Consider the following 47,114-nt stretch of genomic DNA (forward strand, 5'->3'; position numbering starts at 1 on the left):
CATGTAAGCGGATTGCCTCCACTTTCGTTGTATCTTCATAATGCTTAAACTTTTGCCCTTTAACCGCCACAAAAATACACCCCCTAGAATTTCATCGGAATAACCTAGGGGTTTTTCCAATGTCTATTCTAAGGGGTGCACTTCACTATAGGGCTGGTGTCATTTTTTTGATCCTAACTCTTTTGATATTCTCTCTTTACTCATTCCAAATCCAATTTCGTTAGAGATGCTCCTAAAGAACACCCACAACGACAAGCACCCAGCCAATCATAAATGAAAGTCCGCCTAGCGGTGTAATTGGACCAAGAAACCGGGCTTTGGCAACACTCAGCACATATAAGCTTCCCGAGAACAAAATAATGCCCGCTACCAAAAACCAGCCTCCGGTAACGATAAGCTGAACATCTGGATACTGTCCTACCAGCAGTCCAATTAATATCAAGCCTAATGCATGCGCAATATGGTACTGCACGCCTACCTCATATACCTTTAGCTTATCCGCTGTTATTTTGCTTTTCAGCGCGTGTGCGCCGAATGCACCAATAGCAACCGCCAGCACCATCAAAATACTGCCGAGCATTACAAATGTTTGCATAGAAAACTCCCACCTCATCTTTAAAGTCGTACATTTAGCATATCATGATTGATCGAGGGAGGGAATTGCTCTCCTAGGTTTCAACCTATTAGACAACAGCACTCTATTTATTTTTCCTTACATAATAATTTCCGATTGATTTACTGTTGCCAGAGGAGTAATGTAGTTTGGTATAGCATCAGGAGGCATCTACGTGAAATTCTTTCAATCTACCGCCACAGAGTGGCAGGGCTGGTCCCGCAATATTCGTTTATTTTTTCTAGCAAACATGTTATATCAAATCGGTACGGGCATGTTCTCGGTACTCTACAATTTGTACATCCACGAGCTCGGTTACCCCGATGCCATGAGCGGAAAAATCGTCAGTATGCAATCACTCGCAACCGCGTTATGTTTCATTCCCATTGGCTTATTCGGCGATCGCGCCAGCCGTAAGCGTTTGCTCGTCATTGGCGCTCTTTGCAGCGGTGTGGTACTCGCTGGACGCTCATTATTTGAAACAGAAAGCAGCTTACTTACAATGGCCGTTCTGACCGGCTTATTTGCTGCGATCTTTCAGGTGCTTGCCATTCCCTTTCTTGCCACAAACGTAGCAAAAGCAGATCGACTGCGCATTTTCAGTATTTTTTCAGCATTTGTACTCGCCTCGCAGGTCGGCGGCAGCCTGGGCGGAGGCGTCATTGCAGATATTATGCAGGCGGCAGGACTAAGTAAGCTGCTCTCTTTTAAAATCGTTTTACTTGCAGGCAGTATAGCGACAATGGCAGCATTTCTACCTTTGCAAGCCATTAGGGAATCTGCGCGCAGCCAGAAGGAAAGTGTTGAAGCAACAAGCGAGCAGCCTGCTTCAAACCAAACAGCACATCCTAATAAAGAAATGTCATTTATTATTAAGTTCGCCTCCATACAGCTTTTGATTGGTATCGGATCGGGTCTTGTTGTTCCTTATTTGAATTTGTATTTCACCAATCGGTTCTCGATATCGCTTAGTGCGATGAGCTTATTGCTTTCATTAGGTCAAGTCATGACCATTATCTCTATGCTCATTGGCCCGTCGCTCGCCAATCGAGTTGGACAAGTGAAAGCGATCGTTATTTTTCAAACTTTATCGCTGCCATTCCTGCTATTAACGGGTTTTACAAACCTGTTACTCGTCGCTTCTATAAGCTTTCTATTCAGACAAGCGCTTATGAATGCGGCCAATCCGCTGCAATCGGCTATTTTGATCGACCGGGTTTCTGCAAAAAAGCAAAGCCTAGCCAACTCCTGTATGCAGACAGCTTTTATGCTTGGATGGGCTACGATGGGACCCATTCATTCTCATCTCATTGCTACCTATGGCTACTACTGGGGATACGCCATCACGTTCAGCATAACTGGAGCACTCTATGTCACGGCATCTATGCTATTTTTTATGTTATTTCGCGAGAAAAAAACGGCTGCCGCAGCAAAAACGCCTTCGGCGTCTATTTGACGCTAAAGCAGCTTTGACCGTTAAATATAAGTGGCTTATAAGATGAAAACTTATACAATCTTATATTTCAAACAGAAAATCAGCCCTCAGATACAATCTGGGGGCTGATTTTTTTTTCAATTATTTCCGCGCTGCAAGGAATGCATCAACTTGGCTTTGTACCTCTGCAATAATCTTATCGATTCCAGCAGCCTTGATTTTTTTCTGCAAATCTTCCAAGCCTTTATCTACATCTTTAATCGCACCGTATTCGAGTGGAATCGCATAACGGAGCATGACGTTGCTCACATTAGCCACTTCTGTTTTCACTTTGCTGTTGTCGAATACAAAGGTTTCAAGCGGGTAGTGATATACCGTTGCTTCCCATGCTTTGCTCATGGCAGATGCCTCTTCTGGGAATGCCGCATCCGTACGATTGAGAGGCGAGTTAAAGCTCCAGTTGGAGAAGCCCGTATAATTGGCAGTCTTGTCTGTCGACTTAAGTTTATCGTCGCCATCAGCTACATAATTCACGCCATCAATACCGTACATCACGAGATTATGAAGTTCTTTATCATTTTGCATCAAGTTAATGAACATGAGCGCACGTTCTGGATTTTTCGAAGTCGCATGAACCGATGTTCCATTTTGCGTAGCAACGGCTTGAGACTTTTTCTTAGCAGGCGTAATATCAGCAAGTGCAGCTTTATATGGAGAGTTTTCTCTTTCCATCGCCGCCTTCAAGGAACCGAGCGTACCCATATTATGAGTAATCGAAGCCGTTTTGCCTTCTTTAAAATCCTGCTGGTGATCGTTTTTGTTGTTCAATACGTTTTTTGACCAAGCATTATGATCTGCAAGATCCTTATAGTAGTAGAGCAACTGCTTGAACTCTTCTGTTTCATACACATTGAAGATTTTGCCCGTCTCATCTGTCAGCTTAAATCCGATCGGAAGATCGAAATCAAGCATATTCCACTCACTTTGCTGCTTAAGCAAAATACGATCTAAATTGTGCAGCTTCCAATCACCTGTTTCTGGAGTAAAGGGTACGATACCCTTCTCATTTTCAGAAACCGCCTTTAAGTAATTCGCGTAAGCTTCAGGACTGTCGATCGCAGGAAGATTATATTTTACACGCAAATCTTCACGGTACAAGATGAGCTTCTCAACGGACTCTCCGCTGTTCTGTGGTACCATGTATAGCTTGCCGTCAACCTTTGCTTGATCCCAGCTGGATTTCGGCATGATTTCCCAAGTTTCCGGCATGTATTTAGACAGCATATCTTCCGTTAGCTCTAAAAATCCGCCCTTCAACGCCTGATCATTATATCCAGCCCAGTTCGCGGAATAAATTAAGTCAAATTCTTCATTGGCTGCTAGTTTCAATGGATACTTTTGAGCCCAATCGGACCAATCTAGAAATTCGCCATCAATTGTCGCATTAATTTTTTCCTTCAGCTTCTTATTAATTTCAGCAAACACCGTATCATAATCTACCGGCTTCGGACCTACAAAAATCATTTTAAGCTTAACTTCCTTGGAAGTATCGATCCCCTCTTCTGCAGCGGCAGGCTGCTCAGTAGCTGGCTGTTCCGTAGCGGTCTCGGTTCCTTCGTTCGCTGGTTTCGGAGATGCGGCTTCTTTGTTGCTGTTGCCTGAGCATGCACTTAAAATGAAAACGAATGTTAGTACAAATGCCAGCCAAAGCGATTTTTTCTTAAACATGCTGGAGACCCCCAATTCATATATTGATAAACCAGGATTGCCTGGAACTATCCTTTTACAGCGCCAATCGTTAATCCTCTAACAAAATATTTTTGAACGAATGGATAAGCGATTAGAATGGGTCCGCTTGCTACGATCGTCATCGCCATCTTTAAACCCTCTGTCGGAAGGCTTGTCGTAACAACCGCGCCTGATCCCATCATCGCCTTGCGCATGCCGTCCATATTGCCTAACATTTTGTACAAATAATACTGAAGCGGCATTAATTTCTCATTCGAAATAAATAACAGCGCATTATACCAATCATTCCAGTATCCGAGTGCCAAGAACAAACCTATTGTAGCCAAAGCTGGCTTGGACAGTGGAAGAATAAGTCGCATAAAGATTAGAAAATCGCCTGCACCATCTATTTTTGCTGACTCCGTAATCGCTTCCGGTATACCGCTCATGAATGACTTCATCACGATAATATAGAAAACATTGAACAACAGCGGGACAATTAAAGCTAGCGCGGTATCCTTCATATGGAGATAGTTGACGATGAGCAAATACCAAGGAACAAGTCCGCCGCTGAACAATGTGGTGAAGAAGAAATAAAACGAAAAGTGATTACGCCATTTAAAATCCTTTCTACTTAGACAATAAGCAGTCATCGACGTTAGAAACAAACCAGCTATCGTGCCAATCGCGGTAACAGCTATTGTTACGATGTAAGCATTAATCATTTGATCCGGGTATTTGAAAAGTATTTTGTAAGCTTCCAATGAAAATTCGCTTGGGAAAAGCTGAAACCCGTCCACAACAATTTTGCTCTCATCCGTTAGGGATGACGATAAGATCAAAATAAATGGAACGATACATAACAAGGCCAGCATCACAAGCGCGGTATAGCCAATCGCATAAAATAACCGTTGATCCACTTTTTTTATTTTAGCAGCCTTGACTGCTTTCTTATTTAAACTCAAGCCGGATGCATTCATGTCTTGACCCCCATTCAGAATAAAGCGCGATCCTTATCATATTTACGAACAGCATAGTTGACTAGCATGATTGTCGTGAAGCCAAGTATAGACTGATACACGCCTGCCGCCGCTGACATTCCGATCTCGTTGGTTGTGATAAGTGACCTAAATACGAAGGTATCGATGACATCTGTGGAGGAGAACAACACCCCGTTATTGCCAACCATGTTGTAGAACATGCCGAAATCACCGCGGAAGATGTTGCCGACTGCCAATAAGACTAAAATAATAATGGTCGGATACAGGTTCGGAATCGTGACTCGCATCATTCTTTGGAAAATATTAGCCCCATCAATTTCAGCAGCTTCATACATTTCCGTGTCAATGCTCGTAATAGCGGCCAAGTACATTACCGTTCCATAACCAAGCATCTTCCAAGCGGAGACAAATACAAGTATAAACGGCCAATATTCAGGTGTATTATAAATGTCGACCGGCTCCATCCCAAAGCTCTTCAGCAGGACGTTCACCGTACCAATGTCACTATTCAATAAATTGTAGGCAATCGCTCCAACTACGACCCAAGAGATAAAGTATGGGAGAAAAATAACCGTTTGCGTAATTTTACGGAACCATTTGCCGCCAACCTCAAACAAAAATATGGCCGCGAACATTTGCAGTAAGTTGTTTACGACTATAAAAGCTATGTTGTACAACGCCGTGTTTCTTGTCACCCGCCAAGCATCGCCCGATTCGAAGAAAAAGCGAATGTTGTCGAGGCCATTCCACGGACTTCCAAACACACCGCCCGCATAATCATAATGCTTAAAAGCAAGAATGATGCCGACCATCGGAATGTAGGCAAACAGGAGATAAAATAGAACGGCAGGCGCCAGCATGAAAAGGATTACTTTATACTTGTTCAGATCATTCCAAAATCGATGTCGAATCATCAACACTGCCCCTCTCTTCTCTATGTACACATATTATAAAAAGCAGCGGTAAATAAATTAATTATGTGAAACAACTAAAACCAATACTAAATCAACGATTTGAATATCTTTTGCAAAAAAAATAGCCCAACGCCTGTTTTTGACTTGAGCCTTGCACTACATTTTTTAGATTTTATGCTTTTTTCGATATTCTCCAGGTGACAGCCCCATCGCTTGTTTGAATTGTCTATTGAAATAAATAATATTTTTATAGCCGACCTGCTCGGCAATTTCATAAACCTTCTTTGCCGGGTCCTTTAATAGCTCGCACACCCGCTCCATCCGCAATTGATTGAGATAATCGCTGAATAGTATGTTCGTCTCTGTTTTAAATAGCTGTCCCAAATAATTTGGTGTGAAGTCAAAGTGGGCAGCAACCTCATTGAGCGTTATTTTATGATCCAATCGCTGCTCGATATAGGCTGTAATTTGATCAATCAGCTTGCGCTTCTGCCGCTGCTTCTTTAAATACAGCAGTTCAGACAGTTCAAAGAACCGTCTCCTCAGCCAAGAGAGGATATCATGCACCGTTTCAAATTCAAATAAAATAATCGGATGATGAGATTCCCATTTCAGCATTTCGTACATATGTTCATTCATTTGCTGCAAATCAGCATGAAGCTTGGAGGTAATACGAATAATGAGATCATAAATATCGTTTTTCTGGGTCAACGGTTTTTCACCGTTTAAGAGCTGAAGCAAACAGTCGTCAATAGTCGTCAGGTCATACTCCAGCATCGCTCGAAGCATAACATCAACAACCTCTTCAAAATTTGATGCGGCTGATTGTTTGGGGCTCCACTGGAAAGCGCCTTGAATGATTCGATTTTTACCCATGATCCATTTGATGCTTAATCCTGCTTTCGCCTGCCGATAGGAGTCATGAAGCTTAGCGATATCATTCGTGTACATGCCCATCCCAATCGTAATGGAGCAAGAGAACGTCTCATTAAATTGCCGAACGAGTTGTTCCAGCAACGCCGTCATATACTCCTCTTGAACAGCAGCCAGCAGAACATAATGGTAATCATAGCTTGTCATCATACTGCCCAAGTTGTTGTCCAATGCAAAATTGCGAATAAAGAGGGTGATCTGATTCATAAACAATCGCCGCTCTTCCTCACTTTTCTCCTTAAGCTTCCATGCGAGATCATCAATCTCAATAATCGAGACAGAAGCTCCCTGCTGTAACAGAGGCGATAAAATCGTATGAATATGTGCTTCAACCTGACCTGGCGTCGCTTCATTAAACCACCGAAGCAGCAGCTCCTGATTTACTAGCGATAAGGTTTCAGACAAGGCCATATTCTGCTGCCGTTCGTTCTCAATCTTAGAGCAAATGAGAACGAGCATATCATTGAGCTCACTATCATCTACAGGCTTAAGCAAATAACCGCTGGCATTCAGTTGAATGGCCTCTTTGGCATAACTGAAATCCTGATGTCCGCTTATAAAAATAATATGAACCTGAGGATTAATTTCCTTTGCCTTGCGAGCAAACTCCATTCCAGACATGATCGGCATTCGAATGTCGGACAAAATAAGATCGATGCGCTTCTGTTCCATTATCTTCAAAGCTGCAAATCCACTGATTGCCGTTCCTACATCTTGGAGGGATAGCTGTTCATTGCCCGCTACCCGGCGCCTTAACCACTCCAAATCTATTGCTTCATCGTCTACCAATAGGATGCTGATATCCATGTCGGTACTCTCCTCCTCTGGCGCATCATTATGACAGCGGTTCCAAATCTTCAATGATTTCTTCATCGATCGGAAGAATAATTTGCACCGTCGTTCCTGCTCCATATATGCTGCCGATATGAATGCCAAAGTCCTTACCGTATCTTAGCTTGATACGTTCCTCCACATTTTTCAGACCGTATCGGTCTGAATGGATCGTGCTTGCCAGCATTCTTTTCAGCGTTTCCGGTCTCATCCCGATCCCGTTATCAATAATTTTCAGCTCAATATGGCTCCCGAGACGTTTCCCAGTAATACGAATAGCGATCGTTTCCCCAAACCAAGCATGTTTGAAAATATTTTCGACAAACGGCTGAAGAATCAGCTTAATAACCGGGATATGTGCAATTTCAGGCTCAATATCGAAATACACCTTAAAGGTATCTGCATACTTCACTCTTTGAATGTCTAGATAGGATTCCACCTGTTCAAGCTCTTTCTCAAGCGTGATATAAACATTGCCTCCGTTTAGCGTAAGCCGATAAAACTTGGACAGCGCCTGCACCATCTTTGTTACTTTATCTACTTCCCCTAAGTTAGCCAGACTGCCGATCGTTGAGAGTGTATTGTATAAAAAATGAGGGCTAATTTGCGCTTGGAGCACATCAAGCTCTGCCTGTTTTTTCTGAATGCCCTGCACATATACATTTTTGATGAGGTCCTGAATGCTGGTTGCCATCTGATTAAAAGAATCTGCAATATGAACAAATTCATCATTTCCTGTAAAACCAATCCGCTTATAAAAATTCCCTTCTTGGAACGATTGCACGAGCGTTACAATACGCTTCATCTTTTTCCCTGACAGACGGGCAACAATCACTCCGATAAACGCCATAACCAAGAAACTGATGAAGCAAACGGTACTTATCGCTTTTTTCATTCTGGTCGCATCTTTATTTAGATAGGAATGAGGAACCAACGTCTCGATCACAAAATTTGTTCCTGGAATCTCTTCCCTCACACTCAAATATGATTTCATGCTAGCCTTCTCATCTATGCTTCCTCGTTCATATAGATTAAGTCCAGAAGCCATATCAATTAATCGCAGGCTAATGCCCTCTTCGATTGGGAATGTATCAAAGTTGCCTAACAATTCATCGAAGCGAGCCGTAACGCGCAAATAGCCGATCGTAGACGAAATGCCGCTGGATGTGACTAATCTACGGAAATGAGAGATGTTGTTTAGTTTTTGGTCCGAATCGACCTGAATCCATAGATGGTCTTGGAATGTAGAGGAAATGGATTTAAACCAATCCGTATTCTCTATACTGTGATGAGATAGAACATAATAGTCACGCCTGCCAATCGGGGTGGCCATATCATCGCCCGAAACTTCAAGCATATTTTCGTTTACCGTATAGAGCGCCAGTCTAATATTGTTTCCATACAGCAGGAGAGGCGCCTTCATTTGCGGAATAATATCATCCCTCATTTTAAGCATCATATCGAGCTGGTCTCCTTCAAATTGAAGAGCGTTCTGGAAAGTAATGCTGCTGAAAAGTGTACTGGACATTCGCTGGATCTCATCCAGCTGATATTCAATATTGCTCCTCGTCTGCTTCATAGCCGTCCGAATATTCGTTTCTGCCATCTCTGTTCTCGACTCAATGAGCATCGTATAGGAGATGTATCCGATTACAGCGTCAGTCAGCAGCACAAGAATAAGATACGGAATCATCATCTTGTACGTAAACGGAATATACATTTTATTCGGAATGAATCTCTTCATTTTCTCCCGCCTTTAGCCCGTTCTACCCATAAATTAAAATGATAGCTTCATATTATTGTAATAAAAATCCATATAATTAATAAAGATATTACAGTATGGCTTCATTAAATACAATCGGTTGTAGAATGATAATAATAGAAAAATGCTGGCTAATATCGCATAATGCAAAAAAAACCACAACCAGATACGGTTGTGGCTTCTAAGTATATTCTCTTATTTATTCATTCTTTTCTTCCTTTAAGCCTCAGCTAATGCTGGGACTTATTTCACTGCTATTCCTACATGCAATCTTTTCAAAAAGTTGTTTAATTTTTCCGTACACAAGAGCATAGCAATCGCAAATATAATAATAAACCATGGAAAAATACTAATCGTTGTATTCGTTGCAAGCAATCCTAGAAAAGGGGGCACTAGCGTACTGCCCGTATAGGCAGCAGCCATCTGAAAACCCATAATAGACTGTGCGTTCTTTTTCCCRAATCGCGCAGGTGTTTCATGCAGCATACACGGAAATATCGGAGCTAATCCAAGCCCTACAATCATAAATCCGACAAGCGAGACGATAGATGGCAACGGCAGCACTAGCACTACTGTTCCGATTAATGCGATCAGCTGGCCGTACCTAATCAGCATGCGACTGCTCATTTTAAATGTTATAAATCCAGTAATCATTCGACCAACTGTAATTCCGACAAAGAACCATGATACCCATTGCGCAGCTGTCGCTGCAGGCAAATCTTTAATATTTACAAGAAAGCTGCTTCCCCATAATCCCATGCTGGCTTCAATGCCGCAGTAAAATAAAAAGGTTAGCATCGCTAATTTGACCCCTTTTATTTGCCATGGCTTCTTATTTTCAGCGGCCTGCTCCAACTTCTGATCATGCAGCTCGTTTTGAGCATCAGCATTTATGACATGGCTGTTTTTTGCAACTTTATCCCATAAAGGAAGAGAAACAAATAAAATGACGACTAAAATAAACTGAATAACTGCAACCGTGAGATAACCATCTCTCCAAAGATTTTGACCTGAGATAGACGAAGCCATAATGATTGGACCTAACGTAGCTCCTACTCCCCAAAAACAGTGCAGCCAGCTCATATGATGAGCTTTGTAATGGGTAGCCACATAGTTGTTTAATCCTGCATCTACACTGCCCGCGCCAATACCTAAAGGAATCGCAAAAATAATTAACCATATAATTGAAGGAGACCATGCAAAACCAAGTAGAGCTCCTGCTGTCAGGATGCAGCTCACAAGCGTTACCTTCCCCGTGCCAAAACGGTGCAGTACGGTACCACTTATCAAGCTCGAAACGATCGTGCTAGCTGCAATAACCATGGAAATGCTTCCAGCCGTTCCTAATGACGCATTCAAATCCATTCTCATCACAGGCCATGCCGATCCGAGCAAGGAATCCGGCAATCCTAAACTAATAAAAGCCAAATAAATAATAATTAAAAAGAACGTTGCCATCGTTATCTGATCTCCTTGGTGTTCGTCATCCATTTGTTTAAGAAGGTTCATGCCGACTTATTAAAGATCTTTAATAAGTCATTATGATAATAGCAGGATTACGTCATACTGACAAGAGAATAAATCAATGCTTGCCCTATTAGTTATTACATATATTACCTAATTCATTTTATCGTCCATTAACAAATGAGCTTTATACTAACTCTAATGCCTCGCATTGTACATCATCTTTGGGAAAAAGAAAGGAATTGCATGCTATGGGAATTCATACGTACTTTCAATCACTTAACGATCTCGAACGTATCATTCGTTGTCCAGGTAAATTTAAGTTTGAAGAGCACAGCGTATCCGCTCATTCTTGGAAGGTTGTTCAATACGCCAAAACATTAGCAGATATTGAAGAAACGAACGGCGTCACAATAGACTGGAAGAAGCTTTACGAAATTACGAGCAGCCATGATTATGGTGAAATATTTATTGGAGACATTAAAACACCAGTGAAGCATTACTCCTTAGAACTGCGTGGCATGCTGCAAAAGGTTGAGGAAGGCATGATCGCTCTTTTTATCGAGGAAAATATTCCTGAAGAATTTAAGCCTATTTTCCGCAGACAACTGCGCGAGGGCAAGGATGAATCCGTCGAAGGTCTAATTCTTGAAGTAGCTGATAAGCTTGATCAAGTTTACGAGGCGCTTACGGAATTGCAAAGAGGCAACACCGAAAAGGAATTTGTCGTTATGTACCGTGAAGCGCTCGTCAAAATCAAAAAAATAAAGCTGCATTGTGTAGATTATTTTTTAGAGAACATTTTACCAGACATCGTGAAAGAAAGCTCCAATTGTCCTGTCGATATTCAAAAGATTACAAAGGAAGCCTTAGAGCTGTAGCTTTCACTTCAACTCCTGTTAAATCCCGTAATAAACCTCGGCAATACATCACCTTTTATATGCCTGTAGTCAATGCTTGCAAAATGGCAACACGCCTCATTTACCACTAATCTTCCCTCCTTTTTTTAAATCAAACCCACTATCCCTTCTGTTTTTTAACAAAATACCGCGAACTGTGGTTGTTTAAAACCACAATTCGCCGTATTTCAATCCGTACTTTTTTAGCCTCAACGCGATATTGCCTCTTTTACTTCATTCCGTTTCATAAGTGTATTAATTGTAGCCTTAATCCCTATCTCGTATGGAGTGGCAGGGATCGGTCCGACAAGCCGCATATATTTTTCACCGCTTAATAAGAATGGTTCCTCAGTTAAATACAGCATCTCAACGACCTCTTTCATAACTGGGGAAAATAAACCGAGCAGCGATAAGCCCATTTTGCCAAGCGGTATGACTGGTTTTGACGTACCTGCTGCCCTCTGGGCTATCTTTACAAAATCGCGGCCAGAGATGACGCCTGACGCTGGAATATGCCAGTTCTGCTCATAAGCATCCTCCCTAATGGCCAGCTCCACGATCATAATTGCCGCATCCGGCAAATAAACAAATTCACGAGCAACCTTCATCGTTCCAATAAATACGGAAGGTTTGCCAGCTGCAATTCCCTCTAAAGTGGATCCCAAATAGGATGCTTGGTTAGCAGATGGGCCATAATAGTCAGGTAAACGAACAATCATTTTATGCGCCTTATTCCACCGTGGGCTAAACACCATTTGCTCGTACTGCAGTCGAATCTTTCCTTTTTTAGTGTGCGGATTTTTAGGATGATCCTCAGTTGCCTGATTAGTCGTTTTTCTCCCATAAGGATAAATGCCATCCACAACGACGATTTTTGCACCAAGCTGATTAGCAGCCTCCATAACTGCCTCTCCCATAGGGATCAGCTTCGTATGCATGTCATTGTACGGCACATTCGCGCAGCTAAAAATAACCTCATGACCTTCGCAAGCTGATATCAGCTCTTTGGTATTAAGAACATCTCCAACTTTAAGCGATAGATGCTTAGGATTACCCAATTCCATCGCAAGCTGTTTCAGCTTTTGATGAGACCGCCCGAATGCCGTAGTCTCGATTCCTCTCTTTAGAAGCTCCTCAACAATGGGAGCACCTGTACCTCCGGTAGCACCTAATACAATAGCTTTTTTCATTATTATTCACTCCTCAAATTTGTGATTGATCAATCACTAACACGTTGGCGTACGAGCAATGCATTGACTTCAAAAACAAACAACAAATCAATTACCTTGGCAAACTTCTAACACGGTCTGTATCTAAATAGCCACGGTAGCCCCTAATATGCCAAGTATTTTAAATGTATTTTATTGATGTAAAACATTTATTGATTGATCAATTACATCAATAGGTTAAAGAGCCAAAAATCAGCTCTAATACATTAACTCCGGCAAGGCTAGCGCCATCGAGACATTACACAGCATGCCTCTAGCCAAAAATATAACCGTTTTATCTTTCGGATTCTCAAGCCCAGCTTGCTGGAATGCATGTAACACTAACTGCTGCACTTCACGATATCCATTTCGCATAACCTCGACAATCGCTTCGTCTTTTATCGTCTGAGCCTGCATTAACAGCAGCGTTTCATTCTGATACGATTTCATGACTTCTATATAAGCTTCAACAAGCTCCTTCTCAAGCTGCTCTGGTCCCGCTGTCTCAATCACGCTGCGAAATGCATCTACGATGCGTGTCCATGAAACCTCCAAAGCTTCTTTCAACAGAATTTCCTTCGTTGCAAAAAAACGAAAAACATACGGCTGTGATATTTGAGCACGTTCAGCAACCTTTGCGGTTGTCGCGCGATAATATCCAATTTCAGCGAAAACTTCAATCGCAGCAGCAATAATATCTGTACGGCGATTAACGGACGCTGCTGTATTTTTTTCCATCGTATCTTCCACCTTTAAGTACTCACTTGTTAGTAATTGATCAATCACTAACTGAGTTGATCATAACTTATCGCTTGAAGGAATGCAATAGCTTTTTAGCCCTGCTACAATTTAAACACATGAGTTCAATCAATTGAAATCAATAAAACGAAGACAACAGCTGCATATCCACTGTTATCTTCGTTTTTGAATAACCCATTATTGCTGTACCCTATTCCACAGGCAACTCACATTAACTACAGTCACTTACCAACTAACCATTCTGCTATTTCTTCAGTCTGGAGTAGGATCGCTATGGGGTCCCARTACCATGACCGGTCGCTTCCCCATATGTACACCCTATCGTTCTTGACCGCATCAAGCGTATTCCAAATCGGATCAGCCTTGAGATCTGCAAGGGTATGCGAATCGGAAGTCAGTATTATATAGTCCCCCACATATTTCGGCAATACCTCATTGGATATCGATGCCCAGCCCGGATCTTTCATTTCATCAACAACGGCAGCTGGCGGCTTGAAGCCAAATCCTCCGTAAACGGCTTGCCCACCCTTGCCAAAGTTTGCGCCTACCACAGAAATATTTTTATCCATTATTTCTAGAATGGAGAAGGTACTGTCAGCCGGAACGACCTGCAATACTTTTTGCTTGGCTTCGGCTATTCTTCGATCATAATCATTGAGCCACTTCTCTGCTTCCTGTTCCTTACCGAGCAGCTTGCCGAAATAGGTAATTTCCTCATGAACGGTTTTCAATGATGCATAAGGTATGATAACCGTAGGTGCGATTTTTGGCAGTTGTTCATTCATTTCAGCGTAGGTATCATCCATAATTATAAGATCAGGTTCCATCTCCAAAATTTTCTCGATATTGCCATTCCCGTCTCCTATATCTTCAACGCCCTTTAAAGCATCACCGAAATAAGGGTTTTTAATATGATGGTTAGAAGTACCGATAGGGACAACACCAAGCGCAATGAGGCTTCCTAAATATTCACCTGCTACGATTCGTTTCGGATGCGTGGGAACTTCTATATCTCCAGCAATCGTAGAGATGGTTTTGGTCTGGGATTCCTCGGCAGGGGGCGACGCTGTCGCTGTTGATGGATTAGTCGTCTCCACTGCACTTTCTACCCCACAGGCACTCAATAATAAAATAAAACTTAATAGCAATCCCGCCACCATGGACGGTTTGAATGGTTTAATCATGGGTATTTCTCCCTCTTCACTTCGTTGATAATGATTATCATTTAAATCAGTATAGCCGAGTAGATTGGGGGAGACAATGGACGATCTCATGCTTATGGAAGGATAATCTTCTATCTTGTGCTTGGATGAGTACTTCAATTTATATTGTGTCGGTGACATGCCTTTATTTTTTTTGAACATTCTGCCTAAATAATAAGGGTCCTGATAACCAATACCGATAGCGATTTCTCTTAGCGTGGCATCGGTACTGAGCAGCAGCTCTGCTGCCTTATCGATGCGTACCTTGATCAAATAATCGATCGGACTGAGGCCTGTCCGGCTTTTGAAATAAGTAGACAAATGGGGAACACTGTAATTCAAAGTTTCAGATAAGGATTCCAAAGTAATGGACTCTGCATAACGTTCATGAATAATCGAAATGATTTGAGCTGCCAAATCGCGTTTTTCCGGTCGCACACCCTGTACCTGCATTTGATTTAATAAATCATATACAAATTGATGGAGCAAAGCCTTCACACGCAATCTCCCCAGTGGTTCTGCCCTTCCCCATTCCTTATGCATGTCTGTCATGCTGCGATATAATGCTACCGGAAAAGCAGGCACAAAGCCGTATTGGGCATGAAAAGGTTGGGCGCGCTCTACCAGATCGATCATTTCCTGCCGAACAGGCGATGGAATACGTGCTTTATAATAAATAACATAATATTCAAACCCCTCCGCACCAGCACGAATATCCAAAACTGATCCTTTGCCAGTATGAAATATTTTGAATCGTTTGGCATGGTGATCGACACCATCCAGACAAACTTGCGCACTTCCTTGAATAGACATCACAAATATGCTGGCAGGTACGGAGTAGGCAGTTAACGATTCTTCGGCTTTCATATTGATGTGACGGACATCAAAAATGGTGCAAAAAGCATGATTCCATGACACCAAATGATCATGCAATTCCATTTTCAGAAACCTGCTTTCTCTATACGCGCTTAATGGGGTACGATATGATTATATATTATAAATGATATGTATTCTCACTAGTAAAATAATTCTATGTAATCCGTCACGGGGTGTGGTTATGGAATGGCATGAGACCATCACAATATGGAGCCAAACGCCGGTTAAAGTGCTTGATATTCGGCATTTGGCAATGAAGACAGGTGAGGGATTGCAAGCTTACCGCCTTCCAGCAAATGCTTTTATCTTCACTAACCAAGGTGAGGCTAAAATAAGTCTTGATGGAATGGCTGTCGAATCCGCAAATTCCCAGCTGCTGCACGGCGGCAAAGGCGCATCGCTGAATATCAGCTGTCTGAGCCGTCCTTTTGACTACTATCTTATTTTATATAAACCTTTGCGCGGCTTATCTCCTCAATCTACCCAAAGACAAGCTGAACAGCATGCTCCATTTGGGCAGCAATATACTTTTAAAGCAAAACACCCCTTGTCTCTGCTTGCTCTGCTTGAGTCTATGCAGCAGCATTGGAAGCTGAGTGAAGAGCTGGACCGGCTGCAGGTGACAGGCCTCTTCTACCAATTCGTGCATGAGCAGTTCCGCCAGCTGCGTATCGCTGATACTGAAGCTGCCCCGCCAGATCTGGCTGTACAGATCGCTAATTATATTCATGCGCATTATCACGAAACGATCTCCATGGAGATGATCGCGAATATATTTCATTACAGCACACACTACCTCTCCAGAGTGTTTAAACGAAAATATGGATGCAGCCCTATGGAGTATCTCGTTCAGACACGTATGAATCAAGCTAAGTTTTTGCTAAATGAAACAGAGGTGACCATTCGTGATATCGCCTACAGTGTCGGATATGCAGATATGTATTATTTTAGCCGCCTTTTCAAAAAGCAAACTGGCGAAACACCAGCTCAGTTCAAAATGCATAACCTCGGTTTAAAAAGTTCAGTTCGCACAAATTTTATGCCCGAATCGTTCATTGCTCCCTCCCTAGAAGAAGGTTATATTGTTAAAAGTGATAATCATTATCAACAAGATACTTGGAGAGTGGATGAAATGAGTTTTGGTTTTAAGCCTTCTTTTGCTGTAACGCTATTGTTTAGCCTATCGTTGCTGCTTGCTGCTTGTGGTGGTTCAGATTCAAATGTGCAGCAGTCTACGGAGGGCGATAATAAGCAGCAAAGTGAAAGTACAGATACATTGCCGGCAGAGACTAGGCTTTATAAGGATGCATTAGGGCGAGAAGTGACTATCCCCGTTAAGCCGAGCAAGGCTGTCGTCATTACATACGGTGGTTATTTGCTGCCGCTAGGACTAGAGCCAGTTGGGGTCGATCAAGGTACACTTGAACAATATCCAGACACCATGACAGAGGCTGAAAGTATTGGTGATGGACTTGGCAATGCAGAGGCTATATCTGCCCTGCAACCAGACATCATTATACTGCCAGACTATCATAGCGCTGAAATCTACGAAACTTATCAGAAAATAGCTCCAACGGTTGCCGTAGCATGGGGCGGCGATCCAGATGTCATCAATACGCTCCGAGCGATGGGCGATGTCATGAACCGGAAGCCAGAGGCGGAAGCATGGATTTCTACATTCGAGGAGAAGCTTGAGCGTATCCGAGATGAGATCAATATTAATATTAAAGAAGGTACAACCGCCATCACGTTCATTCTTTATAAGGGCGAGGTTCTATTGGGAGGCAAAGGCGGTACTTTGGGCAAGCTGATCTATGAGGATCTAGGCTTCCAAATGCCAGAGCAATTTGAGAAATTTGCAGACGGCGGCGCTGCGTTGTCGATGGAATCTTTGGCTGATCGGCCTGCAGACTATTTCTTCACACAAATGAAGGATGAAGAGCTGGAAGAGATGACAAAGCTATTCCAAGAGCCTCTCTATAAAGCCATTCCCGCAGTAAAAAATAATCGTGTCTTAAACATAACCCGTAATAAATGGAATTATGGTCCTGACCTCGTGGATGAAGCGGTAGATGCGTTAATCGCACAGGTAGAGCAGTCGCAGAAATAAGGTTGAACTATAACTAGCTTAATCTAAAAAAGCCAACAACCGCGCATGATTTGCGTCGGAGTTGGCTTTTTTTTATTGGATTAATTCAATTCAAACTTATAGGCTTGGCGGTATTTGAGCGGTGAATGGCCAGTAATATCTTTGAAAATACGTCCAAAATGCGTCATGCTCTCAAAGCCTACCTTTTCAGCAATATCAGCTATTTTCAAGGTGCTCCCCGTTAAGAGCTGGCGTGCCTCCTTGATTCGAACATTGTTCAAGTACTCTGTGAAGGTGAAGCCTGTGTTCTCCCGAAACATTTTGCAAAAGTAAGAGGAGCTGATGAAAAACCTGCTGGATATGCCCTGAATCGTTTGGTTTTCATGATAATGCTGGTTCAAATAGTCAACGATTTCGAAAATCTTTTTATTGATCGGATTGCTTCCATCATGTTCAGCTGCAGGAAGCGTTGACGTCTTGCGGTAAAGGAAAATAAGCAGCTCGAACAGCAGTGTTTTTAAATAATATTCATAGCCGGGAGGCTGCTTAATAAATTCCGCAATCATTTTATCGAAAAGCTTCTCGATCATGCTTTGTTCTTGGCCGTTTAAGGGCATGAAATTTTTGCCGCTTGAAAAGCTGGATAGCACATGAAAGCTGTCATTGTAAGGAAACATATCCTCAAGGAATTCCTCTTGAAACAACAGCGTAATCCGCTCAAATGATTCTCTGCTTGAATTGACCAGCTTATGAATCTCATTCACATTGATGATCAATAACGCGCCGCCAACCACCTGATAGCTTTTATCCTCGATAAAGTAGCTGATATCACCAGAGACGAGATAGAAGATTTCATAGCCATTATGATAATGACGTGATGGCATGCTTGTGTCAGTTTTTCTCTCACGACTAATATCAAACTTCGCAGCTTCATAAAAATTTGACTCCACAAACATTACACCACCATGTAAAGTAATGAGTTTATATTCAAAGTAATATACGTAGAAAAATGATAAATTAGATAAGATATGTGCTTATAATTCATATTATCATATGCTATATTGGTTAGCAATAAGGCATAACAACAGTGGGTGATGCATAGTAGAACATGCTTTTGGAATGAAATATCAATAATTCGAGTTAGTTTTATTAACATTTTGTAAATGTGGGTTCAAAAAAACGAATACGGGGGTTGTCATGAAAAATCTAATAACGAAAAATCGTTTAGTGATGAGTGCACTTCTTTTGTTTTCCCTTTCTACCACGTTGTCTGCTTGCGGCGGTGAAGCCGGGTCAAAAAATAACAGCAACGGAGGGGTAAAGAACAACGGCAAGGATAAGGTTGAGATCGTTTGGGTAATGGCAGCAGACCCAGACAAAAAGGCATGGCAGGACGCAATGGTTTCGACCTTCGAAGAAAGCCATCCGAATGTTAAAGTGCGGCTTGAGAATATCCCGTACGATCAATTCGATCAAAAGCTGACTACCTTGATTGCCAGCGGCAATGCGCCAGATGTTTGGAATCCTAATCAGGCGGATAGCGGATTTGCTACTTATATGAAGATGGGCGCATTGAAGGACCTTACTCCTTATATTGAGAAAGGGGCTCCCGAGCTCGATACAATGGACCCTAACCTGCTCGATATTTATAAAATCAACGGCAAAAATTACGGCGTTCCGCTCGTAAGCAACGCTACTTATCTTTATTACAACAAGGACTTATTTGATGCTGCTGGCCTTTCTTACCCGACGACCGACTGGGATGATAAGTCTTGGAATTTTGATGCGATGCTCGAAACCGCACAAAAGTTGTCTCATGACGTAGGTGACGCTCGCAAGCAGGTTTTTGGTTTCTCCAGCGCATTAAGCGCAAATGCAATGACATGGCTATTCGGAGGAGATCTATTCAAGCCCGAAGCTTATACATCTGGCGTAATGGGTGAGCCTGATCTAATGAAACCGATTAACGTCGAAGCGCTGCAGTTCAATGTGGATTTGATCAATAAATACAAAGTAGCGCCGGACGCAGAGACAGTAGCCGCATCCGCGCAGCTGGGCGATCCTTTCCTTACCGGCAAAGTCGGAATGTACATCTCCGGCGGCTGGGGACTCGGCTCTTACAAGCAAGCGGATTTCAAATGGGGCGTTGCGGCTGTTCCCTATCATGATGGACGCAAGGTTACCCTTTATGTTGACCCTTGGAGCATCTCAGCAACAAGCAAGCATCCCGACGAGGCTTGGGAATTCGTCCGGCATTTAGCTAATCCAGCTGAAGGCGGCGGCGCCTACCGTTACATGAATGAAGTAGGGAGAACGCCGGCAGACGCGAGCCTATTCAAGCTTTGGTATGACAAAATGGGTGCAGAAATCGGCATGGACCCTGAGGCATTCAAGCAGGTTCACGAAGGCTCGATCAAGTATGGCCGGGAAGCTGAAAACCATTTGATCGTCAAATTCAATACGGTTCTAGAAACGATGAACCAATCGCTCTATCTGGTATGGGGAGGCAAGAAGAGCATAGCCGACGGTTTGAAAGTGTTGAATGATAACCTCCTATCGTTGAATTTGAATCAATAGCAGCCAGAGCTTTAAGTAAATTTCAGCCGAGCGGATGCCCTTCATTAGAAGGCATCCGCCGGCCCAACGGAGGTAGCCCATGAGAAAGCTTTCGCTGGCCATGAAGCGCGAGGAACGGTCGTTTTGGTTTTTCATAGCCCCTTGGTTTATCGGTTTTATATGCTTCACCGGGGGACCGATTCTCGTCTCGCTGCTGCTCAGCTTCACTGATTACAATGTCATCTCGTCCCCGACATTCGCAGGAACAAGCAATTACAGCACGCTGTTCGGAGACCGGCTGTTTTACAAGTCATTGTCCGTGACTCTCTATTACAGCGTTATGGCCGTACCGTTTACGATACTGACATCTTTGATTGTTGCCGTTCTGCTTAATCAAAAAATCAAGGGGCAATCGCTCCTACGCACGCTGTATTACGCACCAAGCATTATATCTGGTGTAGCCGTCTCCTTTTTGTGGTCATGGCTGCTTAACCCGCAGTTCGGTGTCGTGAACTCAGTCCTTTATGATTGGTTTGGCATTCAAGGACCAGGTTGGTTTACGAGCCCGGGTACGGTCGTTCCGTCCATGGTACTCATGCAATTGACGGCATCAGGCAGCACGATGGTGATCTTTCTTGCCGCGCTGCAATCGCTGCCGGCAGATCTGTTTGAAGCCGCATCTATGGAAGGGGCGAGCGGTTTCGCAAAGTTCCGTAAAATTACGATTCCGCTTATTTCACCTGTCATTTTATTCAATACCATTATTAGCATGATCGGATCGCTGCAAATCTTTACGGAAGCCTACGTTATCACGAAGGGAGGGCCGGACTGGAACTCCTATTTCTACGTGTATTATTTATTTGATACTGCATTCAAGCAGTTCCGGATGGGGTATGCCTCCGCTCAGGCCTGGATATTATTCCTGCTTATTTTCGCGCTGACTCTCGTATCGCTGTGGGGCTCCAAAAAATTCGTCCACTATGAATATGACTCGAAGTAAAGGAGGTTCCTTTATTATGAAGCGAAAAAAATCGTACAATCACGGCGATTTGCGTCTGATGGACAAAACAATCATCTATATCCTTCTATACGGAGGCGTTCTATTGTTCGCATTTCCTCTGTTTTGGATGCTCTCCACTTCGCTTAAGACCATCGGCGAAATTCATCGCGTTCCGATGACGTGGTTTCCAGCCCATTTGCAGTGGATCAACTTTAAGCAGATTTTCATCGATGCCCCTATGGCTCGTTTCCTATGGAACTCGGTGTGGTACTCAGCCGTGACGGTAGGTGCAGTCGTATTCTCCTCGTCGATGGCCGCCTTCGCTTTTGCAAGATTGCGGGCGCGCGGAAGTATGCTTTTATTCGGGCTTGTCCTCAGTACGATGATGATTCCGTCCCAAGTCACCTTGATTCCGCAATATTTGCTGTTTACAAAGCTGCACTGGACAGGCACGTATCTGCCGCTCGTGATCCCAGCTTTTACAGCAAGCTCCTTCACCATTTTTCTAATGCGCCAATTTTATTTGGGCATTACCAAAGAATTGGATGAAGCCGTCAAAATCGATGGAGGAAGCCATTTCACGATGTATTTCCGCATCCTAATTCCCCTCTCCATGCCTGCGTTTGCAACAGCGGCTATTTTGGAGCTGATATCGAGATGGAATGATCTATTCGGACCGCTCATTTATTTGAACGATATGACGAAATACCCGGTTTCACTCGGGCTCGCTAATTTTACAGCTGCATACGGGGCAACACCGTGGCATCTGTTGATGGCAGCTTCGCTGGTCGCGATTTTGCCGCTGCTGTTCATTTTCTTTTTTGCTCAAAAGTATTTCATTCAAGGAATCGTTGTATCCGGCTCTAAAGGCTAAATTAATCTAGTATTCATCACGCATTCATCGGAGGTACTACATGAAGTTTGACTATCATACGCATCATGAACGCTGCGGACACGCAGTTGGTTCGGTCAAGGAATATATCGAAGCAGCAATAACACAGGGATTAGATATTATCGGCATCTCGGATCATACGCCATTTTTTGCAATTGCTGAGGATCGTCCTTCCTTAACTGGCAGCATGGCAAAAAGCGAGTTTCCAGCTTATATTAAAGAGGTCTTGGAGCTAAAGAAAGACTATGAAGAAAAAATAGAGGTGCTGCTCGGCATCGAAGCTGATTTTTTACCTGAACATCTGGATTTATACCGCTCGGTTATCGCTTCTTATCCTTTTGATTATGTTATTGGCTCTGTGCATGAATTCGCCGGTATCGGCATATACGATTCAGAGTATTGGGAAGGCTTGACTGCAGCACGTAAATTGGAAGTGAAAAATTTATTTTATGATTATATCGCTCAGTCCGCCAAGTGTGGATTATATGATATTTTAGGTCATGTCGATTCATTGAACCGCTACTTCTACGGTTATCCAGAGCTCCGCACAGAAGCTGCCGACGTCACGTTGAAAGCAATCGCTGCTAGCGACGTCGTCATCGAAATCAATTCTTCCGACAACAATTGGGTGCCGGATGGCTATTTCCTAGAACGCGCGCTCCATTATGGGGTTAAGGTGACCTTCGGCTCCGATGCGCACCAGCCCGAACGTGTAGGCGAGCATTTCTCGGCCATCGGCAGCCATTTATATGAAATTGGGTATCGAGAATGGGCCATATTCCGCAAACGCGAACGGTTGATGGTTCCAATTAGTCGGTGATCGCCTTGGATAACCCGTGGGTTATTGACCATGCCACCATCCTAATCCGGTTGTCTCTAGCCGTATTTCATGGCGGTCTCATCGGCTTCGAACGGGAGCAGCAAAATCATCCGGCTGGGCTCCGCACGCATATTCTGGTTTGCCTCGGCTCTTCGATGATCRTGCTGCTGTCCATTTACGGCTTCGCTGAATTTGCGGGAGAGCCCAACGTACGGATTGACCCGGCGCGGCTAGCAACGGCTGTCATTACCGGCGTCGGCTTTCTCGGAGCCGGCACGATTCTATTCACAGGCAAGTCTATTACGGGACTGACAACAGCCGCTTCCTTATGGGTCGTCGCAGCCATTGGGCTGCAGATCGGTGCGGGCTTTTATTTCAGCGCAGCGGCAGGAACGATTCTTGTGTTCATCACATTATGGGTTTTCAATAAAGTGGAGCACCGTTTTCTGAAGAGCAAGAAGGTTAGAAAGCTTACCATTCAGGCGGAGACAGAAGAGGAACTGCTGGACATCGTCACCCAGAGGCTTGCCAGCCGCTCGATTATGACGCAAAAAATGATGCTGCAGCGGATACGTCCATCACTTGATATGCCGCTATGCTGGGAAGTAAAGCTTGATATCGTCGTTCCAAGAACCATGGAGCCGAAGGAAATCGTAGCCGAAATGAAACAAATCGGCGGAGTCGTTGCTGTCAGTTTTGAATAGAATAATAAGCAGCTAAACACCCCCGGCGGTTATCGCCGGGGGTGTTTGTACGTATTTGCAAATTAATTGATGCATTTACTAGTATATCAACTCTTTTAATTAGAGGGGCGTCTCCCCTCCTCATCGTGCAATTTACAAGCCTAACTTTTGCCCCTTCTCCAGCCGCAAAATTCTGCTCTCTCCCTCATTTGCCAGTTCTCTGAACTGACTAATGGTTTCACGCATACGAGGAAGCGCCTCCTGCTTATAGGTGCTAATTGAATCTAACGCCGACAGCACATCAACAAAAGCCTGTTTCATCGTGTCGACTGAAATATTTGTTTCAAGTGATTGCTTATGGATCGCTGCGCCTTGGTCTTTCAGCATTTTTGAAGTGCCGCTGATGAGAGTGTCCGTGGTTTGATTGAGAAGCTCAATCTTTTTTAGTACAATCCTTTGATTGTAGAGTGCGCTGGCCACTGTGACTGAAATTTTCAGGGCAGAAACGGTAACGTTCCTTGCTCTGTCTACCCCTCTCATAAGCTCCTTATTATTTCTCATGACAACTTCAATTGCCATAATCCCTTGTTGATTAACGACCAGCATTTGCTGCAAATCCATGAGACGCTGGCGCAAAGGAAACAAAACTTCCTCTGTGATGAACAGGATTTTGTCTTCAGATTCTTGACGCAGTTTAGCTGCTTCGATCTGCGATTCAATTTCCGAATCCATTAACACACCCAGTTGGATCTCCTTTTGAAGCTTTTTAGTGAGCTCCCTGAGAGCATGCTGCTCAATTTCCAAGGTTGTATTATCATTTTTCAATACCGTTTTTCCCTTATCCAAAGAAATTATGATGTCCGAAATGACAGCATCTGCTTTCTGGTACTTTACAAAATAACGCCGCAAAGGGTTAAACAACATGCCTAAAACGCCACTTTTCGCAAAATCTATGACGCTGGGATCTAGATCTTTTAACTGAAGATGCAGCTCCGCCAAGCCCTTGGCTACCTGCCCGCCTTCATCCCCTGTTTTTGATAAGTTCCCTACAGAAACCTGCAAAAGAGCATTTTTCTCCGAGGATGACCGCATGGAGCTCATCCCGAAGCTATCGATGGATTGCAAGACCGCCCTCCGTTTCTCCAATGACTCGATATCCAATGCCAAAATCGTAGAAACATTATTTAAAGCCAGCTCCTTCAGCTGCGTTAATTCCTCTGGCTCGGGCTTAACCTGCTCCTCCATTGCTGATTTCAGTTTTTCCTCACTAATCACTTCCATAGAAAATGACATTGAAGCCCCTCCTCATTGATAATCCTTACATTTGAACGTTGAGCAAATTGCTGATTTTATAAACAACATCCTCTGTATCTGCGTTAATGCTGGCCGCCTCATTGATGCTCGAAATACTTTGAAGCGCCTTGATGTTCGCATTGTAACCTATCGTGTAGATCGGGATCTTGTACGTCTCAATCAGTCCTCTAATATCTTTAAGCGAATGCCCTTCATTCGTTTCCCCGTCGCTGAGCACAAAGATTAGCGGCTTCACATCCGGATTCAAGGCTATCTCATCCTGAAGCATTTTCATTGCCACCACAATACCGTCAAAAGTAGCTGTTCCTCCACTGGCTTGAAGGCTGTCTATGGCCCCAACGAACATCGACTGCTGATTCGTGTCATACTTCCCTATAGGAAGATTAATGGCCACATCACTGGAGTAAGAAACGAATCCAATACTGTTGTCCCGTCCCAAAAACTTTTGTCCTTTCAGCAGCGATTCCTTCAAACGGTTTAATGGCTCACCACCCATACTCCCTGATACGTCTGCTACAAACACAGCCGCAATCGGTTTACTCCCGTTCTTCTTCTCCTTCCACAGCTTCTGGGCAGCAGACAGAATACTGCCATCCACCGCTTCAAGCTCAGACTTATAGTCATTGAGGCCATTAAAACCCTTTTGCTCCGCTAATTTCTGATATTTTTCTTGTTCCACAAAATCGGCAAACTTCTGAATAATGTCGAGCTTATCCTTTGGCAAATCACCTAAAGCATAAAGCGGGCTGTCATGCCTGACACCGAAAGGGGTGAAAACATAACCCGCTTTGAAATCTGTTGCGTTCACAAAGGTTTGATACTCAAGAACAAAAGCATCAAGCATACCTGTCTTAGCTGCCTCACGCATTTGCAGCGTGGTAGAAGCAATAAAAGGTACATTTGCCTGGAACTTCTCAAAGCCTTGAACCGCTTTCTCCCCAAGCAGATTGGAGCTGTCAAAGGTTCCGAGGGCAGTCACCAGAAAGTTTAGCCCTGTAGAACTGGCAAATGGATCTGTATACCCCATAGCCAGCTCATTATCCGCGATAGCATCAGTTACTGTTTTTAAATTCAGAGAACCGTATTTATCGACCAGCTCATCATATTTCGCCTTCGTTGCTACAATGCCAGTAACATTGCCAACAAGACGCTTAGAGACCAGCTCAGCTTGGATGCCATCCACTTTCACCATTTCTCCCCACAGCTCGTTGGAAGGAGTAAAAGCATCCGGTATATATTTGCCTGATCTGATATAATCGGTAGCAGTTCCCGAAGCAATATTACGGATCATGACCGAAACCGGCTTTCCATTTACCGTCGTATTGGATTTATTGAATTCTTTAGCCACCTCGTTTAACCAGCCATCAACACCCGTTCCTGATTTCTCTGTGGATGAGAAAATCTCTACAAAGCTGTCCGTTGTATTCGTTACTGAAACCGGAAACTTCGAAATATCGGGTAAGGAATCACCAATTGACGCGGGATCGAGATCGATTTGACCCTTGATTGGCTCTATCGTTTTCACAGACACATCTTTATATAATTTATCAAGCTTTTTTGCTGCATCTTCCGTCGTGATCTGCGTCTTTGTTTTACCTAAATTTGAAGTTAAGCTAATGCCCAAATAAACAAGCAAAAAAACAGACACTGCAATAGCTCCTATCACTACAAAAGCTTTCCCCTTACCTGCCATATCCGTCTCCCTCTCCATGCTTATATAATTTAGTCTGCTTGATTAATATATCGATTTCCTTCATGCATGACATTTCCTCAACATCTCTGTAGTCGGTACTGTTTAACAGCGATATTTCCAATAATAATTTATCTAGCTTAAGCAAAATTTCTTCATTCGCACGAAGATAACCCGTCACGTAGGATAAGTACTCCTTGTATAAATTTGTTTTTTCCTGTACTAGCTTGTTAGATAGCCCCGCGGGTTGTTGTTGGCCTGTGAAGTTGGCGTATCCAGAGGCATTGAATACACTAAGCTTATTGAGAATACCTCTAATATTAAGATAGAACAGCTTCTCAACCTCATAAATAACCGAATCGAACTTCTTATAGCTTAATTCCGTCTGATCAAATCGCTGGCTCAGAACCTCGGTCAAGGCGGTCTTCTTCTTATCTATGCGTTCCAGCTGATCCAAAGCAAGAGCCATATCATTTTTAAGATCTTTTGCATGTCGATACGGTTGAAGCGCTGCAATATAATCCTCACGCGTTGTAATGTTTTTTACAGGCAGCGCAACTGGCGGTTTAAAAAGCAAACTATAACTCCCATATAACATAACAAGAAGGCTTACAACCAATAACGTTACGCCTGAAGCCGTTTCAAGTACACTTTCACCTCCTATTTCCACACCTAGAAGCCCAGGTGACAACACAACAATATTCAGAATCGCAACACCGCCAATAAGCCCAAACAGCTTCAAAAATCTCCCGTTATCCAACGTTCACACTTCCCCTGCTATTACAGTAACTTACTCCAATTCAACTTTTTAAGAAGCATCGTTATCAACACAGCTACATCGTTAAAATATAGATATTAAACTCCTTATGCTTAATTTTATCAGAGAATAACCGAACAAGCTCCTAAATCTTACTAATTTATCCGTTTGAATTTATAAATGGAAAAAAGAGATGCCTGAAGGTCTCTTTGTTATTGGATTTATAAGTAGGAGAAAGTTAAATTCTTTTTGCCCGAACCCACAATGATCTGCTGCCTAGAGGCATTAGAAAGCTGAAGCTGTAATACCTGTTTAAAGTGACTTACGAGGGTATTAAGTGATGTAATCAACCTATTCATTAAAAATTAAAATGGCTGCTTAATAAGTGAAAAAGCAAAAACCCCGACCTCTTATGGTCGGGGTTTCACATTGTGGAAGCGAACTGCGCCAAAGTACAACGACAATTCGCCTCAGCGCAATGATTTGATTGCTGTGAGTAGTATGATTCCTTATATTCATTGCTTCCAAATCACTCTTTATGAAATGCGCAGCGCCTGTCTTCTCATCCACATCGTCGCGACCCACTTTTCACCTTTAATCACCGGTGTACCTGCATGCAAGGTGAAATCATTTATTTCATTATTGTTATAAAAATATTCAAAGTAAACAGCCATGCCTTTGTTAGGAAAAACTGAAATATTAAGCAGAGGGAACGCCGTTTCTCCGCCTTCCTCCACATCATTCAAATACATTATAAGCGTACTAATTCGWTTGTTAGCACTTGCTCGATTTGTTTCTGCGAAAAAATCATAATGTGGCTGATACTCTTGGCCAGGGGTATATAGCAAAACTTGCAAGCCGTCGCCATGCTCAATGGGAATATTCATAATTTGAGAGAATCTTTTTTCGATTTTTGTAATCGTCTCATTCTCCTCACAAAATACTCCACTGCTCGTTCTAATTTGGTTCTCTGCACGATCTCCACTTATTTTTGAACGCTGCAATTGTTCCCTAGAATGTCTAATTAGCTCATCGCATTCCTCATCGCTAAGCACATTTCCTAGTACGACAACCAATGGCTCCTCATACTTGGCAAGAATACGAATCTCTCGATCTTCTGTCTTAATTGTATTTCCAGCATGATCAAATATTGTCCGCTCTTTTTCCGTCGTATCCCCTATCATTCTTACACAGCCCCTATGGTATGACATTCACCACAAAATACCATACCATACATTTCAAGTATTTACTTTAAAAAATCAGAAAAATCGAAACAATCAAACGGTCACCCCGCTATGGTTGCGCAGGTATATACATATTTTGTATCTCCTGTACTCCGGGCACGAACCCGAGATTAAAATAAACAGATTCTGCATCATTACCTTCCATCACATACAATCGTAGAATTGAATATTTATTTTTCAGCATACTCAGCGCTCTTTGCAGCATAAGTGTAGCCAGCCCTCTTCCTCTATGAGCAGGTATTACACCGATACTATATACTGCTGCCATGTTATCTTGTAGACAAAGACGACAATTGGCAATGAGCTGACCAGAGTTCTTATCATAGATTAGTGTTGAAGCCTGAACTAATATGTCATTCGAATAATTAGGATCTTCATTTGGAATAAAATCTTCTAAAGAAAACTTTTTTCTCCTTACTGCTTCAAATCCGCCTTTAAAGCTTTCATAGTCACAATGAGCAATGTCATCTTCATTGATGAATCGCTTAGCTCCCATCTCGTTTTCTTCAATTTGGGGACTTTTAATAATTAGATTATCATCCCAGATCACTTCGAAATGATCTGTAGGACGCTGCATCCAACGGCATCTGAATTCATCCGCCCAGAAGCCTGCCCTCGCAAATAATTGAACTTGATCTGGAAGAACCTCAAAAGTCTTAATTGGCTGCGTTCTGTCAGACCAATGCATTACTATTTTTTTAAGCAGCTTCAATATCTTGAATGCATCATTAAAAGGAGGAATAAAAAACAAATGGTAGATTACGTTGGGCGCCATTCTTACACCACCGATTTTATTCTCTCCCTTATAAATCCAAAATGAATTTCTTCGCGATGCTGCATAGCTTTCTTCTCTAAAAAAACCATTATATTGCATATTATAATATACAGAACAATACAATCCCCATTCTTCTGGCTCCGCCTTCCGAATAGAATATTCCTTCGATAAATCATAACTAATGGTATCCATAGACCAATTGTTTAATTGCATACTCCATACCTCCTTGTAAATTCTCAAAATAATAGAATGAAAACACGAATTACTGCCGTTTGATACCTCTCCACAAGACATCCGAGAACGACAAAAAGACCACAGATGAACATAGCTTCATCTGCAGCCTCTAATCTCCTAAGCGATCCCTATTCACAGGAATGAATTTCATTATACCTGATATAAGAATACAATTACCGCGCACATAAGTCGCGTTAGAGTAAGGGCGTATGATATTGCTATTGTTCTTAATGTACGAGTTCAGCCAAATAGCAGGTATGCAGATCATAACTGCGATCACCTCCAATTAAGCCAAACCTCATATATTCAGTTATTTTTTCAACTGATTAAGAACAACAATAATCACGACACCATTCACTCCTATCGCATGCTTATTTGCCTATATTACCAACGAGAATGCCTATTTTCAATTTACTAAATAATTATAAAAGATTTCTACCTGTATTTTATCCTACAGATAGCAAAAACTTAATGACCTATAATCTGCCTAGTGTTCTGCCTTTCTATTTTACCAGCTATAATTTGTGGGGGATAAGATTGCATTACAACATATTCACCATTATCATTCGTTTTGGGAGTTACATTAACTGATTCACCTATCGCCAGCTCGTTGTAGAGCAGAGTATCCTCAACAATATAATTTATTAATTCAATATCATTCTTTTTAAATGTTTCAAAGTCCATACTTTCTGCATCTTTCCAAGAGATGTCCTTCGCTACTAAGATTTTTTGCTCTTCCTTTGCAATAATGTAATTCCCCTTTTTGTCGTCTGACGAGGAACTGCAACCAGCAAATACACATACGAAAATTGCTAAGGCTACTCCTAATACTAACTTTTTCAACATTTTCACCCCTATTCAGTATAACCTTTAGACGAAAATGCAAGTGAAATGTTACGAACGAATACAATTTCAAGCTTTTGTTTCCGCTGATTTATCAATACGTCATCATATTTCATACTTAATCACTATTGCCACTCGGTTCAACATTCATGTTGTATCCCTTTTAAACCACCATGATGATTCACTATTTCTTCTAGTCCTTCGACCGTCTCTCCGAAAAAAATTTGCTCGCTTTCGATTTCAAATTTCATCTCATTATCTTGATGTGCAAATTCCTTGAAATAACCTACTATTGAGATTTGCCTTCTATTAATAAATTTAACTTTGAGCTCTAGGTTTGCTTCAGTAGAACAAAATGTTGCCAATCCCTTTAACTCCGCCCAACATTTAACCAACTGATTGTAGAACTCATATGTTTCACCAGTTGTAAACCATAACTCACCCTTTACGTAATAGTTTCCGCTCTTAATTTCTGCGATTCCCTTTACATCATAACCACCAAAAGGGCTTGTCATATTCGGAAACCCGAATACTTCATCTAAAGAGATTTGTATGAAACAACCCTGTTTACCCCTCATAACAAATTGGTATATCAGAATCAACCCATTTCGTAGTAACTTATTTCAGTTCTTTTAATTAGTCTGCTAGTAAGCTTCATATAAAATGAGAGCAGGTTCCGCAGCGCCTGCTCATTAATATGTTCTATTCAACTAACTTTACCCACCCTCGTAATAAAAAAATCATTTAAAGGCTAAGTTCTTTCTCTTAACATTGTATAAATCGAATCCTTCAGTAAACCAAAATTCCTGTAAACCTACTTCGTTATACAATTCAATCTCTTCTCGGTAAATCGGGTACATCCCAGTTAAAAATATAGGCTTGTCAGTTGTTTCAATTCTTGAGGTTACATTGTCTATTATTGAAGGTGCAAACGCAAAAAATCCAACCATATCAGATTCTTCGCTTACTGGTTCATCAAATATAAATAAATCGCCAAATGAAAATCTCTTAATACCTCTTCTCTCTGCAACTAAGTGAGCTATAGCAAATCCCCATGAAGGGTCGTTTGTCTCTAAACTCAATATTAATTCAGGCTTTCCCCCTACCCATTCTGAATGGTCTGCTTCCGAAAGCCCGTAGGTAATAAATGTCATCATACCTTCTTCTGGTAAGTCGTTATATATAAATAAGTGTATTGGATTACCATCACCAATTGAATTTATCCTTTTTATTTGATATTCATCTCCGAATGTTGCTTCGATATGTTCCAGAAATATTTCAACATTATTTTTCATAATTCCCTCCGTGTAACTTACAGTTTATTTTTTCACTAACTTAGATATGAAGGTATTCATCATAAATAGACCATTTTCTTGTTTTGTGTTTCAAGTAACTGCATAGCGTAATGAAGCAGCCGATCATTACAATCGGCTGCTTCTATTTTTTTATTGAACTATTGTGTCCCGTTAATTCTATGACACTGTAACATCTACCAAGCTGATGCGTTCATTCTGGCAATCTCATCGGTTAGTCCCAGTCTGGTCATTTCTTCTACCATTACTTTTTCGACTTCCTCGCTATGAAAGCCCATTGCGTTAAATGTACGTATCAATGCTAGTTTGCCAGCATAGGTAGCCCGCTTTAAATAACCCTGCAATTCTTCAGCTTCCAAATCATCATCCACCAGAAGTGTTTCGTGTTGCCGACCTTCATCCCCAGGATGTACATTGGTTACCCCTAGTCCATCAGGAGTAGCGACAACGATTCGTTTTTCCCTCGCTGCTTTCACTCGATCAAGGTATGTATATGGATGATCGATTTTTGGTAGGTTTAGCGCATCTACCAGTCTGGACATGACCTTACGGCGATTTTCTTGATCTTCCTCGGTTGGTGCCCATTCATATTGCGCTTCCTCTTCCTCTTGTAAGTAGTTTTGGTAGGCCTCATCACTTTCAAACGACATATATATAAAAGTACTGTCAATAGCAATTACGCTCAAAAACTCCCTAATATTGTTGGCAATGACTTCTCCAGCTTCATCCCCACCCATTGGGGAAACTCTTACAATAGGGGCATTATTTAAATCCGGAACAGATCCGAATTCCGTTAAGAAGCCGTAGTGTTCGCCATCTCCACCCGTCCACCCAAACGAAATGATATCCCAAGGAGTATTCCCATACTCGCTCTGGTAATAACCGCCGTAAAAGCCGAGCTCGTCCCATAACGATAGTCCTTCTTCTTCAAGTTCCTTATCTAAGGAGTACAGGTCGCTGAATATATCCAGATCAGAATATTTTCCGTAATTGATCTGCTCACTTTCTTCTGCACTCATTGTATTCTCTGCTACAGTTTCTTGCTTCGCTTGCCATGCGAGCAATTCCTCCCTGTCTTCATCTGTGACCTCGCCAGGGTTTGGAGATGTTGTAATCATAACTTTACCTGTCCCAGCATTAAAAACGATTTCTGAATCTGTTAAACCACTTAATCGTTTGGAGTGAATATAAATATGCCCATCAACTAGTCGAAGCGTATCTTCCCACTCATCATGCATATAGGTCGTACCACTTCCATTTAATGTTTTGTAAGAGATAGCTAATGATCCATCTTTTTCGTGATTATAAGTCCAACCCATGGCAGTAAGTACCGAATCAAGAGGAAGATACAATCTTCGTCCCTCTATAAAAGGTTTGTTAGTAATAAGAATTTCATTCCCATCAACGTAAATATCCACTTGCTTTCCTGCCTTCTGTATATTCTCAGGGGGATTGGGTCTATCGCCACATCCACTCAGTATGCCCACGATTATGTTAAGGACAACTACCACTAATACTAGTTTCTTGACCGTCATTTCTTCTGTTCGCACATACTAATCCCCTTAGAAACGATCTCTTTTTCTATATTTTCGTCAGATAGTTAGATTATTCTGCCTGTTAGCTTAGTCGTAAATTTTTCTGAGATGAGAGCTATATTGCGCTTCCTCAAAAGTCATAATAGGGATCTCATCAAGCCAATTAACTTTTGAACCAATTCCTTCGCATCCCTGAAGCATATCCTCCCTTGTACTCATATCAATACCAAGTTTCTTCCAGATAATGTACCCATCCGCTTTAATTACATTTGCAACAATTACTGTACACGTTAAATCGCAATCATCTGGGCACATTAGTACTGGTAAAACAACCTCTTTGCTTACTGAATTGAACCTTTCTTTAATACATTCTTTCTCTTTCAAATTGTAGACCCATTCAATAATTGTTGGGACCATGCCTAGAAGGTTATTTGAAGGATAGTAATTATGAAGCAATAAATCCAGAGGAGTACCATCAATGACAATAGTGTGATGTTCAACTTTACAATACTCACTCTTCATCGTTACGACTTCAATTTTATTTACCAGTTCCATTGTTTAGACACCTCACTTTAAACAATTACCACGAAATAATGCACTACGATTTGCTCCGCTAACCTATCCGTTAGTTCAAACGACCCCCTATTTTAAAATCGCAGATGGGATAGGCGGTGCAAACTCATATCACCAGCCACGAGTATATCTCTTGTTTTTAAACCCCGATTCAAAACATGCAACGTTAAATAATTCGCTTTGGCGACTTCAATATCCTTCCAGTTAAAATGCTATCTCCTCCAATATAAATCTCCAATAGTGTAACGGTAGATTGAATTATTCGACATGTATTACGACTTACCAACCAATGTATGAGTTTTTAAATTTATTATATACGTTGACACGTATATACACTTAAGTATATATTGAATGCATGAACACAAACACTATGCAATTAACATTACTTACACTCGCCGAGCCGAACCGCTTTAACATTGTTGAGTTATTAAAAAAAGCACCACGATCGGTGAGCGAGATCGTCCAAGCGCTCAATATCGGTCAACCGCAAGTGTCTCGCCATCTACGAATTTTGAGCGAGGCTGGGTTGGTGCGCTCCCGCAACAAGGCACAACAGCGAATATATAGCCTCGAAGCAAAGCCCTTTCAGGATCTGGATGCGTGGTTTGACTCATTTAGTATCCTTTGGGAAGAGCGTCTCGATCATTTTGAGGATTATATGCTCGACTACAAAAAAAAGGAGGATTAATGCTAGCCTTTTATCTCAAGCGTTATCGCAGCAATGTTCGAAATCACCAAGCCATTTGGAATAATCGATTTGACGCACTAGAAAATGATCTAAAAAGGATGAATGAAGATGCGATCAAAAACAAAAATCCATAAAAACCGGGAACTTCGTGAGCTTACCATCGAACGGATATTAGCATTGCCTCCCAAGCTTGCTTGGGAAGGTTGGACAAAACCGGAACATATTACGCGTTGGTGGGGCCCTAAATTATGGACAACCACCGTCTTTGAAATGGATGTAAGACCCGGCGGTATTTGGCGTTATAGCCTCAAATCAGATGACATTATCGGGGAAGAGGCTTTCTGCAAAGCTGTTTATCAAGAGGTTACTGAACCCTTTACACTAGTATATACCGACTCGTTTACCGACAAAGACTGGAATGTCGTAGAGAACAGCGAGATGCTAACGACTGTTCAATTCGAGCAAACAACAAATGGCACAAAGCTTAGTATCGTCACACGATTCGCAAGTGCCGAGGAATTGGAAAATGCCGAAGCAATGGGTATGATTGAAGGCTTCAATGATGCATTTGACCGACTTGAAGAATACTTAGAAACGTCGACGGGAGGAATTATGGATACAGTTACTTCAAAGGATGGAACAAAGATCGCATATGAAAAGCTAGGAAATGGACCTGCCGTTATCCTAATATCATCGGCCGTTGCCGACCATAGCGATGCAGCCCAGCTTGCCCAGCTGCTTGCAACTCATTACACCGTTTACAACTATGATCGCCGTGGCCGCGGTCAAAGCTCTGATGTCGCGCCTTATTCCGTCCAACGTGAAATCGAGGATATTGAGGCTCTAATCCATAAGGCCGGCGGCAATGCTTGCCTGTTTGGAAGCTCGTCCGGCGCTGTGTTAGCCCTTGAAGCAGCGAGTCGATTAGGAGAACTGGTGTCGAAGCTGTATCTTTACGAACCGCCGTTCATTATTAATGACAGCCGTAAACCCTTGCCTACAGAATATGTTCACCATTTGAACACGCTAAACCAAGCAGGCAGACGCAGCGAAGCGGTCGAATACTTCATGTCGGAGGCTCTCGGTATTCCGGAAGAATATATTGGCTACATGAAAGCCGATCCTTCTTGGCAGGCGATGGAAAGCATGTCTCACACAATTGCCTACGATGGCATGATTATGGGTGACACGCAAGCCGGCAAACCGCTTCCAACCGACCGATGGAAAGTAAATGTTCCCACGTTAATTATGACAGGAGAGAACAGCGAGCCGCTCTTTCACGAGTCAGCCAAAGCACTTACCGAACTGCTGCCTTTTGTTGAATCCCAAACGCTGCCCGGACAGGATCATTCGGCAGTCGTGATGGCTCCGAGCATTCTAGTGAAGACGATTGTCGATTATGACATCGTCCGAGAAGAAAAATGACGAGATTATTGCCATTAGAGAATACGAAATCAGCTAAACCACTATTGATTGCAAAACCTATTTCCTCGATGTCATCTAATGCCGCACGATTGTCTATCGTCTCTGGATCACTCTTCATCTTGATCTTGGGTTGTCTACACCTCTTAGAGCCTGAATTCGATCCGACTTGGCGTTTTATCAGCGAGTATGCATTAGGTAACTTCGGCTGGATGATGCATTTTGCATTTATATTGCTCGCTGCAAGTATTATAAGCGCCGGAATTGCAATCTTCTCACAAATTCGTAGCGTCTTGGGGTATATCGGGCTCGTTATCCTTGGACTAAGTGTCTCAGGTATCTTAATAGCAGGCATTTTTGTGACCGACCCTATATCGGTGAGTCCGGATGCTGCAACGTTCAGCGGTAAAATACATGCCATTGGCGCCACGCTCGACTATTCGCCTGTCGCCGCCCTCTTGATCAGCTTTGCATTGGCACGCAATGAAGCTTGGAGACCCATTCGCGGACGACTGTTAACCACCAGCGGAATTATGTTTGTTTTAATGGCGCTATTTATAATTCAAATTCCGCAAGATGGACAGTTCACTCCTGACGTACTTGCAGGTTTATTCGGACGAATCTTAATCGTATCCTACCTTGGGTGGCTTTTGGTCGTCGGGTTTCACGTGCTCAAGCTGCGCAAGCAGAGCTTATAATAACAGATTTACCCTACTAGCATGAACAGAAAAATCAAAAAATCCGACCTCACGAGGTCGGATTTTTTCATGGTAATGGTGGCGAGCCATGACTGTGCAAAGCCATAATTCGCCGAAGTGTGCTGCTAAAACTGTTTGATGAGTGGAATGACCAGTGGCACGTCCTCCTCACAGGCACAGCCTTACTCTTTTACCGCGCCCAGCATAATACCGGAAACAAAGTACTTTTGCAGGAAAGGATATACGATCAGCATTGGTACCATAGCTATAAAAACCTTGGCCGCATTTAGCGTTCGATTAGACAGCTCGGACAGCTTCTTATATTGTTCAGGAGTCAGATTGGTGCCAACTGGAATGTTTACGACCAGCTGCTGGATATAGGTTTGAAGCGGATATTTAGCCGCAGTGTTCATTAGCACTAACCCATTAAAAAACTCGTTCCAATGATAAACGCTAAGGAATAACGCTACTGCAGCAAGTACAGGAAAGGAGCATGGAATATATACCCGAAACAGCACTGACCAAGGACCAGCACCGTCGACTACCGCCGCCTCATTCAGCTCCTTCGGCAAATTGCGGAAGAAGTTCATAATCAGGATCACGTCGAATACCGGCACTCCTCCGCCAAGTACTAACGCCCAAATCGAATCGATCAAATGATAGTTTTGAATAGTGAGATACCACGGAATCAAGCCCCCGTTAAACAGCATGCAAAAGACAAGAATCCACATAAAGGTATTGCGCATTTTAAAATCCCTCTTAGGCCTTGCCAGTGGGTAAGCCATTAATACCGTCATCAGCAAGGCAAAACCTGTACCGAGCACGGTGCGCTGAATGGAAATCCAGAACGCGTTAAAGAAGAGGGCGTCATTAATAATTTCCTTATACGGCGTCAAGGAGAAGCCAATGGGATAAAGCGTAACCAAGCCTGCATTAGCAGCGGATTTTTCGGAAATCGATACACAGAAGGTGTACCAAAGCGGGTAAATACAGCTAATAAGCAAAAGGCCGAGGACGACGATATTGGCAATTTCAAACGTCCGTGAGCCTAACGTTGTATTTCTGACCAATGCAGCGCCCTCCCTCAGAATACCGTGTAATCGGCATAGCGATACGCCAGACGATAGGATATGAATATCAGCACAAAGCTAATGACCGACTTGAACAAACCTGCCGCCGTCGCGAGCGAGAATTGAAGATTTTGCAAACCCAGTCGGTACACCCATGTATCCAAAATATCTCCAGTTGAATACACAAGCGGGTTATAAAGGTTATACACTTGATCGAATCCGGCGTTCAGCACGTTGCCTAGACTTAAGACGCCCAGCAAGACAACCGTGGTTGACAGTGCAGGCAGCGTGACGTGCCTAATCAACTGCCAGCGATTGGCACCGTCAATGGCGGCCGCCTCATATAGATTGAGATTAATGCCTGTTAACGCCGCAAGATATATAATTGCGTTAAAGCCAAATTCCTTCCACACATCAGTACCGATGATGAGCTGCCGGAATATCCCCGCATCCGCCATAAATAGTTTAGGATCGAAGCCGAACATTCCAAAAACCGTATTAACAACGCCATAATAGCCAAAAATTCCGATTACAATCGTTGACATAATAACCCACGATAGAAAGTGCGGCAGGTAAACGACAGTCTGCACCAGCTTTTTGTAGCGCATGCTGCGAAGCTCGTTCAGCAATATGGCAAAGATGAGCGGAATGAGCAGATTAAGCACGATTTTGCCGATTGCGATGATAAAGGTATTAACAATAACCGTCTTGCTGTCATTAAGCTGAAACATATACTTGAAGTTTTCGAGCCCCACCCACTCGGATTTAAGCAGCCCCGCTCCCGGATTGAAATCCTGAAAGGCCATCAGAATTCCAAACATAGGCACAATACTGAACATCACAAGCCAGACCATACCCGGCAACAGCATCAAATAATAGTGTTTCTGATGGCCTAATTTTCTCACTAAGGCTAGCCTCCCGTCTCCCTATCAGGATAACAAAGCTTGCAAAAGGCACTTAAAACCGACAGCGCCTTCTGCAAGAGTATGCTCGGTTACTTCTTCAAGAGCTCGGCGACTTCCGCTGTGATCTCATCTCCGCCTTGAGACTTCCAGTCCTTCACGAATTTATCGAAAGAGTCGATGGACGCTTGGCCAAGGATGATTTTCATAACGGTCTCATCCTCCATCTTCTTCAGGTTAGCCCATTTCGTTTCCATCGTTGAAGTTTGGTTATAGGTAACGCTAAAGATCTTTTTATCAATTGGAATTGTTGTGAACGGACGATCACCAATCATGATGGAGTACAAGCGCTGGAAATCTCCGAAGTTAGCTGTACTGAAATTGCTGACATTTAGATCGTCGTACGGAGGCTTAATGACGTCTTTTACCTTTTTCGCATCCGCATACATCAGCTTGTACAAGCTGTTCGGCTTATTATAATCCTCTGGATTGGTCTCGCCTTTCAGTACTTTCAGAAGCTCTGCATACTCATATTCCGTCTCATTGGCCGCGGCCATAACGTTGCGAAGCGGATACCAAGCCACATTAACCGACAAATCAAAGGTCGCTTCATCACGTACAAGCGCATTATTCATGATCATAATGGCTTTGACGACATCCGGTTTGGCATTTTTGCTAATAACAGTGTAGGTGCTGCCCGTCGTTTTCATATGCACATTCCATTTGTTATCGTCAGAATAGACCGGATAGGCCTGCCAGTTAGCCGTCGGATCGTTTTTGAAGGAGTCCCCGTTGCCATAGCCGCCATTCCACCATGGACCGAAGAAAATCCCCGCCTGATTGGCATTAATCGGATCCCCTACGTTGTCACGGGTACCTACTTCAGGATCAATAAGCCCTTTTTTGTACCAGTCAGCCAGCAAAGCCAACGTTTTTTTCGTATTGTCCGTCGTCGTTCCGTATGTTACCGATCCGTCACCATTGTCAAGCCAGTAACCCGGATACGCATCCATCGCGCCAAAAATCGGATCGAATCCTCCCATATTGTTAGAGGAGACGAGGAAGGTAGAATAAGGGAACGTATTTTTGGAAGGACCGGCAATACCAATCATTTTGTCCCCGCCAAGCTTGCTATCAACAAACGCTTTTGCCGTTTTTTCGACATCGGACACCGTCTTCGGCACCGGCAGCTGCAGCTTATCAAGCCAGTCCTTGCGAATCCATAAGACATGAACGCCGTCGGTATCCACCGTAATGTTCGGGAGCGAAACCATCTTGCCCTTGTAGCTGGCATTTTCCAATGCACGGCCATCAGTGCTTGCCATAATATCCTTCACCTGTGAAGACTGATATTGCTGGAAGATGTCGGTGATATCATACAACAGTCCCGAGCTAGCCGCTTTGGTCATGAAGGAGCGGTCGTCGACGACCATACCGTCCGGCAGCTTACCCGATGCGATCGTCAAGCTGACCTTCTGCTTAAAATCGTTGCCGGTGGCCGCAGTCCAATCCACAATTACATTGATGTTGTACTTTTCCTTAAGATAGCGCGTGTACTGGTTGTTGCTTACACTGTCGCCTTCCGGCAGCGTTTTGTCTGTCGGATCCACCACCATGCCGATGTGGACATCAACAGGGTTCGGAAATTTGGAGAAGGCCAGGTCATCTCCCGATAGTGCTGGGCTTGCAGCGTTTGAGTCTGGATTTGAAGACGCTTTCAAATTATTCGATGAATTGTTGGAAGAAGAACATGCTGTCAAACTTAGAGCAAGTAATACGACGGAAAGCATCAATGCCATATTCTTTTTCATCTAATCCCTCCTCAAAAGAATGGCCAAGCAATTCTTACTTCGTAAGCAACTGCTTAGTTTCTTGCCTTCTCATTGTACATTGGAAGTTAGGAAAAAAAGTCAGACAGATGTGCCGTGTTTTGCGCCAGGTACAAGGCCAAGGTAGATATTTGTTCGATCCGTTGTAGTCATTCCTCCCCCTTGTGGAACTGGGCCCGAAATTCGGAGGGTAAAAGACGGGTCTGTTCATGGAACAGCTGGGAGAAATATTTGGAGTCGTTATAGCCTACGGCATGAGCAACCCAGGCAATCGACTGATTGGTTTCGCACAGCAGACGCTCTGCCGCTCTTATCCGCTCTTGTCTTAAGTATTCATTAAACGTTGAACCCGTCAGCTTCTTAAAGCATTGACTAAAATAACTTCGGCTCATGTGCACATGATCAGCGACGTCCTCGGCATGCAGCGTATTTGAAGCCTTCTCGCAAATGAATAACACAGCCTTTAGGATGCTGGTTGTCGTATTGGTAAAATCGGAGGATGAAGCAACCTGCGCATAAACACGTTTCCTGTAATCGCGCATCCATTCAACCGCAGACCGGACGTCATCTGCATCAGACCGGAGCTCTGCAGCGAGTAGAATAACGGGCTCAATTTGAGACAGCACACGCATAAATAACCCTTCCAGACGGCGAAAAGAAACCTTAGCTTCTATGGTCTGTTTACATAACCGCTGAAAAACCGATTCATTATAGAGCCAGTAGTGTGAGCGCCACTCCTGCTCCAGCCTGCACCACTCTTCTTCCTCCAGGTTTTGCTCAGGGCCATGCGTAGGCGCTGGTTGCGCAGGAGTCTTGGCAGAAAGAGGTATCATTTCTCCTGTCATTTTCTGCTGGATTCGTTTCAATATTTGCTCATCATCCTCTGATTCCAGGCGCACCTTGGAAATATAATCGAGCACACCCATGCGATAAGCCGTTTGCACAATCTCAAACTCCTCGTGAAAAGATAAAATAACAGAACGCAGCTCCGGAAATCTTTGCCGTGTGACTTGAAGCAGCTCCATACCTGACATGACAGGCATCGAGAGATCTACGAATATGAGGTCCACCTCATAACTTTCCATAAACTCCAGCGCCTTCGCGCCGTTCGCCGCTTCTCCAACAACAACCATATCGTGATTGGACCAAGGCATAATCGAAATCAAACCTTTGCGCGCTAGCTTGTCATCATCAACAATTAATACACGAATCAAATCGCTCTCTCCTTTCTATGATGGAGAAAAGGAAGGGTTAAAGTAACCGTTGTGCCTTGATTTGGAGTGCTTTCTATACTCATACGAGCTTTATAGCCATAAGATGATTCCAGCATAGACCTGACATAACGAAGTCCAATTCCCCAACCCGTCTGCTGCTGATCCGGCGTGTCGCGCTGCAGCAAAGCAAGCGTCTCAAGACTCAGCCCTTTGCCATCATCACGGATTATAATGCGCACCATCTGCGCCTTTTCATCAGCCGAGATGTTGATCTCCAGCTTGCCGTTATCGTCAAGGCCATGACAGACGGCATTTTCCACAATGGGCTGCAGAATGAACCTCGCGACAGGACTATCGAGATAAACCCCTTCCGCAATATCCAGCTTCACCTCAAAATCATGCCTCATCTGCTGCAGTTCCAGATAGGTTCGCATGACCTCTATTTCCGACCTGAAGGTAGCCGTATCCTCTGATTTACCCAAGTTATAGTTCAGCAAAAAAATTAACGAGGAAACAAACTTCTCAATCTCCGCCTGCTTATGCATAACCGCCAGCCACCGTACCGAATTGAGCGTATTCATCAGAAAATGCGGGTTGATTTGGTAGGCTAGCTTCTCTATCTCCAGCTGATGACGGCGCTTTTCCTTTTGCTCCACATCCATAATCAGCTGCTGAATTTGACGCTTCATAATATTAAATTGATCGAGTAGCCGGTCGAATTCATCGATCCCCGTATGATATTGGCTGGTACCCATATATCCCTTGCCAAACGTCCTCATTTCCTTCTCGATTAGTCGAAATGGCTTGTTAATGATCCTCCGCAATAATAGTGTGAGCATAAACATCATTAGAAGAGCAATAGCGAGAATCCAGTACATATGATTTTTCCACGTATAGAGCTCGTGATTGTAGAAGGAGACAGGAAGCAGCAACGTGATGCCGTAGCCATAGTCACCTGTCATTCGGTTCCATACATACCCGCCCGTCACTCCCGATTGCCCGCTTAGACTGAGACGCTGGCCAGCACTAAAAGCAGTTGAATTGCTGCTATAAGTCACCAAGCCCGCCGTATCAGTGAAAACAAGCATATAGGGCATACTCAAACTTTCTGTAAGCGAATTCATAACGGTGGAGATATCCGACTTTGCTTCCACATAAACAACTAATTTCGTTCCGTCTGAAAATTCAACCTCTCTTGTCACCGACATAACCAAATCATCGCTGAATCGGCATAGGGATTTATGCGGGGACTGGTATTTCAGCTCCCCGGTACCGGCGACACTCGGCAAAGATTGCAGCGTAAAGTCACCGCGCAGCGGCAAATTCGAATAAGAAGCATTTCCGCTTGCGGGATTATAATACATCACCAGCTCCATAGCCGGATTCGAAAAAGTAATTAATCCAATGTTGTAGGCGATATCGCGAGAGAGAAGACGCTGACTATACGTGTCCGCGGTGGAGATATACGTCTCCATCAGGTTGCCCACCGTACCTTCCGGCGTCATCTGCTGTGTAACCTGAAGCAAGTTACTGTACATCTGATTCAACTTTGTCGTTTGCTGGTATAGATCAAAAGCCATAGAGGTCTTGATTTTATCGCGCTGCATCGTGTAGATCGCATTATAGGAAACAGACGCCATTAGGATGGCATATCCTACAAATCCAACGGTCAGAAACACCATGATTCGTTTGCGAAGAGAGGTGAAAACAAACCGATTGCGCAGCATAGACACGAAGCTTATTTTCCTACTTGTAGACTTCATAGAGCGATTACCGTCCACCTCCATCACCTCACAACAAGTATGAATCAATATTCGCTGTTTTACAGGTTTATCCTTCCTTGTAGGGAGAGCGCTGTGTTGCACAGACACATAGCGATCTGAGAAAAAGCAAAAACCCACAACCTGCTGAGGTTGTGGGTTTGCATGGTGGAGGTAAACTGCGATTTTGCAAATCACAATTCGCCGTCGTATATCTCTACAATATGCCTACAACGATCCACTCACAAGCCGCCCTTGGTACCATACCGCTTGACGCGCCGCTCTTCGCGCTACCGCTTCAGCCGTGCAGCTTGCGTGCAACAGTACAAAACTCGCGTCGTCTCCGATCTTAGGCCACACCTGCTGACCTTTTGAATCAAGTGGCGTTATCCCCCCAGTAATGAAACTGATGGCTTGAGATAGTGATAATTCATCGTTATACCCATACAATTCTGCGAATCGCCCTGCTTTATCTAATTGATCTCCATTCCCGAAGGGAGACCAGTGATCTGTAAGGCTATCCGTTGCCAATTTTACCGCTACTCCATTTTTAGTTAACATCGGGAGCGGCATCGTCATCTTGCCAATCGGAACCGTCGAAGCAACGGACATGCCAAGCGATCCCATCCGTTTAGCAACTTCCTCCGCCTCTTGTGGCTGCGCACCTGCAAACCAGAACGCATGACTAACCGTTACTTTTCCTTGCAAACCAGCCTCTTCGGTCAGATCAACTAAACGCATCAGAGCTTGCTTGCCCGCTTCGTTCCTATCATGTAAGTGAATATCGATACCAGCATTATTCAAAACCGCTAATTCTACAATGGTCTGCAGTGACTTCTCTATATTTCCATCCACTGAGAATGGATCTACTCCACCAACATGAGTTGCTCCCTCTGCCAAAGATTGCTTTACGAGTTGAACAGAATCCGATAGCAGAAGCCCATGCTGAGGGAAAGCGACAATTTCCGATGAAATTTTACCTGAAAATGTATCTAGCGCCTGCTTAGTCGCCTCTAACCGTTGCAGTCCACTGGTAGGCTCGATATTACAATGGGTACGAACATGAGTAGCCCCATATCCCTGTATAAGAGTTAAGATGCTTTCGGCTTGTTGTCTTGCCGTTGGAAGGAGCTTAGGCAATAATACTTTCTCTTCCTCAATCCTCTCGAAGATGCTTGATACAGGCTTTACCGCTTTCCACGGTCCATCGAAATACGTTTTATCCAAATGAATATGAGCCTCTTCGAACGAAGGCAGCATCAATAACTCTTTACAATCATATTTAACAGTTTCACTTTGAATATCCCGTTCTGTTCCTATAATTTCAGCAATAATACCGTTTTCAATTCGTAAATGACAAATTTTCGTTTTCGTACCAGAGACCTGTCCATCTTCCATATCATAACCCTGTTCTAATCTTACATTCGTTAACCAATAAGAAGCGTTCAATCGATCATCTCCTGTCTTTACCCATATTAAAATCGCGTCCTCTTTATTTCCAATCTACTTCTATGGTATCACTAACCACTATTTTACGATAATTTCAATAGCGTTAGCATCCCCGCTTAGCTTGCAATTGAAACTCCAATACATATATTATGGCCGCATCGCATTTGAGTAAAGTGAATAGGGAGAAAGAATTTGCAGTTATGAATTGCGAAGCTCATATCAAAATTAACAAAATACAGCTGCGATGTTTTATTTATGTATGTAAAAAAAACCATCCTCATGCGGATGGTGTTAATGATGGCGGAGACGAGGGGAATGGATACCTCTTATATTCAATTTCACCCAAACGACTGAGTGAAAAAAAAGGCTCTACCTTAACAGGTGGAGCCCTCTAGTTTTTTATGTAATTAAATTATGCCGAGATTCTTCTGCCTTCACTATCCGTAAACTTTCCTACAATAATCATAATTAGGTCAATCAGCAACCAAATTCCCAATCCACCTAAAGTGATAATTTGTAAGATAGCTGTGCCTATTTTCCCGACATAAAACCGATGTATGGAAAATCCTCCCAAGAAAAAACAAAATAGTAATGCAGCTACAAATGATTTAGGACTTTTATCCATGATACATTCCTCCAAATTATTATATAATACCCTCCTATTCTATCGACAGAAAACCCATCAAATGTTAATCTTTTTAGTTGATGAGGTTCCTATAAATTTTAGGGGTCCTTTGATGCGTTCAAAGAATTGCGCAAAGTGATTTTATTGATGTAAATATGATTGGTCTGCAGCTATGGAAAGCCAATGAAAAAGAGAATAATTTTCCATAAAACAAAGCAATTCTTTATCATTCTTTCAGTCAGTAATTTAACGAGATCTGTGTCGAATTAAATTAACTCAACATAAAAAGAGCTGTCGAGACTTTCTCGACAGCCTGAGCCTGCCATACGGCAGGCTTTTTGTATGAAAGCACTATGCATTTATTATTTTAAAGCTTCCAATATTGCTTTTAGGTCCGCATTGGTTTGAAGCGTGTGTAAAATAATCGTTAATGCTTCAGCGCGGGATGATGGTTTGTTTGGCGCAAATTGTCCATTACCCGCTCCGTTAATAATTCCTGCCGCTGCTGCTTGCTTGATTTGCTCTTTGTTCCAAGCTCCATCAATATCTGTGAAAGCAGGCACTGAAGCTGTGTTTACAGCTTTAAGATCAATGATTTTAGAAATAATGGAAATAATTTCTGCACGGCTGATTTCTTTGTTTGGTTTAAATGTGCCATCTTCGTACCCTGAGATAATGCCGCTTTCAGTTAAAGCAGCAATTGATGCTGAAGCCCAGTGGTCGGAAACGTCACTTAGCTTATTTTTATCACCCATCGCAGAGAGGTCAAATACCTTTGCAATAATGGTAGCAAATTCGGCGCGGGTAATACTTGCGTTAGGTTGGAAGGAACCATCCTCATATCCGTTTACAATCCCCAATTTCACGAAAATATGAACGGTTGCCCCAGCCCAGTGAGATTTTGTGTCTTTGAACTCAACATCAGTAGGATTAGCTTTCGCTTCCTCTACTTTCTTGTTTAAGCTGGATATCACTTTTTCCACTTGAATCACATTTTGATCAAATTTCACTTCAGGCGTTGCTGTCGGTTTTGGTTCAGGTGTTTTTTCAGGCTTTGTTGTTGGCGCTGGAGTAGGTGTCGGATTACCATGATCGCCACCGCTGCCAGAGCTTACTTTAACCTCAACTATTTTTGTTCCAAAAACGGTACTGCCGTCAGCAGCCGTTGCTTTAACGGTAACCGTTCCTGCTGAAACACCCGTCAATACTCCGCTTTTGCTAATTGTCGCTGTGCCTGTTGCGTTTTCAACAGACCACTCGATTGATTTGTCCGTCGCATTAGTAGGAGCAACGGTCGCGTCAACGGTTAACGTCTGACCAACCAGCACGCTGGAATCACCTGTTAACGTAATCGAAGCAACAGGGACTTGGACTGCCGTAATCGTAAGGATCGTGCTGCCTACAACTCCGCTTTCATCGGCAGCTGTTGCTTGGACTGTTACTGTACCTGGATTGCCGGCAGTAAGCTCACCCGTTGTTTTATCAATAACAGCCGTACCTGTTCCATCTATTAC

At 43.0% G+C, this 47,114-nt stretch carries 41 protein-coding genes; 12 read left to right on the forward strand and 29 right to left on the reverse strand.

Annotated features, from left to right (window positions below; genetic code table 11):
* Positions 1-232: 232 nt before the first annotated feature.
* Entirely contained in the window at positions 233-595 is a 363-nt protein-coding gene (locus AC1DPK_RS29450) for a DUF423 domain-containing protein (RefSeq protein WP_339206118.1), read from the reverse strand.
* Between the two features lie 193 nt (positions 596-788).
* On the opposite strand from AC1DPK_RS29450, the gene AC1DPK_RS29455 reads away from it, so the two are divergent.
* Entirely contained in the window at positions 789-2,069 is a 1,281-nt protein-coding gene (locus AC1DPK_RS29455; protein WP_477512462.1) for an MFS transporter, read from the forward strand.
* A 120-nt stretch (positions 2,070-2,189) separates the two neighbouring features.
* On the opposite strand, the gene AC1DPK_RS29460 is transcribed toward AC1DPK_RS29455, so the two are convergent.
* The 6 genes from AC1DPK_RS29460 to AC1DPK_RS29485 all read right to left on the reverse strand — a co-directional run bounded on the left by AC1DPK_RS29460 (position 2,190) and on the right by AC1DPK_RS29485 (position 10,675).
* Entirely contained in the window at positions 2,190-3,776 is a 1,587-nt protein-coding gene (locus tag AC1DPK_RS29460; RefSeq protein ID WP_477512463.1) for an ABC transporter substrate-binding protein, read from the reverse strand.
* 47 nt (positions 3,777-3,823) lie between these two features.
* A complete protein-coding gene (locus AC1DPK_RS29465; protein WP_076270694.1) occupies positions 3,824-4,756 on the reverse strand; it encodes a carbohydrate ABC transporter permease in 933 nt (310 codons plus the stop codon).
* A 14-nt stretch (positions 4,757-4,770) separates the two neighbouring features.
* On the reverse strand, positions 4,771-5,691 hold the full coding sequence (locus AC1DPK_RS29470; protein ID WP_339206112.1) for an ABC transporter permease: 921 nt from the start codon (positions 5,689-5,691) through the stop codon (positions 4,771-4,773).
* A gap of 165 nt (positions 5,692-5,856) precedes the next feature.
* On the reverse strand, positions 5,857-7,431 hold the full coding sequence (locus AC1DPK_RS29475; RefSeq protein WP_477512464.1) for a response regulator: 1,575 nt from the start codon (positions 7,429-7,431) through the stop codon (positions 5,857-5,859).
* A 28-nt stretch (positions 7,432-7,459) separates the two neighbouring features.
* Positions 7,460-9,199 (reverse strand): sensor histidine kinase, encoded by a 1,740-nt coding sequence (locus tag AC1DPK_RS29480; protein ID WP_441881177.1) that lies wholly within the window; start codon positions 9,197-9,199, stop codon positions 7,460-7,462.
* A gap of 261 nt (positions 9,200-9,460) precedes the next feature.
* Positions 9,461-10,675 carry an MFS transporter gene (locus tag AC1DPK_RS29485; RefSeq protein ID WP_441881178.1) on the reverse strand — a complete coding sequence of 405 codons (1,215 nt, stop codon included), beginning with the start codon at positions 10,673-10,675 and terminating at the stop codon, positions 9,461-9,463.
* A 257-nt stretch (positions 10,676-10,932) separates the two neighbouring features.
* Between AC1DPK_RS29485 and AC1DPK_RS29490 the strand changes: the two genes are divergently transcribed.
* Positions 10,933-11,562, forward strand: coding sequence for a YfbR-like 5'-deoxynucleotidase (locus AC1DPK_RS29490; protein WP_477512465.1), 630 nt, complete (start codon positions 10,933-10,935; stop codon positions 11,560-11,562).
* Positions 11,563-11,789: 227 nt separating this feature from the next.
* Here the strand turns inward: AC1DPK_RS29490 and AC1DPK_RS29495 are convergent, their stop codons facing one another.
* The 3 genes from AC1DPK_RS29495 to AC1DPK_RS29505 form a co-directional block, all read right to left on the reverse strand.
* Positions 11,790-12,770 (reverse strand): NAD(P)H-binding protein, encoded by a 981-nt coding sequence (locus AC1DPK_RS29495; RefSeq protein WP_477512466.1) that lies wholly within the window; start codon positions 12,768-12,770, stop codon positions 11,790-11,792.
* 237 nt (positions 12,771-13,007) lie between these two features.
* Positions 13,008-13,526: a TetR/AcrR family transcriptional regulator gene (locus tag AC1DPK_RS29500; protein ID WP_477512467.1), complete on the reverse strand. Its 519-nt coding sequence runs from the start codon at positions 13,524-13,526 to the stop codon at positions 13,008-13,010.
* Positions 13,527-13,768: 242 nt separating this feature from the next.
* Positions 13,769-15,688, reverse strand: a complete 1,920-nt coding sequence (locus AC1DPK_RS29505; RefSeq protein WP_477512468.1) for an AraC family transcriptional regulator — start codon at positions 15,686-15,688, stop codon at positions 13,769-13,771.
* 118 nt (positions 15,689-15,806) lie between these two features.
* Between AC1DPK_RS29505 and AC1DPK_RS29510 the strand changes: the two genes are divergently transcribed.
* Positions 15,807-17,735 (forward strand): ABC transporter substrate-binding protein, encoded by a 1,929-nt coding sequence (locus AC1DPK_RS29510; protein WP_477512469.1) that lies wholly within the window; start codon positions 15,807-15,809, stop codon positions 17,733-17,735.
* Positions 17,736-17,815: 80 nt separating this feature from the next.
* Here AC1DPK_RS29510 and AC1DPK_RS29515 read toward each other — a convergent pair whose 3' ends face one another.
* Positions 17,816-18,664: a helix-turn-helix transcriptional regulator gene (locus tag AC1DPK_RS29515; RefSeq protein ID WP_339206102.1), complete on the reverse strand. Its 849-nt coding sequence runs from the start codon at positions 18,662-18,664 to the stop codon at positions 17,816-17,818.
* Positions 18,665-18,911: 247 nt separating this feature from the next.
* Between AC1DPK_RS29515 and AC1DPK_RS29520 the strand changes: the two genes are divergently transcribed.
* The 5 genes from AC1DPK_RS29520 (at position 18,912) to AC1DPK_RS29540 (ending at position 23,686) form a co-directional block, all read left to right on the forward strand.
* On the forward strand, positions 18,912-20,291 hold the full coding sequence (locus AC1DPK_RS29520) for an ABC transporter substrate-binding protein (RefSeq protein ID WP_441881183.1): 1,380 nt from the start codon (positions 18,912-18,914) through the stop codon (positions 20,289-20,291).
* A gap of 79 nt (positions 20,292-20,370) precedes the next feature.
* Positions 20,371-21,270: a carbohydrate ABC transporter permease gene (locus AC1DPK_RS29525; RefSeq protein WP_076270705.1), complete on the forward strand. Its 900-nt coding sequence runs from the start codon at positions 20,371-20,373 to the stop codon at positions 21,268-21,270.
* 16 nt (positions 21,271-21,286) lie between these two features.
* Positions 21,287-22,144, forward strand: a complete 858-nt coding sequence (locus AC1DPK_RS29530) for a carbohydrate ABC transporter permease (protein WP_441957730.1) — start codon at positions 21,287-21,289, stop codon at positions 22,142-22,144.
* A gap of 40 nt (positions 22,145-22,184) precedes the next feature.
* Positions 22,185-22,982 carry a histidinol-phosphatase gene (locus tag AC1DPK_RS29535; RefSeq protein WP_441881185.1) on the forward strand — a complete coding sequence of 266 codons (798 nt, stop codon included), beginning with the start codon at positions 22,185-22,187 and terminating at the stop codon, positions 22,980-22,982.
* A gap of 5 nt (positions 22,983-22,987) precedes the next feature.
* On the forward strand, positions 22,988-23,686 hold the full coding sequence (locus AC1DPK_RS29540) for an MgtC/SapB family protein (protein WP_477512470.1): 699 nt from the start codon (positions 22,988-22,990) through the stop codon (positions 23,684-23,686).
* A 132-nt stretch (positions 23,687-23,818) separates the two neighbouring features.
* Here AC1DPK_RS29540 and AC1DPK_RS29545 read toward each other — a convergent pair whose 3' ends face one another.
* The 10 genes from AC1DPK_RS29545 to AC1DPK_RS29590 form a co-directional block, all read right to left on the reverse strand.
* A complete protein-coding gene (locus tag AC1DPK_RS29545) occupies positions 23,819-24,958 on the reverse strand; it encodes a toxic anion resistance protein (protein ID WP_339206099.1) in 1,140 nt (379 codons plus the stop codon).
* A 25-nt stretch (positions 24,959-24,983) separates the two neighbouring features.
* Positions 24,984-26,672, reverse strand: a complete 1,689-nt coding sequence (locus AC1DPK_RS29550) for a vWA domain-containing protein (protein ID WP_477512471.1) — start codon at positions 26,670-26,672, stop codon at positions 24,984-24,986.
* Positions 26,662-27,429, reverse strand: coding sequence for a hypothetical protein (locus AC1DPK_RS29555; RefSeq protein WP_477512472.1), 768 nt, complete (start codon positions 27,427-27,429; stop codon positions 26,662-26,664). The genes AC1DPK_RS29550 and AC1DPK_RS29555 overlap by 11 nt, the downstream gene beginning before the upstream one ends.
* Positions 27,430-27,962: 533 nt before the next feature.
* Positions 27,963-28,610 (reverse strand): 2OG-Fe(II) oxygenase, encoded by a 648-nt coding sequence (locus tag AC1DPK_RS29560; protein ID WP_477512473.1) that lies wholly within the window; start codon positions 28,608-28,610, stop codon positions 27,963-27,965.
* 109 nt (positions 28,611-28,719) lie between these two features.
* Entirely contained in the window at positions 28,720-29,658 is a 939-nt protein-coding gene (locus tag AC1DPK_RS29565; protein WP_441881189.1) for a GNAT family N-acetyltransferase, read from the reverse strand.
* Between the two features lie 489 nt (positions 29,659-30,147).
* Entirely contained in the window at positions 30,148-30,525 is a 378-nt protein-coding gene (locus tag AC1DPK_RS29570) for a DUF3221 domain-containing protein (protein ID WP_477512474.1), read from the reverse strand.
* A gap of 137 nt (positions 30,526-30,662) precedes the next feature.
* Positions 30,663-31,100 (reverse strand): WapI family immunity protein, encoded by a 438-nt coding sequence (locus AC1DPK_RS29575; protein ID WP_477512475.1) that lies wholly within the window; start codon positions 31,098-31,100, stop codon positions 30,663-30,665.
* A 162-nt stretch (positions 31,101-31,262) separates the two neighbouring features.
* Positions 31,263-31,817 carry a suppressor of fused domain protein gene (locus AC1DPK_RS29580; protein WP_477512476.1) on the reverse strand — a complete coding sequence of 185 codons (555 nt, stop codon included), beginning with the start codon at positions 31,815-31,817 and terminating at the stop codon, positions 31,263-31,265.
* Between the two features lie 194 nt (positions 31,818-32,011).
* Positions 32,012-33,253, reverse strand: coding sequence for a hypothetical protein (locus AC1DPK_RS29585; protein ID WP_477512477.1), 1,242 nt, complete (start codon positions 33,251-33,253; stop codon positions 32,012-32,014).
* A 204-nt stretch (positions 33,254-33,457) separates the two neighbouring features.
* The gene (locus AC1DPK_RS29590) at positions 33,458-33,925 is read right to left on the reverse strand and encodes a hypothetical protein (protein WP_477512478.1); all 468 of its coding nucleotides are present in this window, start codon (positions 33,923-33,925) and stop codon (positions 33,458-33,460) included.
* Between the two features lie 388 nt (positions 33,926-34,313).
* On the opposite strand from AC1DPK_RS29590, the gene AC1DPK_RS29595 reads away from it, so the two are divergent.
* The 4 genes from AC1DPK_RS29595 to AC1DPK_RS29610 are packed head-to-tail and all read left to right on the forward strand — an operon-like array spanning position 34,314 to position 36,751.
* Positions 34,314-34,631, forward strand: coding sequence for an ArsR/SmtB family transcription factor (locus AC1DPK_RS29595; protein ID WP_430056135.1), 318 nt, complete (start codon positions 34,314-34,316; stop codon positions 34,629-34,631).
* The gene (locus tag AC1DPK_RS29600; RefSeq protein ID WP_430056137.1) at positions 34,631-34,765 is read left to right on the forward strand and encodes a hypothetical protein; all 135 of its coding nucleotides are present in this window, start codon (positions 34,631-34,633) and stop codon (positions 34,763-34,765) included. The genes AC1DPK_RS29595 and AC1DPK_RS29600 overlap by 1 nt, the downstream gene beginning before the upstream one ends.
* Complete coding sequence (locus tag AC1DPK_RS29605; RefSeq protein WP_477512480.1) at positions 34,740-36,056, forward strand: alpha/beta fold hydrolase; 1,317 nt, start codon at positions 34,740-34,742, stop codon at positions 36,054-36,056. The genes AC1DPK_RS29600 and AC1DPK_RS29605 overlap by 26 nt, the downstream gene beginning before the upstream one ends.
* Positions 36,053-36,751, forward strand: coding sequence for a DUF998 domain-containing protein (locus AC1DPK_RS29610; RefSeq protein WP_477512481.1), 699 nt, complete (start codon positions 36,053-36,055; stop codon positions 36,749-36,751). Before AC1DPK_RS29605 ends, AC1DPK_RS29610 begins: the two co-directional genes overlap by 4 nt.
* A gap of 182 nt (positions 36,752-36,933) precedes the next feature.
* On the opposite strand, the gene AC1DPK_RS29615 is transcribed toward AC1DPK_RS29610, so the two are convergent.
* The 8 genes from AC1DPK_RS29615 to AC1DPK_RS29650 all read right to left on the reverse strand — a co-directional run.
* The gene (locus AC1DPK_RS29615; protein WP_076270717.1) at positions 36,934-37,821 is read right to left on the reverse strand and encodes a carbohydrate ABC transporter permease; all 888 of its coding nucleotides are present in this window, start codon (positions 37,819-37,821) and stop codon (positions 36,934-36,936) included.
* Between the two features lie 14 nt (positions 37,822-37,835).
* The gene (locus AC1DPK_RS29620; protein ID WP_076270718.1) at positions 37,836-38,726 is read right to left on the reverse strand and encodes an ABC transporter permease; all 891 of its coding nucleotides are present in this window, start codon (positions 38,724-38,726) and stop codon (positions 37,836-37,838) included.
* Between the two features lie 89 nt (positions 38,727-38,815).
* The gene (locus AC1DPK_RS29625; RefSeq protein ID WP_477512482.1) at positions 38,816-40,534 is read right to left on the reverse strand and encodes an extracellular solute-binding protein; all 1,719 of its coding nucleotides are present in this window, start codon (positions 40,532-40,534) and stop codon (positions 38,816-38,818) included.
* Positions 40,535-40,701: 167 nt separating this feature from the next.
* The gene (locus AC1DPK_RS29630) at positions 40,702-41,766 is read right to left on the reverse strand and encodes a helix-turn-helix domain-containing protein (protein WP_477512483.1); all 1,065 of its coding nucleotides are present in this window, start codon (positions 41,764-41,766) and stop codon (positions 40,702-40,704) included.
* Positions 41,763-43,547 (reverse strand): sensor histidine kinase, encoded by a 1,785-nt coding sequence (locus AC1DPK_RS29635; RefSeq protein ID WP_477512484.1) that lies wholly within the window; start codon positions 43,545-43,547, stop codon positions 41,763-41,765. Before AC1DPK_RS29635 ends, AC1DPK_RS29630 begins: the two co-directional genes overlap by 4 nt.
* Positions 43,548-43,754: 207 nt before the next feature.
* Positions 43,755-44,975: an amidohydrolase gene (locus AC1DPK_RS29640; protein ID WP_477512485.1), complete on the reverse strand. Its 1,221-nt coding sequence runs from the start codon at positions 44,973-44,975 to the stop codon at positions 43,755-43,757.
* Between the two features lie 412 nt (positions 44,976-45,387).
* On the reverse strand, positions 45,388-45,600 hold the full coding sequence (locus AC1DPK_RS29645) for a TM2 domain-containing protein (protein ID WP_339206070.1): 213 nt from the start codon (positions 45,598-45,600) through the stop codon (positions 45,388-45,390).
* A 362-nt stretch (positions 45,601-45,962) separates the two neighbouring features.
* The coding region (locus AC1DPK_RS29650; RefSeq protein WP_477512486.1) for an S-layer homology domain-containing protein at positions 45,963-47,114 on the reverse strand (1,152 nt) is incomplete at its 5' end.

It is taken from the genome of Paenibacillus sp. 01T424 (assembly GCF_056398745.1).

Bases quoted from the DNA above. Each gene is read 5' to 3' on its own strand.
- AC1DPK_RS29580 (WP_477512476.1), bottom strand. From the start codon at position 31,817: ATGAAAAATAATGTTGAAATATTTCTGGAACATATCGAAGCAACATTC.
- AC1DPK_RS29575 (WP_477512475.1), bottom strand. From the start codon at position 31,100: ATGAGGGGTAAACAGGGTTGTTTCATACAAATCTCTTTAGATGAAGTA.
- AC1DPK_RS29470 (WP_339206112.1), bottom strand. From the start codon at position 5,691: ATGATTCGACATCGATTTTGGAATGATCTGAACAAGTATAAAGTAATC.
- AC1DPK_RS29495 (WP_477512466.1), bottom strand. From the start codon at position 12,770: ATGAAAAAAGCTATTGTATTAGGTGCTACCGGAGGTACAGGTGCTCCC.
- AC1DPK_RS29530 (WP_441957730.1), top strand. From the start codon at position 21,287: ATGAAGCGAAAAAAATCGTACAATCACGGCGATTTGCGTCTGATGGAC.
- AC1DPK_RS29605 (WP_477512480.1), top strand. From the start codon at position 34,740: ATGCGATCAAAAACAAAAATCCATAAAAACCGGGAACTTCGTGAGCTT.
- AC1DPK_RS29465 (WP_076270694.1), bottom strand. From the start codon at position 4,756: ATGAATGCATCCGGCTTGAGTTTAAATAAGAAAGCAGTCAAGGCTGCT.
- AC1DPK_RS29510 (WP_477512469.1), top strand. From the start codon at position 15,807: ATGGAATGGCATGAGACCATCACAATATGGAGCCAAACGCCGGTTAAA.
- AC1DPK_RS29475 (WP_477512464.1), bottom strand. From the start codon at position 7,431: ATGGATATCAGCATCCTATTGGTAGACGATGAAGCAATAGATTTGGAG.
- AC1DPK_RS29535 (WP_441881185.1), top strand. From the start codon at position 22,185: ATGAAGTTTGACTATCATACGCATCATGAACGCTGCGGACACGCAGTT.
- AC1DPK_RS29520 (WP_441881183.1), top strand. From the start codon at position 18,912: ATGAAAAATCTAATAACGAAAAATCGTTTAGTGATGAGTGCACTTCTT.
- AC1DPK_RS29450 (WP_339206118.1), bottom strand. From the start codon at position 595: ATGCAAACATTTGTAATGCTCGGCAGTATTTTGATGGTGCTGGCGGTT.
- AC1DPK_RS29625 (WP_477512482.1), bottom strand. From the start codon at position 40,534: ATGAAAAAGAATATGGCATTGATGCTTTCCGTCGTATTACTTGCTCTA.
- AC1DPK_RS29480 (WP_441881177.1), bottom strand. From the start codon at position 9,199: ATGAAGAGATTCATTCCGAATAAAATGTATATTCCGTTTACGTACAAG.
- AC1DPK_RS29645 (WP_339206070.1), bottom strand. From the start codon at position 45,600: ATGGATAAAAGTCCTAAATCATTTGTAGCTGCATTACTATTTTGTTTT.
- AC1DPK_RS29595 (WP_430056135.1), top strand. From the start codon at position 34,314: ATGCAATTAACATTACTTACACTCGCCGAGCCGAACCGCTTTAACATT.
- AC1DPK_RS29570 (WP_477512474.1), bottom strand. From the start codon at position 30,525: ATGTTGAAAAAGTTAGTATTAGGAGTAGCCTTAGCAATTTTCGTATGT.
- AC1DPK_RS29460 (WP_477512463.1), bottom strand. From the start codon at position 3,776: ATGTTTAAGAAAAAATCGCTTTGGCTGGCATTTGTACTAACATTCGTT.
- AC1DPK_RS29565 (WP_441881189.1), bottom strand. From the start codon at position 29,658: ATGCAATTAAACAATTGGTCTATGGATACCATTAGTTATGATTTATCG.
- AC1DPK_RS29545 (WP_339206099.1), bottom strand. From the start codon at position 24,958: ATGTCATTTTCTATGGAAGTGATTAGTGAGGAAAAACTGAAATCAGCA.
- AC1DPK_RS29610 (WP_477512481.1), top strand. From the start codon at position 36,053: ATGACGAGATTATTGCCATTAGAGAATACGAAATCAGCTAAACCACTA.
- AC1DPK_RS29525 (WP_076270705.1), top strand. From the start codon at position 20,371: ATGAGAAAGCTTTCGCTGGCCATGAAGCGCGAGGAACGGTCGTTTTGG.
- AC1DPK_RS29600 (WP_430056137.1), top strand. From the start codon at position 34,631: ATGCTAGCCTTTTATCTCAAGCGTTATCGCAGCAATGTTCGAAATCAC.
- AC1DPK_RS29500 (WP_477512467.1), bottom strand. From the start codon at position 13,526: ATGGAAAAAAATACAGCAGCGTCCGTTAATCGCCGTACAGATATTATT.
- AC1DPK_RS29590 (WP_477512478.1), bottom strand. From the start codon at position 33,925: ATGGAACTGGTAAATAAAATTGAAGTCGTAACGATGAAGAGTGAGTAT.
- AC1DPK_RS29550 (WP_477512471.1), bottom strand. From the start codon at position 26,672: ATGGCAGGTAAGGGGAAAGCTTTTGTAGTGATAGGAGCTATTGCAGTG.
- AC1DPK_RS29490 (WP_477512465.1), top strand. From the start codon at position 10,933: ATGGGAATTCATACGTACTTTCAATCACTTAACGATCTCGAACGTATC.